The organism is Xanthomonas sp. 3498 (assembly GCF_014199795.1).
GTDB classification, from domain to species: Bacteria; Pseudomonadota; Gammaproteobacteria; order Xanthomonadales; family Xanthomonadaceae; genus Xanthomonas_A; species Xanthomonas_A rydalmerensis.
Window position 1 is genome coordinate 55,836 of record NZ_JACHOH010000009.1, and the last position, 57,671, is coordinate 113,506.

Below are 57,671 nucleotides of genomic sequence, written 5' to 3' on the forward strand. Positions count from 1 at the left end.
TTGCGGCACGTCGGCGCGGCGCTCGCGCAACGGCGGCAACTGCAACCGCACCACGTCCAGGCGATGCAGCAGGTCGGCGCGGAAGCGGCCCTGTTCGACCAGCGCCTCCAGGTCCTGGTGGGTGGCGGCGATGACCCGCACGTCGACCCGGATCAGTTCGCGGCCGCCGACGCGGAAGAATTCGTTCTCGGCCAGCACGCGCAGCAGCCGGGTCTGCAGCGGCAACGGCATGTCGCCGATCTCGTCGAGGAACAGGGTGCCGCCGTCGGCCTGCTCGAAACGGCCGATGTGGCGGCGCTGGGCGCCGGTGAAGGCGCCGGCCTCGTGGCCGAACAGTTCGCTCTCCAGCAGTTCGGCCGGAATCGCGGCGGTGTTGAGCGCGACGAACGGCTTGCGCGCGCGCGGCGACTCGGTGTGCAGGGCATGCGCGACCAGTTCCTTGCCGGTACCGGTCTCGCCGTTGATCAGCACCGACAGCGGCGCCTGCGCCAGCCGGCCGATCGCGCGGAACAGCGCGCGCATCGCCGGGGTGTCGCCGATCAGTTCGGCGCTGCCCTGCCCGGCCGGCACCACCGCCGGCGTCGCGGCGATGGCACTGCCGGCATCGGGCAGCGCACGCGCGGCCAGCGCCACCGCATCGTCCAGGTCGAACGGCTTGGACAGGAACTCGTGGGCGCCGCCGCGGAACGCGCCGGCGGTGCTGGCCACGTCGGTGTAGGCGGACATCACGATCACCGGCAGTTGCGGATGCGCGGCCTTGAGCTTGTCCAGCAGCACCAGGCCATCGTCGCCGGGCATGCGCACGTCGGTGAACAGCAGGTCGGGCATGGGCCGCTGCGCCAGCGCCTGCAGCGCGGCGGCGGCGCTGTCGAAGCCGTCGACGCTGTAGCCGGCGTCGCGCAGCGCGGTGGACAGCACGAAGCGCACCGAACGGTCGTCGTCGACCACCCAGATACGTTGCGTTCCTTGCAGGGAATCGGTCATCGCAGTGCTCCTAATCGGTATCCGCTGCGCGCTGCGGCAGCAGCAGGGTGAACACGGTGTGGCCGGGGCGGGAGCGGTAGGTCAGCGAGCCGGCATGCTCGCGTGCCACCTGCTGGGCCAGCGCCAGGCCCAGGCCGCTGCCTTCGGCGCGGCCGCTGACCAGCGGCAGGAACAGGTGTTCGGCCAGTTCCTCGGGCACGCCGCGGCCGTCGTCGACGATCTCCAGGCGCAGACCGCGCGCATGCACGCGGTCGCGGATGCGCTGGCCGTGCTCGACGCGGGTGCGCAGCGTGACCTGCGCGGCGCCGGCCTGGATCGCGTTGCGCACCAAATTCCACACCGCCTGGGTGAGACGGTCCGCATCGCCGAGGAATTCGGGGATGCTGGGGTCGTAGTCGCGCTGCAGGCGTACCGACCAGCCGCCTTCGTTCTCGGCCAGGCGCAGCACCCGCTCCAGCACCGCATGGATGTTGAGCATGGCGTGCGGCCGCGCCGGCGCCGGCGACAACAACTGGTCGAGCAGGCTGTTGAGGCGCTCGATCTCGGCGCCGATCAGCTCGATCAGTTCGCGCTCGTCCTCGTCGCGGTGCTGGGCGCGGCGTGCCAGCAATTGCGCCGCCCCCTTGAGCCCGGCCAGCGGATTGCGCAGTTCGTGGGCCAGGCCCTTGAGCGCCGCACTGAGCGCGTTCGGCAGGGCCTGCGCCGGGTCCAGCGTGGGAAATTCGTCGACCGGGTGCGCTTCCAATAGCCAGCCGCCATCGTCCAGCCGCGACAGCCAGCCCTCGGCGAAGCGTGGGGGCTCGCCGGGCACGGCCAGGGCCATGCGATGCAGGCGCAGCACGTCGCGTTCGTCGTTGCGCAGAAACCGCGCCAGCGCATCGCCCTGCACTTCCAGCGAGGCCAGCGGCTGGTCGAGCAGGCGCCGCACGCTGACCCCGAGCCAGCGTGCGAAGGCGGGATTGGCGCCGCGCAGGCGGCCGTCGGTATCGGCCCAGACCACCGGAGTGCCGAGCGCGGAAAGAGGGGGCGGCGTGATGTTCATGGCCATTGCACCAATGTAGTGCAAAGCCTGGCAGGCGGCACGGGCGAGCGGCGCATGGCGCGCACCCTGTCCATGCGGACGGCGCGGCGTATGGACGCTCCCGCGCCGGCTGGCGGTGCTGCTCGGCCTTGGACCGCGCCGGAGAGAGCGGTGTTGCGACAACAGGGGGCTGTGGCGAGGCAAATGGCCACGCGGAATACCTCGATCGCTGGAGAATGGCCGGCGCTTCCCCCCAGGAAGCGCCGGCGAAGGCCGCGGTTGCGTGGGCCGGCCGCCAGGGCCGGCCGCACGCACTGCGACAAGGCCCGCGACCGCCGTCGCGGGCCGGCGAACCTCAGGACTCGTAGGCCGATTCGCCATGCGAGGTGATGTCCAGACCCTCGCGCTCGGCGTCTTCCGGCACGCGCAGACCGATCACCAGCTTGGCGATCAGGAAGCCGACCACCGAGACCACGCCGATCCAGCCGACGGTGATCAGCACGCCTTCGGCCTGCACCAGCACCTGGTGGCCCATGGTCACGCCCTCGGCGTAGCCCATGCCGCCCAGCGCCTTGTCGGTGAACACGCCGGTGAGGATCGCGCCGACGATGCCGCCGACGCCGTGCACGCCGAACACGTCCAGGGTGTCGTCGGCATTGAGCAGCTTCTTCAGCCCGGTCACGCCCCACACGCAGATCACGCCGGCGGCCACGCCGATCGCGATGGCGCCGAACGGCCCCACGGTACCGGCGGCCGGGGTGATGCCGACCAGGCCGGCGACCATGCCCGAGGCCACGCCCAGCGCCGAGGACTTGCCCTTGACCACCTTCTCCGTCAGCGACCACGCCAGCACCGCCGCGGCGGTGGCCAGCAGGGTGTTGAGGAAGGCCAGCGCCGCGGTGGCGTTGGCTTCCAGCGCCGAGCCGGCGTTGAAGCCGAACCAGCCCACCCACAGCAGCGAGGCGCCGACGAAGGTCAGGGTCACGTTGTGCGGCTTCAGCGCGGTGTGGCCGAAGCCCAGGCGCTTGCCGACGAAGTAGGAACCGACCAGGCCGGCCACGCCGGCGTTGATGTGGACCACGGTGCCGCCAGCGAAATCCAGTGCGCCCTTGCCGAACAGGAAGCCCGGGGCCGACCACACCATGTGCGCCAGCGGCAGATAGCCGAAGGTGAACCAGATGACCACGAACAGCAGCACCGCGGCGAACTTCACCCGCTCGGCGAAGGCGCCGACGATCAGCGCGCCGGTGATGCCGGCGAAGGTCAGCTGGAAGGCGACGAACACGTACTCCGGCAGCTTGAAGCCCTTGGAGAAGGTATCGGCCAGCGTGGTGGTGTCGACGCCGGCGAGCAGCGCCTTGTGCAGCGTGCCGATGAACGGACCGCCGTCGGCGAACGCCAGGCTATAGCCGTACACCACCCACAGCACCGCGATCAGCGAGAACACCACGCCGACCTGGATCAGCACCGACAGCACGTTCTTGGCGCGGACCATGCCGCCGTAGAACAACGCCAGGCCGGGCACCACCATCAGCAGCACCAGCAGCGTGGACGTGAGCATCCAGGCGACGTCGCCCTTGTCCACCACCGGCGCGGCCGCAGCCGGTGCCGGCGCGGCGGCCGGCGCGGGCGGCGGCGTCAGTTGTTCGGTGACCACATCCGGCGTCGGCGCCGGGCTGACTTCGGCCTGGGCGAAGGCGTTGCCGGGCACGCCGACCGCCATCGCGCTGACCAGCATCAGCATGCATACCGCGTAGAACCGGGCCTTCCACCCGGCGAACAGACCTGTCTTCATGAAGGGCTCCAAGGTGGGGTTAGAGCGCATCGGCGCCGATTTCGCCGGTACGGATGCGGATGACCTGTTCGATCGCGGTGACGAAGATCTTGCCGTCGCCGATCTTGCCGGTGCCGGCCGCGCCCTGGATCGCCTCGACCACGGCGTCCAGACGCTCGTCGGTCACCACGGTCTCGATCTTGATCTTGGGCAGGAAGTCGACGACGTATTCGGCACCGCGATACAACTCGGTGTGGCCCTTCTGCCGACCGAAGCCCTTGACCTCGGTGACGGTGATGCCGGACACCCCAGCCTGCGACAAGGCCTCGCGGACCTCGTCGAGCTTGAATGGCCGGATGATGGCGGTGATCAGTTTCATGCGCATACCCCGTTGGTGGAAGGAACCGGCCGCCGAAGGCCGACCGGCACTGGGCCCATCGACCGCGCCGCGAACGGCGCGGGTGCTGCTGCGCGATGCGTTCCGTGGATCACGCCGTGGCCCACCGCACCCGAGGTGCGGCGGCGACGGCGACGTGGGAGGGAACGTGGCCCACGGCACGCAAGCGCTCTGTTGCGCGGTACATCCCCTGGAAAATCGATGACGCGATGGCGGGCGCGGACCACCGGCGCGGCTCCCCAGCCGGGCAGGTGGCGGCGATGGCGAAGGAGGGAGGGGAAGCCTTCGCCATCGCCGCGCGTGGAACTCAGTTGGCGTAGTACAGCTGGTATTCCAGCGGGTGCGTGGCCGCGCGGAACTTGGTCACTTCCTGCATCTTCAGCGCGATGTAGCCGTCGATGAAGTCGTCGCTGAACACGCCGCCGGCCTTGAGGAACTCACGGTCGGCATCCAGCGCTTCCAGCGCCTGGTCGAGGCTGGAGCACACCTGCGGGATCTGCTTCTCCTCTTCCGGCGGCAGGTCGTACAGATCCTTGTCGCTGGGCGCGCCCGGGTCGATCTGGTTCTTGATGCCGTCCAGGCCGGCCATCATCAGCGCGGCGAAGGTCAGGTAGCCGGACTGCAGCGGATCCGGGAAGCGGATCTCGATGCGGCGCGCCTTCGGGTTGGACACCCACGGAATGCGGCACGAGGCCGAACGGTTGCGCGCCGAGTAGGCCAGCATCACCGGCGCCTCGAAGCCCGGCACCAGGCGCTTGTAGCTGTTGGTACCGGAGTTGGTGAAGGCGTTGATCGCCTTGGCGTGCTTGAAGATGCCGCCGATGTACCACAGCGCCATCTGCGACAGGCCGCCGTAGCCGTCGCCGGAGAACAGGTTGGTGCCGCCCTTGGCCAGCGACTGGTGCACGTGCATGCCCGAGCCGTTGTCGCCGACGATCGGCTTGGGCATGAAGGTCGCGGTCTTGCCGTTGCGGTAGGCGACGTTCTTGATGATGTACTTCATCATCATCAGCTCGTCGGCCTTCTTCACCAGCGAGTTGAACTTGGTGCCGATCTCGCACTGGCCGGCGGTGGCCACTTCGTGGTGGTGCACTTCGACTTCGATGCCGACCTGCTCCAGGGTCTTGCACATCTCGGCGCGCAGGTCCTGCAGCGAGTCGGTCGGCGGCACCGGGAAGTAGCCGCCCTTGACCGCCGGGCGGTAGCCGCTGTTGCCGCCTTCGATCTTGCTGCCGCTGCTCCAGGCCGCCTCTTCCGAGTCGATCTTGAAGAAGGTGTGGCCCATTTCGTTGCCGAAGCGCACGCCGTCGAAGATGAAGAATTCCGGCTCCGGGCCGAAGAACGCCTGGTCGGCGATGCCGCTGGACTTCAGGTAGGCCTCGGCGCGCTTGGCCACGCCGCGCGGGTCGCGGCCGTAGCTCTGCATGGTGGCCGGGTCGAGGATGTCGCAGGTCAGCACCAGGGTCGGATCGGCCATGAACGGATCGACGAAGGCGGTGTCGGCGTCCGGCAGCAGGACCATGTCCGATTCGTTGATGCCCTTCCAGCCGGCGATCGAGCTGCCGTCGAACATCTTGCCTTCCTCGAACAGCGCCGGCTCGATGATGCTGACCGGGAAGGTGACGTGCTGCTGCACGCCGCGCATGTCGACGAAACGCAGATCGACGAACTCGATCTTGTTGTCCTTGACCAGCTTCTCAATAGTTTCCGCAGACATTCGATGCAACCTCGGGTTGTGAAGGGCGTGGGCAAGTATCAGCAATCGCCATGCCAAGCGTGTGGCACTCACAAGCCTTTGATTCTGCTGAAGCATGCACGCGAACGATGCAAATGCACTGCACTGCAGTGGTGCATTCACAGCTGAACGCACCAAAATTGTGCGCAAGGCGGATGCTCTATCCTTGCGCAGCTTCCCCTCCCCCAAAACGCGACCCTCCCCTCCATGAGCGATCTGTTGTCGGCCCTGCTGCTGGGCATCATCGAAGGCCTGACCGAATTCCTGCCCATCTCCAGCACCGGGCACCTGTTGATCGCCGAGCGCTGGCTCGGCCACCGTTCGGACTTCTTCAACATCGTGATCCAGGCCGGCGCGATCCTGGCCACCACCCTGGTGTTCCGGCAGCGCCTGTGGGACCTGGCCACCGGCCTGGGCGACCGCGCCAACCGCGACTATGCGTTCAAGCTGGGCGCCGCCTTCCTGGTGACCGCGGTGGTCGGCCTGGTGGTGCGCAAGGCCGGCTGGCAGCTACCGGACAGCGTGGAGCCGGTGGCCTGGGCGCTGGTGATCGGCGGCGTGTGGATGCTGGTGGCCGAGTACTTCGCCGCGCGTCTGCCCGAGCGCGAGACGGTGACCTGGACGGTGGCCATCGCGGTCGGCCTGGCGCAGGTGGTGGCCGGCGTGTTCCCCGGCACCTCGCGGTCGGCGGCGACGATCTTCCTGGCGATGCTGCTGGGCCTGAGCAAGCGCTCGGCCGCGGCCGAGTTCGCTTTCCTGGTCGGCATCCCGACCATGTTCGCGGCCAGCGCCTACTCGTTCCTGGAGCTGTACAAGGACGGCGGGCTGGGCAGCGAGAACTGGGGCGACGTGGCGCTGGCCTTCGTCGCCTCGATGGTCACCGGCTTCGTGGTGGTGAAGTGGCTGCTGGGCTATATCAAGTCGCACCGCTTCACCGCGTTCGCGGTGTACCGCATCGTGCTGGGCACGGCTCTGCTGCTGTGGTTGCCGGCGGCGTAGAGGCTGGGTCGGCGAGGCGCTACGCGCCCCGTACCCTCACCCCAACCCCTCTCCCGGCGGGAGAGGGGCTTTGCGTCTCCCTTCTCCCACCGGGACCATGGCCCCCTTTTCGGGGGAAGGTGCCCCGCAGGGGCGGATGAGGGCACGGGCGTAGCCTCGCAGTGACAGATCAATGCAGGCGCTTCGCGCGCCGGACCCTCACCCCAACCCCTCTCCCGAGGGGAGAGGGGCTTTGGCGTCTCCCTTCTCCCACCGGGACCATGGCCCCCTTTTCGGGGGAAGGTGCCCCGCAGGGGCGGATGAGGGTACGGGCGTAGCCTCGCAGTGACAGATCCATGCAGGCGCTTAGCGCGCCGGACCCTCACCCCAACCCCTCTCCCGGCGAGAGAGGGGCTTTGCGGCTTACTTCGCCGCTGGATTGAGGCTGTAGGTGCCGTGCAGGCTGGCTTCGGCCAGCACATGGCCCTGCATGGCGCGCAGGGCGTCGGCGGCGGTGAAGCGCGCCGGGACGTCCAGCCGCGCCACGTCCAGGGCGAACAGGCGGAAGAAGTAGCGGTGCACGCGCCGGTCGTTGGCCGGCGGGTACGGGCCATCGTAGCCGTAGTAGTCCCCACCCATCGCCGCGTCGCCGGCGAACCAGTCGGTGTAGCTGTTCAGTCCCTGGCGCGCGCCCGCCAGGCCGGGCGGTTGCTGCTTGCCCTTGGCCACCACGCCGTCGCTGGCGCTGCCCTCGGCAATTTCACGCAGGTCGGCCGGCAGGTCCACCGCCACCCAATGCACGAATTCGGTGCGCGGCTGCTCGACCGGGATCTGCACGTCGTCGCGGCCGACCATCTCGGCCACGGTCGGCACGTCCGGATCGACGCACAGCAGCACGAAGGACTGGGTGCCGGCCGGCACCGCGTCCCAGGCCAGGTGGGGATTGCGGTTGCCGCCGAAGCCGTCGGCCTGGCCCATCGCGTAGGTCGCGGCGATGGGCTGACCCGGCTGCAGGCTGTCACTGCGAAGACGCATGCGAAGAACTCCTTGGGGGATCAGGTTTCAGGGTAGCCAAGGCGGACCGCGACCGGCGTCAGCAGCGCGAACGCGGCGGCCAGCGGTGCGGCGTAGGCACGCCAGTGGCCGGCGTCCAGGCGCGGCGGGCCGACCGAGGCAATGGCCGGGAACGGTACGCCGAACGCATCCTGCAGCGCCGCCGCCACCCCGGCCGGATCGTGCTCGGTCCCGTCCAGACGCACCAGATGGTGCGGATACAGATCCTGTTCGTGCAGGTCGGCGACCTGCGCCAGCACCGCCGCCAGCCACTGCGCACCGGTCTCCGGCGAGGCCAGGCCCAGCGGGGCCGGGGCGCCGTTGGCCAGCCAGTCCAGCAGCATGTCGCGCGGATCGCGCAGCACGATCAGCAGGCGCCCTTCCGGCAGGTGCGGGCGCAGCGCGCGCAGCAGCGCGTTGTCCCACCACAGCAGCCAGTCGACGATGTTGCCGTCGCCGACGCCGCGCGCCGGCAGCTGCGCGCGCCACTCGGCGACCAGCGCCGCACCGTCGAGGGCGCCGCTGTCCAGTTCCTCGACGCTGCGGAAGCGCTGCAGGCCGTCGGTCGGCGGCTGCGGGCCGAAGCGGTCGCCGCGCAGCACCGGGCTGGCCGCGTCGATCACCGCGATCACCCGCTCCACGCCGCTGCCCGGCGCACCCCAGACGAACAGCGGGCGCGCCTGGTTCTGCGGGTCGACCGCGCCCAGCGGCGGCCACTGCGCCGGGGCCTGGCCCAACGGCGGCAGCGGCAGCCGGTGCGGCAGTTGTTCCTGCTGGAAGGCCAGCCAGGTCGCCAGCGCCTCCTCCGGGCGCCCGGCCGCATCCTGCACCGCCGCGAGCCACGGCCGCACCACGGTGCGGTCGCGTTCGGGCAGGCGCTGCATCAGGCCGCGCACGTGGTCGATGGCGGCATCGTGCTCGCCGCGCTCCAGCAGCGCCTCGACCAGGCGTTCCTCGCCGCTGAGCCGGCCCGGTTCCAGCGCCACGATGCGCTGCGCCACGGCCTCGCCCTGGTCGCGCTCGCCGGCCATGTCGTGCACGCGCAGCTGCGCTTCCAGCGCCGGCACGTGCGCCGGCATCGCCGCCTGCCAGCGCGCGATCAGCGCGCGCGCCTCGGGGCCGCCCACCGGCTCCAGGGCCAGCCGCGCCAGCCACAGGTCGTGGGCGTCGGTGGTGGTGGCCAGCGCCGCTTCCAGGGTGGCGCGGGCATCGTCGAGCGTGCCCAGCCGCTGCCAGGCGATCAGCGCGGCGTGCAGGGTACGGCGGTCGGCCGGTGCCACTGCCAGGGTCCGGCGCAGATGCTCCAGCGCCTCGGCCGGGCGGTCGGCCTGCAAGGCGTACTCGCCGGCCAGACGGCGCATGTTGGCGGTGTCGCCGGCCGGAGCGGCCAGCACCGCTTCCAGCGCGGTGATCGCATCGTCCAGGCGGCCCTGGCGGTAGGCCAGCTGCGCGACCAGCGCCATCATCGCCGCACTGGTGCCCGGGGTGAGCGCGGCGACGCGGCGGAACGCGGTCTCGGCGAACGCGAAATGCTGCTTGTCCAGGTAGGCGAAGCCCAGCGCGTAGAGCAGGCGCGGATCGTCCGGCAGCGCATTGCTGGCGCGCGAGAGCAGCGCCAGCGCGCGGTCGGCGTCGCCGCGACGCAGCGCCAGCATGCCGTCCACGCCGAGCAACTGCGGATGCTCCGGCTGCAGGCGCGCGGCGGTGCGGCTCAGCCGCTCCACTTCGTCCAGGTCGCCGCGGCCCAGCGCCAGGTGCGCGCGCATCACGTAGGCGAGGAATTCGTTGGGATCCAGCGCCGCGGTCTGCGCCAGCGCGTGCTCGGCCTGGGCCAGGTCGTTGGCGCTGACCAGCATGCCGGCATGCAGCAGGTGCAGGCTGGCGTCTTCCGGCGCCAGCGCGATCGCGCGGCCGATGCTGTCCAGGGCGGCGGCGGTGTCGCCATGCTGCTGTTGCGCCAGCGCCAGCCAGCGGAGAGCCTGCGGGTCGTCGCCGGCCTCGGCGGCCCAGGTCTGGGCGAGACGCAGCGCGTCGGCGGTGTCCTGGCGGCGCAGGGCGTCGAGAATGGGCTGGTGCATGTGGGTCCGGCTTTCGGGGCAAACCCGCATTGTAGCGGGAGCGCCCGGCGGCCCTGCGGTGACGCCTACGGGTGCGCCGGACCGGTTGCGGGTCGATCGCGTAGCGAGGTGCTGCGCGCAGGAAGGCACCACGATCGGCGACGCGCACGGCGCATGGCCTGCGCGCTGCCAAGCATGCGGCACCAGACCCTCGCGCCGCCGTGCATCCGCACTCTGGCGCACGCCTGCCCGCCCGAAACGCCGCTCCAAGACCACCGCGGAGGAGCGAATAAGCTCACCCGCCAGGCGATCCCGTGACGCTGGCTAGGCTTCCACCAGCCCCTCGGTCAGCCGCTCGGCCACCCAGCGTTCGGCGAAGCCGTCGCCGCGCGCGTTCTCGATGAAGCCGCAATGCCCGCCCCAGTGCGCGATCTCCAGCCGGGCGACCTCAGGCAGGCGCCAGTTGCGGAAGTCGTCCAGCGGGATCACCGGATCGTCCTCGGCCATCAGGATGTCGGCCGGCACGCTCAGCCCGAGCAGGCGCTCGCCGGCGATGCAGTAACTGTCGAAGTAGGCATCCAGGCTGGCGAAGCCGGCATGACGCTCGGCCAGCCAGGCCATCAGGCCGCGCATGTCCAGCGCCAGGGTGGCGTCGTCGTAGCCGTGGCGGTCGGGGAACAGTTCGCGCTTGCGCAGCAGCGATTCCCGCCACTTGCGGCGGAAATACCAGTCGTAGAACTGCGGGCCGTTCTCGATGCGCTGCATGGTGGTGGCCGGGTCCAGCAACGGACACACCGCGGCCACGTGCTGCAGTGGCAGCCCCGCCGCCGGCGCGCGTAGCGCCAGGCGCAGGGCGAAGTTGCCGCCCAGCGAGTAGCCGGCCGCGAGCAGGGTCGGCGCGGGGAAGCGCTGCCACAGGTCGCAGGCGGCGTTGACCACTTCGTCCAGGCGCTCGGAGTGGAACAGGTCCACGTTGAGGTGGTGGGTGCCGCCGTGGTCGCGGAAGTTGAGCCGGAACACCTGGTAGCCGAGCGCCAGCATCTTCGCCGCGGTCAGGCGCATGTAGCTGGAATCGGCGCTGCCTTCCCAGCCGTGCAGCAGCAGCACGGTGCCACGCGGCGCGGCGCCGGCCGGCACGCTCAGCCAGCCCTGCAGGCGCACGCCGTCGCCGCCGTCGAGGATGTGCGAGGTGGTGGTGGCGCCGCTAGCGGCGAGCAGCTGCTCGCCACGGCGCACGCGCAGCAGGCTGGAACCCAGTACCGATTGGACGTGCGGGTTGCGCAGCCAGCGTGGGGGGGAGTAATCGGTCGCGTTCATGGGGAGCGAGCTTGCACCCGCCGACTGGAGTAATCGGTCAGGCGGTGTGCGACCGGTATCCCGGTGTTCAGGGTTGTGCCATCGCCGTGACGATACGCGCGCGCGAGATCTCGGCGATGCGCCGGCGCCCTTCCACGTCCTGCAGCCGGATCGGCTCCAGGAAATGCACCTCGGCCACCCGCGCCGGCTCGCCGAGCAGGCGCAGGAAGTTGGCGAAGAAGCTCTCGTGCGGTCCGAACGCGACGATCTGCTGCGCCTCACCGCCGGCGCCGTAGCGCAGGGCCACCGGCTGCACCGCGACCTCGGCCTCGACCGCGGCCTGGAAGATGCGCGCATGGAACGGCCCGACGTCCTGGCCGCCGCGGGTGCGCCCTTCCGGGAACACGCCGACCGAGCATCCGGAGCGCAGCCGCTCCAGCATCGCCTGCAACACCCCGCCCAGCGACTCGGTGCTGCCCCGCTGGTGGAAGATGGTCTGCCCGCGCGCGGCCAGCCAGCCGACCAACGGCCAGCCGGCGATCTCGCGCTTGGCGACGAAGCCCATCATGCGCTGGCTGTGCAGCATCACGATGTCGATCCAGCTGACGTGGTTGGCGACGAACAGCACCGGATTGGGCAGCGGCGCGCCGATGCGGCGCACGCGCAGGCCGAAGATGCGCAGCAGCCAGGTCGACCACCAGCAGACCATGCGGTCGCCGAAAGACTCGGTGCCGGCGCGGCCGGGCGACAGCGCCATGCACACCAGCAGGAACGGCAGCGACAACAGCACGTGCAACGCCAGCAGCGGCACGCGGTAGCCGTAACGGACCCAGCGCAGCGCCCCACCGTATTGGCGCGTGGCGGGTGGGGAGAACTCGCTCATTCGGACAAGGGTACCGGAAGCAGGGGCCTAGCGGACAATTGTGTCAGCCCGAAGACGCCGCCGCAGACACGTCGTCCGCGCCCGCCGAGGCACGGTTCAGCCCGGGACCGGGCTCAGCCGCGGTCGACCACCGCCAGGGTCAATCGCGACACGCACACCGGCTTGCCAGCCGCGTCCTCGATGTGGATTTCCCACACCTGGGTGGTCCGGCCCACGTGCAGCGGCCGGGCGGTGCCGGTGACCACGCCGCTGCGCGCGCTGCGCAGGTGGTTGGCGTTGATCTCCAGGCCCACGCAGATGCGTCCCGGCTCCACGCACAGGTTGCCGGCGGTGCTGCCCAGGCTCTCGGCCAGCACCACCGACGCGCCGCCGTGCAGCAGCCCGTACGGCTGCCGCGTACGCGCATCCACCGGCATCGTCGCCCGCAGCCAGTCCGGCCCGGCCTCGGTGAAGACGATGCCCAGGTGCGCGATCAGGGTGTCGCGGCAATCGGCGTTGAGGACGGCGAGATCGGCAGGTTCGCGAAAGGACATTGGGAGGCCGGGATTGGGGATTGGGGATTGGGGATGAGCAGCCATTCGGCTGCTGAGAAGCCAGGAGCCGCAAGAGCGCATCCCCGGCGCTGACATTATCGCGCCAGGACGAGACATCCGGTCGCAGGGATGCGCTTTTACGAATCCCCAATCCCGACTCCCCAATCCCGGCAACTCAAAGAATCGGCACCAGCCCCGAGCCGAACGCGGTCAACATGCGCACCAGCAGCCACTTGGGGCCGACGTTGACCTCGGGGAAGTCGCCGACCGCGCTATAGCAGCGGTGGAAGCCGGGGTCGCGCCGGGTCAGCGGCGCCGGGCAGTCGGGGCCGGGCTGGAATTCGTAGTCGGTGGCGTAGCGCCATGGCCAGAAGTCCAGCACCGGCAGCGCCTCGGAGACCTTGCCCATGCTGTAGTTCAGGCCCGACAGCACTGGCGGCTTGACCCGCGGCGCCACCACCCAGGAGTTCTCCGGCTCGATGTCGCGGCCGATGCTGGCCGCCAGCGCCTGCGCGAACGCCGGATCGTCGACGATCACCGCGCCCTCGGTGTTGTAGGTCTCGCTGCGCGGGTCGAAGTTGTGGGTGCCGATCACGCCGACGCGGCGGTCCACCACCAGCGACTTGGCATGCAGGCCCATGCGCGCGCCCTCGCGGGTCACCGGCAGCGGCCGGTTGGCGATGCGCCGGCTCAGGTAGGACGGGCGAGTCTCGGTGCGCAGCACGCGGCGCTCGACCTGGCTGCCATCGGCGCGATCGCCGGATGGCCCGCCACTGCCGCTGCCGAGCAGCGAACTGCGCCCAGCGGCGCTGCCGCCCAGCAGGCTGTTGCGCCCGCCGCCGGCATCGCCGCCGCTCTCGCCGCTGGCCGGCGCGGGCGGCAGCTCTCCCTGCAGCGGCGCCGGCAGCAGGTTGGCGTAGTCCACCGGCGCGTCCAGCGGGAACGGCTTGTACTCGTAGATGTCGAAGCCCAGCTCGCGCAGGTTGCGGCGCTTGTACTTGTAGGACAACGCGTACACCACCGGGTTGTCGGTGGCCGCCAGGCTGTTGGTGGCCACCACCACGCGCGGCGGCGGGGTGCGCTTGCGCAGGTCGCGGAAGATCTCCTGCGCCGGGTCCGACAGCACCAGGTACGGCGTCTGCAGGATGATCTCCTCGCGCGCCTCGGCGATCAGCCGGTCGAGCTTGGGCGCGGTGGAGATGGCCTTGGGGCCGTGTTCGCGGCGGTGCTTCTGCGGCAGGTCGGCGACATAGTCCACATGCCTGACCGGCAACGCCGGCAGCACGAAGGCGTTCTCCACGAAAGCCGGATCGGACGCCTCCTCGCTGACCCGCTGCACCCGCTCCGGGCGCAGGAACCGCGCCGGCGGCATCGCCGGCACGCCCTCGCGCAGCAGCAGCTTGCCGACGTCGTTGAGCCGCGCCACCGGCACGCTGCGCCGGGCCGCCCAATAGGCGTCGAAGTTGGCGGCCATCGACCGCGCCACCGGGCCGGCGACCAGCACGTCGCGGTCGCGGAAGTTGTACTCGGCGTCCCAGTCGAAATAGTCGTCCTGGTAGTTGCGCCCGCCGACCACGCCGATCGCATCGTCGATCACCAGCAGCTTGTTGTGCATGCGCTGGTTGAAGCGGCGGAAGCAGCACAGCACGCTGGCGGCGTAGTGGAAATAGTTGGGCTTGGCCAGGCCGAAGGTGGGGTTGTAGATGCGCAGCGAGAAGTTCTCGTGCGCGCCGGCCAGCGCGCCGAGGATCTGCAGGTCGGAGATCGCCGAGAGCTGGTCGATCAGCACCCGCACCTGCACGCCGCGCCGCGCCGCGGCCAGCAATTCGTCCATCACCAGCCGCGCGCTGTCGTCCTTGTCGAAGATGTAGGTCTGCAGGTCGATGCTGCGGCTGGCGCTGCGGATCAGGTTGACCCGCGCCACCAAGGCCTCTTCGCCGTGGTCGAGGATGGTGGCGTAGTGGCGCGGGGCGGCGTCGCCGGATTGGGCGAAGGCCTTGCCGGCCAGCCCGCGCAGCGGCGAGGCCAACGCGCAATGGTCGCTGCGCGTGCAATCGACCTGGCGGTCGCGCGCGGCCTCGGCGATCGCCACGGCACGGCCGTGCTGCGCCTGCGACAGGCTCGCGCAGCCACTGCCGAGCAGCAGCGCCACCACCACCAGCACCCGCATCAGCCGCGATGTCACCGAGTTGCCGCCTCGGTCAGGCGTGCGCGCAGCACGAACGTGACCCGGTCGCTCAAGGCCAGGTCCCACTTGTCCATTCCGTAACGTCCACGCAATACCGTACCGCGGCTGATGACATCGCAATCATAGCCTGGACGGGTGCATGCGGCCGGCATGACGGTCAGCGTCTCGGCGTGGCTGACCCCGCGGATGCTCAGCGTGCCGGGGATCGGTCCGCCCTTGCCCAGCACCTGCGGCGAGAACGGCTGCGAGTCGAAGGACACGGTCGGGTAGCGCGGCGCGTCGAAGAAATCCTCGCCGCGCATCCAGCCGGTGTAGCGCGGCTTGCCGGGGATTTCCACGTAGGCGGTGAACAGGCGCAGGTGCACCTGGTGGCGGCCATCGGCCAGCACGTGCACGGTGCCCTCGTAGCGCGGGAAGAAGCCTTCGATGCGCTGCCCGAAGCGGGTACGGATCTCGAACCCGAAGCGCGATTGCGCCGGGTCCAGGGCGTACTCGCCGGGCGCCAGCGGCGCAATCGCAGGCACAGACGCCACCTGCGCATGGCCGATGGCGCACAACAGACACAACGGCAGCAGCGCGGCGCACAGCGCCGGCCGCAAGGACCTGCGCAGCGGCCTCAGGGCCACCAGAACGCGGTCAACCGCGCCACGCCCGGCTCGATCGCCGCGTCGTGCGGCACCCCGAGCACGGCGACGCTGGCGGTAGGCATGCCACGGTAGTCGCCGGACTGGCCGCTGTGCATCAGCGCCGCCAGCCGCTCCAGGCCCGGATTGTGACCGACCAGCAACAGCCGCTCGACGTCGCGGTGGCCGTCCAGCAGGTCGGCCAGGGTGCCAGAGGTGGCCTCGTAGATGCGCGGCTCCAAACGCTGCTCGACGTAACCGGTCAACTCCAGCACCGCCTCCAGGGTCTCGCGCGCGCGCCGCGCCGGCGAACACAGCACCCGGTCCGGCACCAGCCGCTGTTCCAGCAGCCAGCGCCCGGCCGCCTCGGCCTCGGCCAGGCCGTGCGGCGACAGCGGCCGGTCGAAATCGGCCTGGCCGGTGTCGGCCGGTTCGGCGTGGGCATGGCGCAGCAGGATCACTTCTCGCAAAACGATGGTCATCGGTCAGGCCTTCTTGAGCCACTTGAGCAACGGTTCCCAGTCCTGCTGATGGTCGCGGACCTGGACGGAGTGGTAATCGAACAGGCTGCGGCCCAGCCCCACCAGCACCACGTAGGCCTGGCTGTCGCGCAGTTGCGCCACCACCGGATAGGGCCATTCGGCGAGCATCTGCAGCGCCTGCTGGGTGGCATTGGTCCAGGGCTTGCTGCGGTTGAGCACCAGCCCGACCGGCAGCTTGCGTTGATGCACCCGCGGCACCTTGGCCAGGGTGTTGAGGAAACCGACGGTGGCCTCGATGTCCAGCGCCGAGGGCATCACCGGCACCACCACCGCGTCGGCCTCGTCGAGGAAATGGGTCAGATCCTCGGCCATGGCGCCGGCGGCGGCGTCGACGATCACCCGCTGCGCGTCGTCCGGCAGCGCCGCGCGCCAGCTACGCTTGCGGCTGGCGTCGATCGGCAGCACCGCGCTGTCCAGGCCGGCGCGGCGTTCGGCCCAGCGGGTCGAGGAGCCTTGCGGATCGGCATCGGCCAGCACCGTGCGCTTGCCCGCCAGCGCATAGGACGCCGCCAGGTGCGTGGCGACGGTGGTCTTGCCCACGCCGCCCTTGGAGCCGGCCACCAGGATCGTCTTCATGCACGCCTCGCTTCCGGGGGAAGAGGCCGCAGCGTACACCGGCCCTCCGTCAGCCGGTAGTCAACGTGCAGCACGCCGGCCGGCGCCGGGCTTGCTATCGTGGCGGCCCCTCTCCCCCACCGACGCCATGAGCGAGCTGCAGGACCTGGTCGCGCTGATCCGCGCCAACACGCCCCTGATCGTGATCGAGACGCAGGAGGAGGCGCGCATCGTCGATCTGTTCCGGCAGGCGCTGATCCAGGTCTGGCGCGCCCTGCACCGCTGGTCGATCACCGAGGGCCTGCGCCGCATCGACCTGGACCGCGAGGACCCGCCGAGCGGGCCGCCGGACGCCAGCGCGGTGCTGCAGGCGATCAAGCAGGCCGATCAGCGCGGCATCTACCTGCTGCTCGACGTCACCCCGTACCTGGGCTACGCCAGCCACCAGCGCCTGCTGCGCGACATCGTCGAGCGCCGCCACTGCCAGCCGCATGTGCTGGTGCTGATCGGCACGCGGATCGAACTGCCGCCCGAACTCGAGGCGCTGGCGACCCGCTTCAATCCGCGCCTGCCCGACGCCAACGCGCTGCTGAAGATGGTGCAGGAGGAGGCGCAGGGCTATGCGCGCGAGTTCGGCGGACGCCGGGTCGAGGTCGACGGCGACGCGGTCAAGCAGATCCTGCGTAACCTGCGCGGGCTCAGCCTGATCGATGCGCGGCGCATCGCCCGGCAACTGATCTACGCCGACGGCGCGCTCACCGCATCCGACCTGCCGCAACTGGCCAAGCTCAAGTTCGAACTGCTCAACCGCAGCGGCCACCTGCAGTACGACAACGACGCCACGCGCTTCGAGGACGTGGCCGGCGCGCGCCGGCTCAAGCAGTGGATCGCGCAGCGCCGCGCGGTATTCGCCGGCACCGCGCCGCCGGGGCTGGACCCGCCCAAGGGCGTGCTGCTGCTCGGCGTGCAGGGCTGCGGCAAGTCGATGCTGGCCAAGGCCACCGCGGCCGGGTTCGGCGTGCCGCTGCTGCGCCTGGACATGGGCGCGCTGTACGCCAAGTACCACGGCGAGACCGAGAAGAACCTGCGCGACGCGCTGGCCGCGGTCGAGCAACTGGCGCCGTGCGTGCTGTGGATGGACGAAATCGAAAAAGGCCTGGCCAGCGGCGGCGAGGACGGCGGCGTGTCGCGACGCGTGCTCGGCACGCTGCTGACCTGGATGGCCGAACGCGGCAATGCCGACGGCAGCGCCGGGGTGTTCATCGTCGCCACCGCCAACCAGGTGCACGAGTTGCCGGCGGAACTGCTGCGCAAGGGCCGCTTCGACGAGATCTTCTTCGTCGACCTGCCCGATGCGCAGGCCCGGGTGGAGCTGTTGCGCCTGCACCTGACCCGGCGGCAGTTGCATGCGGACGCGTTTGCGCTGCCGGCGCTGGCTGCTACCGCGGACGGGTTCTCCGGTGCGGAAATCGAGCAGGCGATCGTCTCCGGGCTGTATGCCGCGCACGCCGAACAGCGACCGCTGGACACCGAGCTGCTGATGCAGGAGATCCGCAATACCCGGCCGCTGTCGGTCCTGATGGCCGAACAGGTGCAGGCGCTGCGCAGCTGGGCCAGTGGACGCACGGTGCCGGCGGATTAGCTGCGGGCGGCGGGCGAGACCAGGCGATGCCGCTGTACGAGGCTGCGCCCGACCCTCACCCCAACCCCTCTCCCGGGGGGAGAGGCTTATGCTTCTCCTTCTCCCCCCGGGAGAAGGTGCCCCGAAGGGGCGGATGAGGGTACGGACGCGCGCGCAATGCAGACCGAGGCGCCGCCTTCAGCCCCGACACCTTGCAGCGAGACACGACATCGCCGCTACCGCAACGCCCCCAGCAACCACGCCCACGTCGGCAAGGTGACCAGCGACAGCAGGATGCCGTAGCCGACCAGGGCGGCGGCCAGGCGCGGCGCCAGGCGATGCGAGATCGCCAGCAGCGCGGCGGTGATCATGGTCGGCATCGCCGATTCCAGCACGTTGGCCTGAAGCGCCTGCCCGCGCAGGCCCAGCGCCCACGACAGCGGCCAGGCCAGGGCCGGCAGCACCAGCAGCTTCAACAGTAGGCCGGCGGCCAGCGGCGCCAGTTCCTCGCGCGGCAGCCGCAACTGGATCGAGAACCCCACCGCCAGCATCACCAGCGGCAACATCGCGTCGGCCAGGTGCTGCAGACCGGAGGCGATCCACGCCGGCGGCTGCGCCGGCATCAGGGTCAGCGCGAACAGCAGCGCCCACAGCGGCGGGAACCGCGCCATGCGCAACATCGTCTGCCGCGGTGACGGCGGTGCCTCGCCGCTGTAGCGCGCCAGCACGTACAGGCCGAAGCTGGACAGCAGCACGAAGGTGCCGAACTGATCGTAGACCACCGCATACGGCAAGGCCGCCTCGCCGAGCAGCGCGCGCACCATCGGGTAGCCGATGAAGCTGGAATTGCCCAGCGCCACGCACAGCAGCAGCACCGCCTGCTGGTCGCGGCGCAGCCGCAACGGCCGGCGCAAGGCCAGCATCGCCAGCGCGCTCACGCCGGTCAGCAGCCAGGGGGTCAGCATCAGCCCGAGCAGTTCCAGGTTGAACTGCAGGCGCGGCACGTAGATCAGCACCGAGGCGGGCAGGCACAGGTACAGCACCACCCCGTTGAGCACCTCGGTGGTGTTGGCCGGCAGGACGCGCTGGCGCGCGAACAGCTTGCCGAGCGCGAGCATGACCAACATCAGGGCGAACGCATCGAAAGCCATCGGCACAGCACGACATCAGCGGGTACGCGGCATCATCGCATGGCATGCGCGCGTGGGCCGTCGAGGCGTCGCGCACAGTGGGCGATCCAGGCCTCGGTGGCGGCCTGGCCACACGCTGGCCGGCAACGACAGGCAGGGATCCGGCGCGAGTAGCCGGAGCAGCGACTCGGGCGGCGACCGACACGTCCCGCACGCGGCATCTTTATGCGGCCGCTGCCGATGCCACGCCGACCTCGCGTCCAACGGCCGGCCGCATGTCCCTGCAGGAGCGATGACGCCGTCTCCAGCGCCATCAACCACGAGACGCGCCATGGAGCGCTGGGCGTGGACATCCATAGATGCAAGCAGCGGCTTCAGCCGCGACCGGCGCCTAACGCGATCTGCATCCTGCGAGCGCCGATGCAGCCACCGAAGCCGCGCCTACCTTGCGCTTCGCGGCAGGCGGGCTCTCCATGCGGGAGTCAACTTTCATGCAGCGGCGACCCGCGAAGCGGCGCGCTTTTCGATGGCGCCATGCGTCGGGACTGAAGTCCCTCCCACACTGCACCCGGCGAACTCGCCGCAAGCCCCTGTGGGAGCGACAACACGTTGCCCTGTACGATCGGCCACGACCAGCGCCAAGGATTGCGCCGGTCGCGCCGCGCTCCTTGCACGCGCGTGTCTCAGGGCCAGGCCGGCGGCGCTGCCTTCCAGGCGGCCTGCACCTCGGCCAGGGTGGCGCGCTCGTCGTCGCGCCAGGTCGGCAGCAACGCGGCGAAATCGGCGCCGGCGCCCCATTTGTCCGGCCAGGTGCGCGCCGCCGCGGCGTACCACTTCACCGCCTCGTCCTTGCGCTGCAACCGCCACAAGGCCAGCGCCAGGGTCGGCGGGAGCCAATCCGGCGCCGCCGGGCGGCCGTTGACCAAGGCGCTCCACTCGCTCAACGCGCGCCCCGGGTCGCCGGCGCGCAGCAGGTCCCACCCGTAGTTCCATTGCACCTGGCGCCGCTGCATGCCGGCGGGCAGTCCATGCAGCGCCGCCTGGTACAGCTGTTCGCCCAATTCGCGGCGGCCGCCGGCCATGGCGATGCCGGCCAGCTGCGCACGCGCCTCGTGGGCGTCGGGATTGCGCTGCACGGTGCTGGCCAGGCGATCGACCAGGGCATCGCCGCTGCCGGCGATGGCGGTCACCGGACGCGTGGTGCTGCGGTCTTCGTCGAAATAGAACTCTTTGGGTGCCGGCAATGCCTGCGCCCGCACGGTGGCCGCGGTGGCCAGACCGATGCAGGCCAGCATCGCGGCCACTGCGTATGTGTATGCCTTCACTGCTGCAATCCCCTGGAGTGATCCCCTCACCCGGGTCCCATCCTACCCCGCCCGCGCCGGCACGGACGAGAACGAGCGCAAAAATCGCCACTGATACAATCGGGGCGATCGCGCGCGGCAGGCGCTGCGCGCCCGCCAGCCTTCCATCTCCGGGCAAGCCATGAACCGCATCGCCGATCCGCGTCCGTCGTCCTCCCTTGCCGCCGCGACCACCGACGGTGTGGATACCGGCTATACGCTGGAAGACAAGTACACCCGCACCGACGGCCGCATCTACCTGTCCGGCGTGCAGGCGCTGGTACGGCTGCCGCTGATGCAGCAACTGCGCGACCGCGCCGCCGGACTGAACACCGGCGGCTTCGTCAGCGGCTACCGTGGCAGCCCGCTGGGCGGTTTCGACCTGGAACTGTGGCGCGCGCGCAAGCATCTGGACGCAGCCAAGGTGGTGTTCAAGCCCGGGCTCAACGAGGATCTGGGCGCGACCATGGTCTGGGGCACGCAGCAGACCAACCTGTTCCCCGGCGCACGCGTAGATGGCGTGTACGCCATGTGGTACGGCAAGGGCCCCGGCGTGGACCGCTGCGGGGACGTGTTCAAGCACGGCAACGCCGCCGGCACCTCGCGCCACGGCGGCGTGCTGGCGCTGGCCGCCGACGACCACGCCTGCCGCAGTTCGACCCTGCCGCACGGCTCGGAGGACGAGTTCGTCAGCGCGATGATGCCGGTGCTCAATCCGGCCGGGGTGCAGGACATCCTCGACATGGGCCTGCTCGGCTGGGCGATGAGCCGCTACACCGGGCGCTGGATCGGCTTCAAGACCATCGCCGAGACGGTGGAATCCTCGGCCTCGGTGGAGGTGGACCCGTTCGCGCGGCAGATCGTGCTGCCGGAGGATTTCGACCTGCCGCCCGGTGGCCTCAACATCCGCTGGCCGGATCCGCCGCTGGACCAGGAAATGCGCCTGCATCGTTATGCCGTGCGTGCGGCGCAGGCCTTCGCCCGCGCCAACGGCATCGACCGCACGGTGATGGACGCGCCGCAGGCGCGGCTGGGCATCGTCACCACCGGCAAGAGCTACCTGGACGTGCTGCAGGCGCTGGAATACCTGGGCCTGGACGCGGACGCCTGCGCGCGCATCGGCATCCGCGTGTACAAGGTCGGCATGACCTGGCCGCTGGAGCCGCTGGGCATCGCCGCGTTCGCGCGCGGGCTGCAGGACATCGTCGTGGTGGAGGAGAAGAAGGCCTTCATCGAGCGGCAGATGAAGGAGCAGTTCTACAACTGGCCGGCCAGCGCCGGCCCGCGCCCGAGCATCGTCGGCAAGTACGACGAGGCCGGCGAATGGATTCTGCCGTCCACCGGCGAGCTGACTCCGGCCACCATCGCCGGGGTGATCGGCAAGCGCATCCTGCGCCTGACCCAGGCCACTGCGCTCGACACCGACTCGATCGAACAGCGGCTGCGCTGGATGGAGGCCAAGGAAGCGGAGATGGCGTTGCCGCGTGCCAACTTCCCGCGCGTGCCGCACTACTGCTCCGGCTGCCCGCACAACACCTCCACGGTGGTGCCGGAGGGCTCGCGCGCGCTCGGCGGCATCGGCTGCCACTACATGGTGACGTGGATGGACCGCGCCACCGACACCTTCACCCACATGGGCGGCGAAGGCGTCACCTGGGCCGGGCAGGCGCCGTTCACCGACACCCCGCACGTATTCCAGAATCTGGGCGACGGCACCTATTTCCACAGCGGCTCGCTGGCGATCCGCCAGTCGATCGCCGCCGGCGTCAACATCACCTACAAGATCCTCTACAACGACGCGGTGGCGATGACCGGCGGGCAGCCGGTGGACGGCACCCTCAGCGTGCCCGACATCGCCCGGCAGATGCGCGCCGAGGGCGTGCACACCATCGCCCTGGTCAGCGACGACATCGGCAAGTGGACGCGCCGCCGCGAGCAGTTCCCCAGCGACGTGGAGTTCCACGACCGCAGCGAACTGGACGCGGTGCAGAGGCGCCTGCGCGAGGTCAAGGGCACCAGCGTGCTGATCTACGACCAGACCTGCGCCACCGAGAAGCGGCGCCGGCGCAAGCGCGGCAAGCTGGCCGATCCGCCCAAGCGCGTGCTGGTCAATTCGCTGGTCTGCGAAGGCTGCGGCGATTGCGGCGAGAAGAGCTTCTGCGTGTCGGTGTTGCCCAAGGAGACCGAATACGGACGCAAGCGCCAGATCGACCAGTCCAGCTGCAACAAGGACTACTCCTGCGTGTCCGGGTTCTGCCCCAGCTTCGTCACCGTGCACGGCGGGCAGCCGCGCAAGGGCCGCAAGGCCGACGCCGCGGCACTGCTCGAACAGCTGCCGGCGCCGACCTTCCGCAGCGACCTGAGCCAGCCCTGGAACATCCTCATCACCGGCGTCGGCGGCACCGGCGTGGTCACCATCGGCGCGTTGCTGGGCATGGCCGGGCACCTGGAGGGCAAGGGCGCCAGCGTGCTCGACCAGACCGGCCTGGCGCAGAAGGGCGGCGCGGTCACCACGCACATCCGCCTGGCGCGGCAGCCGGAGGACCTGCACGCGGTACGCATCGCCGCCGGCGAGGCGGACCTGGTGCTGGGTTGCGACATGGTGGTGGTCAACGACTACTGGGCGCTGTCCAAGGTGCGCGGCGACCGCTCGCAGGTAGTGCTGAACACCTACGAGGCGATGCCCGGCACTTTCACCACGCATGCCGACATGCAGTTCCCCGCTGCCGAGATCATTGCCGGCGTGCGCCTGGCACTGGGCGGGCGCGACCCGCTGCTGCTCGACGCCACGCAGCTGGCCACCGCGCTGCTCGGCGATGCCATCGCCAGCAACCTGTTCATGCTCGGCTACGCCTGGCAGCAAGGCCTGGTGCCGCTGTCGCACGCGGCACTGATGCGCGCGATCGAACTCAACGGCGCAGCCGTGGCGATGAACCAGCAGGCCTTTGCCTGGGGCCGCCTGGCGGCGCTTGATCTGCCGGCGGTACGGCGCGCCGCCGGCCTCACCGATCCTGCCGCGGACGAGCGCGAACGCCACGCCTTGGGCCTGCAGCAGCTGCCGCCGGGCGAGTGGGAAGGCCACGAAGCCGGCGCCAGCGCCGCGCCGCGCAATCCATCCAATCCACGTCCGGCGCGCGAACTGCCGGCTGGCGCCGACAGCAGCGAGGCCGGGTACGCGTCGCTGGACGACAGCCGCCTGTCGCGCTCGCTGCACGAGCTGATCGCACGTCGCCATGCCTTCCTGGTCGACTACCAGGACGCCGCCTACGCCGCGCGCTACACCGCGCTGGTGGAGCGCGTGCGCGCCGCCGAGCAGCGCGTGGCCCCGGCCTCGACCGCGCTCACCGAAGCGGTGGCGCGCTACGCGTTCAAGCTGATGGCCTACAAGGACGAATACGAAGTGGCGCGGCTGTACACCAGCGGCGCGTTCGCGCAGCAGTTGCAGACGCAGTTCGAAGGCGACTACCGCGTGCGCTTCCACCTGGCGCCGCCGCTGCTGGCGAGCAAGGACGAGCAAGGTCGGCTGCGCAAGCGCGAGTACGGTCCGTGGATGTTCACCGCGTTCAAGTGGCTAGCCAAGCTGCGCCGCCTACGTGGCGGCACCTTCGACGTGTTCGGCTACAGCGCCGAGCGGCGCGGCGAACGGCAGTTGATCGTGGACTACGTCGCCACCGTGGACGAACTGCTGCAGCGGCTGCAGGCGGACAACCTGGCGTTGGCGGTGCAGATCGCCAGCATCCCGGAGCACATCCGCGGCTACGGCCACGTCAAGGAAGCGCACCTGCACGAAGCCAAGCAGCGCGAAGCGCGGCTGCTGGCGACCTGGCGCAATCCGAAAGCGCTGCATATCGTGCAGGCGGCCTGAGCGGGAGGCGCAGCGCCGCCACCGTGAGGCGGCGTCGCAGCAGCGGCACCAAAGGCGATTGACGGAACGCGGCGTAGCCCAAGCCGCGCCTGCAACGCTGCCGCGATCCCTGGTGCATCTGCGTCTGCCGTAGGAGCGGCATCGGCCGCGACCTGAATTCCATCAGGACGCAGGCCTGCCGCCTCGCCCATGGTGGCTCGCTGCGGACCGCCACCACCCGAACCTTGCGCGGATCGCCATCGGTCCACGCTCGCACCATCATCGAAGGAGCATCGCGTGAAGCTGGGCAGACTCGCATGTGTGGCGCTGGTGGGCGCCCTTCTGCTTTTCTACCTGCTGGCAGAGCACGCCGGCCCCTGGATCATGCCGCGGTTCATCACGATCCGTGTCGTGGCGGGACCCGATCGGCCACTCTCGGGTGCGAGGATTCGCGTCCTGCAGGACGTGTGGTCGATCCCGTGCCTGAGCTACATGGGGATCTCCGGCGCGAGTTGCGCATCGGGCAAATGGACGGTCTTCCATGGCCGCCTGGATCGCAACGGCGAAGCGCGGGTGTTGGTCTTCCAGGCAGCCGGGCTGCGGGCCGACTCGTATATCGCCTGCATCGATGGGAACCAGTACGAGGGCTACTTCGCGTGCACCGATTGGCCAGAGCAGCAGGACGTGCAGCGTCTCACCCTGGACTACAAGCGCCTGGAGCAGCAACGAACAGGTTGCATGAACGGCTATGGAGAAGAACGGCTGGCGGCTCCGGCCTGGTGGGACGCCGCCTTGAAGGAAGACGCGGAGGCGGAGGCGCAAGCCAAGGCTGAGGCGCAGGCGGATGCGCAGGAGGACGATCCGTTGCAACCGAGGGTTCAAGAACTTCCAGATCGTTCGCCGACGTCGGACAGTCTGTAGGGGTAAGGCCGTAGGAGCGGCTTCAGCCGCGGCCTGCCAGGTCACCAGGCCACGATGCGGCCGATGCAAGCGAATTCCACACGCCAGCAACATGCAATCGGATCCCGGCCGCTCGCGATGGTGTCGATGACGGAAGGGACTGCGCGTCGGGACTCAAGTCCCTCCCACATGGTTGCTTCCGTACACTCCGCATACGACACAGCGGCCCCAGGCAAGCGGCCGCTGTGTCGTATCAAGACGCGATTGGGTCGAGTGCCACTGCCACGTGGCAACTCGACCGAGTGGCATTCAACTCAACGAACGTTGAAATCAGACCCGCGGATCGGGCGGGTTGCCGTGGCCGGGACGATCGTAGCGATCGGAATCGAAGGCTTCGCGCACGGCAGCCTTGGCCTGCGCCCAGCTCAGTCGCGAGCGGTCCTTGACGCGTTCCCAGCCGCTTTCCAGATCCGACTCCAGGCGATCGTCCCAGACGCGATCGCGGTAACGGCTGCGCGCCTGCACGCCGTAGCGGTAGGCCGGGCGGTAGTCGTCGTAGCTGCTGTCGGTCCCACGGTAGTCCACGGTGTCGAAGCGATCGGCGTAGTAGCGGTCGCTGTCCTCGTAGGTGCGGTAGGTGGCATCGGCGCGCTGCCAGGAATCGCGCGCGGCCAGCCGCGCCTCGTCCCACTCCAGGCGCGAGTCGCCACGGCGCGTGCCCCAGTCGTGCGACAGCTCGCGCTCGTGGTCCTCCCAGCTGCGCGACGGATCCTGCTCGCGTGCCTGCAGCCCCAGACCGTAGGCGGCGGCGTAGTCGCGGTCGTAGTCGTAATCGGCCTTGACGTAGTCGCGGTTGCGGTATTCCTCGCGCCAGTAGGCATCCTCGCCGGTGGGGTCGATGCGCTCGGCTACGCCCTTGCCCGCCGCCGCGCCGGCGACTACGCCAACCGCCGCGCCGATCAGGGTGCCGAGCGGGCCGAACACGGTGCCGGCCAGCGCGCCCGCGGCCACACCGCCGGCGGTGCCGCCGATACCGACGCCGACCGGATGCGAGCCCGGGGTACCAGAGATCGGGTCGCGATTGAGATCGCGGGATTCGTCGTTGCTATGCATGGGAACGCTCCGTCGCAGAAGAAAGGTGCCGGCCGTTGCTGGTTTGCAGCGGCTGGTGTCGGCGCACAGTCGCAAGCCGGCGGTGAATCGGCCGTGGCATTGCAGTGAACCCGCCATGAGGGAGACAGTGCGTCTTCGTCACCCGGACGCAACGCATGGGCGTCAGGTCGATGGCCTCAGCGTTGCGGAGCTTGGCAGGCAACGCCCTGCGGCAAGGTGGCAGCGGTCAGTGAAGTGCCACCGTGCAGACACGTGGCGATAACATTGCTGACGCACTCAGATTGGCAGCGTCACTACACTGCATAGCGCCGCGGCGACGTTCGTACTGCCGTACTGTCGCAGCCGTCTTGCACGCATGCCGCGAGGCGTTGCGACAGAGGAAACGAGCGGCGTGCGCACGCCACCATGGATGCGTGACGACACGCGTGTACGACGCACGCTAGCGTTCGCACACCCGCCAGCCGCGCCGTCGCGCTCAGCCGCGCTTAGACGCGCCGCCAGACCAGGCAGCGGTTGTTGGCCGGCATCGCCACGTCCTCCTGCAACGCCAGGCCCTGCGCCTGCGCCAGCGCGTCCACCGCCTCGGCATCGCGAATGCCGCTGGCCGGGTCGCGCGCCTTCAGCCACGCATCGAAGTCGCGATTGCTGTCGCTGGTGAAGGCGCCGCCGTAATTGAACGGACCGTACACCACCAGCATGCCGCCGGCGCTGGTTGCCAGCAGGTGGCCGACGCCAGCGAAGAAGGCCTGCACCGCCTCCCAGCCCATGATGTGCAAGGTGTTGGAAGTGAACACCGCATCGTAGCCGGTGTGGGGCCACGGCCCTTCGCGCACGTCCAGCGCCAGGGGCGGTGGCGTGTTCGGCAGCTCCGCCGACTCCAGCCACTGCGCGATGCCGGGCAGGTGCTCGGCGCGCTCGCTGCATTGCCAGGTCAGCTGCGGCAGCGCCGCGGCGAAGTGCACCGCGTGCTGGCCAGTGCCGCTGCCGATCTCCAGCACGCGGCGGCAGTCGGCGAACTGCCGCTGCAGCACTTGCAGGATCGGATCGCGGTTGCGGTCGCAAGAGGGGGCGTAGGGTCGATCGCTCATCGTGTCGTGTACCTGTCTGCGCTGGGCCATGCCGCGGCGCCACGCAACGGCGCAAGCGGCGGCGACAGCCGGCTTATCCGCGCGAGCGCACGAAGATGCGCTTGCCGCCGCCTTCGTTGCCGCGCTCCTCCAGTTCGAAGTGCGCCGACAGCCGGCGCAGCAGGTCGCTGAGCTTCTTGTGCCCGTACAGGCGCGGATCGAAATCCGGGCGCACCTTGTTCAGATAGCTGCCGACGCTGCCGAGTCCAGCCCAGCCCTGGTCGTCGGAAGCTTCCTCGATGGCCTGGCGCAGCAGCGTCAGCGGCGCCGGCTTGGTCTCGGCCACGGCCGGCGCCGGCTCCGGTTTGGCCGGCGTCGCGGCAGGCTTCTTGCGGCCCTTGGCCGCCGGCTTGGCTGCAGCAGCGGGCTTGGTTGGCTCGGCGGCGCTGGCCTCGCTGCGCAGCACTTCGGTGTAGATGAACTTGTCGCAGGCCTGCACGAACGCGTCCGGGGTCTTGCGCTCGCCGAAGCCGTACACGGTCGGCCCTTCCTCGCGCAGGCGCTGCGCCAGGCGGGTGAAGTCGCTGTCGCTGGAGACCAGGCAGAAGCCGTCGAAGCGGCCGGTGTAGAGCAGGTCCATCGCATCGATGATCAGCGAGCTGTCGGTGGCGTTCTTGCCGCTCGTGTAGGCGAACTGCTGCACCGGGCTGATCGAGTGCTTCAGCAGCGCCTGCTTCCACTGGGTCATGCGCGTGCTGGTGAAATCGCCGTAGATGCGCTTGACGCTGGCCAGGCCATACTTGGCGACCTCGGCGAGCAGGCCTTCGATCACCGACGGCTGCGCGTTGTCGGCGTCGATCAGCACCGCCAGCCGCGGCTGGTCGTCGTCGCTGTCGGAACGATGGCGGGTTTTCATGGCGAAGCACCTGGCAGAGAACGGAGACGAAGGCGGCCGCAAGGCAGCGGCCGCCACTGTGCCACCGCCGCGCGACAACGGCCAGTCGCGGCGCGCAGTACGCCGGTCAGTCCTGCGCCGTTGCCGGCACCGCTGCCGGCAACGGCGGCAGGTCCAGGTGCCGGCGGAAGAAGCGCGCGATCACCCGCAGCGCCTGCTGGCTCTCCGGCAATGCGGTGTTCAGGTGGAAAGCGTGGCCCATGCCATCCCACACGTGCAGGTCGGCCTCACGACCCAGATCGACCAACCGTGTATGGGTGTAGGCGACATTGCTCAACTCCGCCGCGCGCGTGCCGGTGATGAACAGCAGCGGCGGGAACTGCGCCAGCACCGCATCGGAGAACACCGGCGACACCAGCGCATCGTGGAAGTCCACGCCTTCGCCGTAGTACAGGTCCTCCATGATCGGCAGCGCCCCCTGCGCGTCGGGCAACGGCGCGTCGTTCACCGCCGCCACCACGTAGCGCGAATCGCCGCGGTAGCGCGCGTCGCCGCCGGCGCAGAACATGCCCGCCGCCGCCGGCATCGGCAATTTCTCCTTGGCGAACCAGGCCAGCGACTCGCCGGTCAGCACGCCGCCGGCCGAGCAGCCGAACAGGCCGATGTGTTGCGACGCGTAGCGCTTGAGCGCGGCGCGGTAGACCGTGGCCACGTCTTCGCTGGCGGCAGGAAAGTGGTGTTCCGGGCCTTGCCGGTAGTCGACGCTGACCACGGTGACGCCGGTCATCGCCGCCACGGGAATCGCCTCCATCATCCCGAACGAGGCCGCGCTGCCCATCACGAAGCTGCCGCCGTGCAGTTCGATCAGCAGCCGCTGGCGCTGCGCCGGCGATGCATCGCGCGGCTGCACCAAGGTCACCGGCACGCCGTCCCAGGTAGTGCGCTGCAGCGTCACCCCATAGCGTTCGCGCAGCGGTTCCACCACGGTCTTCGCCCAGGCTTCCGTCTCGGCGCGGATGCGCGGCAGTTCGCGGCGCAGCGTGGCGTGGTCCATCTTCCCCAGCGGATCGCCGTGCGCCATGTCCTTGCGCGCAGCCGCCTGCGCCTGCGGGCTGAGGAAGGGCGACAATGGCAGATCGAACGCCGGCATGTGCCGCACCCCATCCTGCGGCGTGTCGGCCGCGGCCTGCAGCGCCGGCGGCAGCAGCCCCGCGATCAGCGCCAGCAGGCGCACTCCTTGCTTGTACTTCGCTCCGCTCACGTCCACCTGCCCTCCACGGCATCGATCGATCGCCGAGGATAGCGGGGCGGCGCGGGCGCGACTTTGCACGATCCCGCCGTTTCGCCGATGTGGCGCTATCTGCGTGCCGGCAAGGCCTCGTAGGCCTGGCGTACTGCCGCCTCGCCGTAGCGGCGCTCCAGCCGGCGCACGATGAAGTGGCCGCGCGCCATCGCCTGGAAGTGCGAGATGAACACCGTGTTGAGCAGCGCGCCGCTGGCCGCGCCGACCAGCGGCACTGCCTGTGCCGCCAGCTTCTCGCTGACCGTGACCGAGAACTTGGCGGCGATGCGCGACAGCAGCGACACCAGCACCGGCGCGCCCTTGCTGCCCAGGCCATGCGCGGCAATGTACTGCGCCGCGGCGCTGAGTTGTTGCGCCATCGCCGCGCGCACCGCGAAATAGCCCGATTCGCTGCCGTCGTCGCGTTGGCTGCGGCCGCCGTGCGCCAGCACCTCCAGGCAGGCCAGGGCGGTGGCCGGATCGTCCAGGCGCTCGCCTTCGGCGCGGGCGATGTCGGCGATCGAACGCAGCATCAAGGTGGTGGTCAGCGGCAGTTCCACCACCAGCCCGGGCAAGCCGAAGAAGCCGCCGGCGGCGCCGGTCGCCGCCACCGCGGCCCCGTGCAGGCGCGGCCGCGCCCGTTCCGGTGCCTGCGTCCGCAGGGTCAGCAGCGCCGAACGCAACGCCATTCGCAGCGCGCGCTGGCTGACCGCATCGATGCGCGAGGACAGCATCTTCGGCATGCGCTTGCTGATCAACGCCTCGATCGGCGCGCCCACCGCATTGGCGATCTTGGCCGCCAGGCCGGGGTGTTCCAGCAGCGCACGCGCCTGGGCCAGGTCGCGGTGGTCGGCAGCATCCATCACGGGGACGGGCAATAGCGAGGTCATGGCCGAAGCTCGTGGCGAAGGAGGCGACAGCATGCACCGGGCGGCGGCGGCATGGTGTCGAGGGCCGATGACCGCGGCAGGACATTCAGGAATCGGCGGAACATCCCCGCTAGATCCGCTCCAGCACGCGCTGGTGGGTGCGCGGCCCGAACCGGCCCACCACCGCGGCGGCCAGCAGCAGGCTGGCGGCAATGAAGCCCAGCACACCGCGGTGGCCGGTGCGGTCCAGCAGCATGCCGATCAGCAGACTGCTGGCGGCGGTGGACAAGCGGCTGAAGGAATAGCAGAAACCCACCGCGCGGGCGCGCAGCGCAGTGGGGAACAGCTCGGCCTGGTAGCCGTGGTAGGCGAAGCTCATCCAGGCATTGCAAAAGGTGACCGCCGCGCCGCAGGCGACCAGCAGCAGCGGCTGCTGCTGCCAGGCGAACAGCAGGCCGAACAGCACCGCACCCAGCGCCGATACCACCACCTGCCACTTGTTCTCCCAACGCTGCGTCACGCCCATCAGCAGCAGCGGCGCAAGCGGATACGCCAGCGAGATGGCGAAGGCGTAGCCGAGGCCGTGCACGCTGTCGGCGCCCTGCCGCGCCAGCAGCGCCGGCAGCCAGTTGCCGAAGCCGAAGAAACCGATCGCCTGGAAGATGTGGAAGCTCACCAGCATCGCCATGCGGGTCCGGTACGGGGCCTGCCACAGCGCGGACAGCTGCGGCGTCGGCACGGCCGGCACCGACGTCGACTCCGGCGCCGGCAACGGCTGCCCCAGGTCGGCGGCGCAGCGCGCCTCCAGTCGCTGCAGCACCGCGTCGGCCTCGGCATGCCGGCCCTGCGTGGCCAGCCAGCGCGGCGATTCCGGCAGGCGGCTGCGCAGCCACCACACCGCCAGCGCGAAGCCGCCGCTGAGCAGCGCCACCCAGCGCCAGCCGCTCAGCCCCAGCGGCGCATGCGGCACCAGCGCCCAGGCGCTCAACGCCACCGCCGGCACCGCCAGGAACTGCACGCAGAACGCCAGCGCGAACGCCGCCCCACGCATCTGCCGCGGCACCATTTCCGACAGGTAGGTGTCGATGGTGACCAATTCGATGCCCAGGCCGATGCCGACCACGCCGCGCCACAGGATCACCCCCAGCCCGCTGTGCTGCAGGCCCATCGCCACGGTGGCCGCGCTGTACCAGAGCAGGGCGAAGGAAAACACCGCGCGGCGCCCGAAACGATCGACCAGCGGGCTGAGCAGGCTCGCGCCGAGGAACAGGCCCAGGAACGTCGCCGAGGCGAACGCGGCCTGGTCGGCGATGCCGAACACACCGGCCGCGCCCTCGGCGAACAGGCCGTCGCGCAGCAGGCCGGGGCTGAGGTAGGCGGTCTGGAACAGGTCGTACAGTTCGAAGAAGCCGCCCAGCGCCAGCAGCGCGACCAGCCGCCACAGGGTTCGGGTGGGCGGCAGGCGTTCCAGGCGCGCCGCCACCAGGGCGACGGGATCGGAAGCGGCAACGGCGGCATCGCGCATGCGGGCAGGTCCTGGGGGAGGAAACGCGCCGGCGCATGCTGCCCGATCCGCGTGCACGCGCGCCACCGCGTCAGGCGAAAACTGCCGACCGCGCCGGATCCGCGTTCAGCCGGGTGTCGGCTTCGGCGCGGCCGGTCGCTGCGGGTGCCGGCAGCGCGTCAGCGCAGGAACAGGATGTCCAGGTCGCGCTCGGGCACGAAGTCGCGCTGGCGGAACTCGAAGGTCAGCGCATCGGTGCGCTGCAGTTCGCCGTCGAAGCACAGGCTGAGCAGGTCGCCGGGCGCGCGCTTCTTCAGGGTCAGGTGGAAGTCCTGGATCGGCCCCTTCCAGTTGGCGCCGGTGCGCAGCACGTAGCGCAGGTTGCCCCATGCCAGGCCGTCGGCGCCGGCGCGGCGGCGCATGCGCTGCTGCATGGCGGCGTCCAGGCAGGTGCTTTTGGCGTATTCGCCGATCAGGTCGCTGACCGGCATCGGCACGCCGGTGGCGACGCTGGGCACATAGCTGTGGCGGATCGCCACCGCGGCGCCTGCCGGGAAGCGCTGCTGCCAGACGAAGTACTCGCTGAGGGTGAAACGCGGCTGTCCGTCCGCATCGAGCCAGCGTGCCGGCAGCGGCTTGCGACCGGCCGGGAGGGTGCCGCTCTCGACGTACGCGGCCAGGTCGTCGGGCGTCCAGCCGCTGGCCGCCCACGCGCGCGAGATGTCGCTGGCGTCCAGCTTCGCCACCAGCTTGCGCTCGGTACGCACCGGCTTGCCGTCCACCCACAGCTTGAAGTCGGTGAGCGTGCTGTGGTCGGCCATGCCGAAGTACATCGGCGGCATCGGGAAGGCGATCGGCACCAGCAGGTCACGCGTGCTGGTGTTGGTGAACACGTAGTCCACCTGCACCCGATCCTCGCTGATGAACAGATCTTCCTTGCTCATGCGGATGTCCGGCTGGCGGATCAGCTCGATCGAACCATTGGCGTCGCCGATGCTGCTGTCGTTGGCGAAGGCGGCGGCGGCGGCGAACAGCAAGGGCGACAACAACAGGGGCAGCAGGCGGCGCGGCGAGAGGATGGCGGTCATGGGCATCGGGGGAATCGGCGAGAGACGGCGCCGCGGCCGCAGCGCGGCACCGGCGAGCGGGCAGGCGCCATGGTAACCGCGGCGGCATGGCCTGCTGCATCGCACCCCGCCACCGCCTTTGCTACGGTAGCCGGCGCCGCCACGGGGGGAAGGCCATCGCCATGTTCAGAGCATTCGCAGTGCTGGCGCTGCTGGCATCCGCCGGGCTGGCCGCGGCGCAGGCGCCGGGCACGCGCAGCTACGCCAACCCGATCGACCTGGACTACCGCTACAACTTCGAACAACTCAACGACGGCATCTCCTACCGCACCGGCGCCGACCCGGTGTTCGTGCGCTTCGGCGATGCTTACTACCTGTTCCAGACCCTGGCCGACGGCTACTGGCGCTCCAGCAACCTGCTTGACTGGCAGTTCGTCACGCCCAGCCGCTGGCCGTTCGAGAGCGTCGTCGCGCCGGCGGTGGTCGTCGACGGCGACCGCCTGGTGATCATGCAGTCGGCCTTCGAACCGCGCCCGCTGCTGCAGACCCGCGACCCGGCCAGCGGCACGCTCGACTTCCTGACCCGGCTGCTGCCCAAGCTGCCGCGCGCCCAGCCGATCGGCACCGAGATGAAGGGCCGCCCGCTCAGCGACGTGCCGCCCGGTCCCTGGGACCCGGACCTGTTCATCGACGACGACGGCCAGTGGTATCTGTACTGGGGTTCGTCGGACCGCTACCCGCTGTACGGCATCGCCATGGATCCCAGCGCGCAGGGATTCGCCTTCCGCGGCACGCCGACGCCGCTGCTTGCGCTGGATCCGGCGCAGCACGGCTGGGAGCGCTTCGGCCCCGACCACCGCGGCGCCCGTTTCCCCGACGGCAGCCCGATCGGCAGCTTCCTGGAAGGCGCGTGGATGACCAAGACCGGCGGCCGCTACTACCTGCAGTACGGCGCGCCGGGCAGCGAGTACAACGCCTACGCCAACGGCGTGTTCGTCGGCGAGCACCCGCTCGGCCCGTTCGTCTATGCGGCGTACAACCCGGTGGCGTACAAGCCCGGCGGTTTCATGCAGGGCGCCGGCCACGGTTCCACCTTCCAGGACGCGCACGCCAACTGGTGGAACAGCGGCACCGCCTGGATCGGCGCCAACTGGACCTTCGAACGGCGCATCGTGCTGTTCCCCGCCGCGTTCGCCGCCGATGGGCAGATGCGGGTGTCCACCCGCTTCGGCGATTTCCCGCATTGGATGCCGGAGGGGACGGTGGCCGACCCGGAGGCGCTGTTCACCGGCTGGATGCTGCTGTCCTACCGCAAACCGGCCACCGCCTCGTCCACCCTGGACGGCTTCGACGCCGACCGCGCTACCGACGAGGACCCGCGCAGCTACTGGGTGGCCGCGCGCAACGCGCCAGGCGAAACTCTCACCGTCGACCTGGGCGGGGAACGCAGCGTGCGCGCGGTACAGGTCAACTTCGCCGACTACCGCGCCGGCCGCTACGGCGATGCGCCGGACATCTACACCGCGTTCCGGCTGCAGCACTCGCGCGACGGCCGCCATTGGCTGCCGCTGGCCGAGGTCGGGGACGGCGCCGATCGCCGCGACCGGCCCAACGCCTACCTGCAGTTGCCCGCGCCGGTGCGCACCCGCTACATCCGCTACGTGCACGGCCACGTCGGCGCCGCGCACCTGGCGATCAGCGACCTGCGCGTGTTCGGCAACGCCGACGGCGCCCCGCCACCGGCGCCGACCGGCTTCGCCGTGCAGCGCGACGCCGACCGCCGCAACGCCCACGTGCGCTGGCAGGCGGTGCCCGGCGCCGTCGGCTACAACGTGCGCTGGGGCCTGCGCGCCGACCGCCTCACCCTCACCTACCAGGTGTTCGCCGACCGCGGTACCGACCTGGAGATCCGCGCGCTGAACCTGGACCAGGACTACGTGTTCGCGGTCGAAGCCTTCGACGAGCGCGGTGTCTCCCCGCTGAGCGCGCCCATCGCCGTGCCATGAAGCCATCACCGCCCTTCCCGTATGCTTGGCGCCACCTCGACCGCGCACCGGCGATGCGGCGCGCGGCAGGATCGGCTGCCGATCGAAGGAGAAGGACGATGCACCAGCACCAGGGAACCCAGGGCCCGCGCCGGCTGCGCGCGTGGCTGATCGCCGCGATGGTCGCCGGCGTGTGCGGCAACGCCGCTGCGCAGCAGACCGACCCGCGCGATGCGCAACTGCAGCAACAGCAGCGCCTGCTGCAGCAGCAGGCCGAGCAGATCCAGCAGATGCAACAGCAACTGCAGCAGATGCCGCCGCCCGGCACGGGCGCCGAGGGCGGCACCCCGGGCGATGGCCTGTCCGCCACCTACCACGACTGCCGCAAGCAGGCGCAGGGCCTGGACGAAAGCCGCCGCTGCATCCAGCGCGAACAGCGCGTGCAGCAGGAGCGCCTGGACCGCGCCTACGACAAGCTGCGCTACCGCCTCAGCGGCATGGACCGTTCCCGGTTGATGGATGCGCAATACACCTGGCAGCAGTCCAACGAACAGGCCGCAAACCTGGACCGGGCGCTCGGCGCACGCGGCCAGGAAGCGGCCCTGCAAAGCGCCGAAGCCACCCTGCGCCGGATCAGCTCCCGCGCCGACGAACTGGAAGGCTATACGCGCGGCGGGCGTTGAGGGCGCTACAGGGCGGGAAGCTATCGGACGATACGCGACAAGAGCGATGCTCTGGCGATTGTCCGAGGGGCCAGGACACTGCTAAGTTTTTTCCAAAGCGTTGCACGGAGGCCGGCATGGGACAACGGGACCAGATTCGCAAGCGGAGCGCGCTGGCACAACTGCCGCACCCTGGCCTCTCCTCAGCGCTCCGATGGGCAGGTGCACGCCGGTTGGCCGCACTTTGCCTTGGCGCCCTGTCCGCTGTGGGGTTGAGTACCTCGGTCGCGGCGGCGCCTCCCCTGCCATCGGGTGCGGACTTGCTGGCAATGCGAAGCGACGCGCTGCGTCCGACATATTCGCAGTGCCTCTCCAAAGCGACACAGCAAAGCGCAGAGGAACGCTGTGTCGACGAGGAATTTGCCTATCAGGACAGTGAGTTGAATCGGGTTTATCGCGCTCGAATTGCAGGCCTGCCTTCCGCAAAAGAGCGGGCAGCGTTGCAAGGCGCGCAGCGCCAGTGGATCGCGCAGATCTACCAGGACCGTTGCAAGCTGACGGATCAGGCGAGCCCGGCGATGCGCCTGGATGCGAAGCAGTGCAGATTGGCCACGACGATCAGTCGCCTGCGCCAACTGAACGATCCGCGGTTCGTCGCGTCGATCAGTGCCGCCAAACCGATGACGCCTTCGCTCGATGCAAACTCAGCGGCGAAGGTATTCACTGCCGCTGGACTGCCGGATGCGGCAGGACAGGTTACTTTTCCACTGGGAGATCTAAGCCTGCAGGTCGCAGACGCGCATTGCCGCGACACAGGCGGGCTGCTACTGCGCTGCGCGCCGGCGACGGTCGTAGTGCAACACCCGGCGGGCAGGCAGTCCATCCCCGTCCCGTCGCTGGTCTTTCTGAACAAGACAACGGATCAGCAGGAGTATGTCGCCGCCTATCGCGGCGCCCTCGCCCAACAGGGCGAAGAAAGTGAGGGCCTGCGCTATACCGCGATCGTCTCGGACATCAATGGCGATGGCAACGACGATCTGCTGTTGTGGACCGACTTTTCCGGCCGCCTCGGCGCGCCTGCCTATACCTATTATCTATTCGATCCAAAGACCAGGCGCTTTGTGAAGAGCGAGAAGCTCGCGCAGGCGACACGCGACCTCACACTCTCCGGCATCAACGGCACGACCCTGCAGCTATGGTCGGAAGAAGGACAATGCAAGCGCACCATGGTGACGCTTGCACTGCGTGGAACGACACCGACGCGGCATTCGAGCAAGACCATCGATTTCTGCAAATAGCTAAGTCACCACGGCGGGTGCCTCCCGCCTGCGCTGCACAGAGAGAAAGGACCTCCCATGAGCGACGGATACGGCAAGCAAAACGCGGGATTCGGGCTGACACGCGACCAGTCGGTCGATCTGATCGTCCGTAGCTGCCTGGATCACGGTGTCACCGACACACGGCAGATCGCGTATGTATTGGCGACAGCACAGCACGAATCCAAAGACTTCCAGGCACCTGAAGAGGATTGGGGACGAAAGCAGGCCGTGACGCTGTCCTATCACGGTGGCGAAGCCTATTACGGCCGCGGCTATGCGCATCTCACCCATGTCGAGTTGTACGAAAAGCTCGGTGAGAAGGCCGGGCTGGGTCGCGAACTCGTGCAATCGCCAGGCCGGGCGGCAGAACCCGCCATTGCGACGAAGATTCTGGTTGCCGGCATGCGCGATGGCGACTTCGTCCAGGGACAAACGCTAGCCGCCCATATCAACGCAGACAAGCAGGACTATGCCGGGGCGCGCGCGATCATCAATCCCAGGGACGCTGCAAGCGTGCAAACCATCGCCGGCTACGCGCGTACCTGGGAAACATCGGTACCTGCATTGGTAGAGCGCATCCAACGCGAAGGTGTGACGCCCGTACAACCACCGGCTGCATCCAATGCGCCGGCGTCTGTCGGCAAGGGCGATGCGAATCAAACCGTATTCGAAGCACAGCAGTATCTGGCCGCGTTGGGAATGACCGATGGCAAAGGCAAGGCCATCTCACCTGATGGCGATTTTGGTGCCGGTACCGAACAGGCGGTCAAGCAGTATGAGCGCAGCAAAGGCGTCGCAGAGCCGACCGGCCGCGTCGATGCCGCCATGCTGGCCGAGCTGCGCGCCGATACATTGCAGGCGCAGCCACAATTCAAGCGCCAGTCGATGACGGACCTGTATGGCCCATTGAAGGACGGAGAGCTCCGCCGAGGCGAGAAGGGCGAACCCGTCTATGAGCTGCGCCGGCAGTTGCAAGGCTTGGGCTACATCCACAATGCGCCTCCGAACTGGAACGGCGACCGCCTCTACGACGAGCACATGGAAGCCGGCGTCCGTGCGTTCCAGAAGGCCAACGGCCTGCAGGAGACCGGCCGCGCCGATACGGAGACGCGGCAACAATTGAATGCGTTCGCGGTGAGCCAGCATCTAGCGCCGACAACGGAATTCGACCGTCGGGAAAACTGGCCTCCGCAACCGCCGCCGTATACCAGGGACGAGTACCAGACCCGCCAGCAGGCACCAGCGCAGCCCGCTCCACCAGCGCCCGCGGCGCCGGAGCCATCACCCGATCGTCGGCAAGGCCAGGCACCGGCGCCAGCAGCACCCGGGGCCATGCACAGCTCGCTGTATCAGGACTGCTCCAAGGGCGTCGACGCGCTGGACCGGCAACTGGGCCGCGCATCCGACATGGCGAGCGCGTGCATGAAGGCCAGCCTGACCGAGCTGGCCACACGCAACGGCCTTTCACGAGTCGACCATGTGCTGCTCAGCGAACGCGGCCGCCAGGCCGAACCGGGCCAGTACGTCTTCGTCGTCGAAGGCGATCCACGCAATCCCGCCAGCTTGCGCGCACACATGCCGACCGATCAGGCGATCAATACGCCAGTGGAAGTGTCCTTCGGCGCCTTGGCGCAGTCGGAGCAGCAACGCCAAGCCAGCCTGCAAGCACAGGTCGCCATGGAGCAACAGCGCGACGCACAGACACGCGAGGCCAATAGCAGAAGCATGGGATGACGCAGTCCTTGCCGATGGCGTCCGAACCCTGGGCTAGCTAGCGACGCGCTCACTCCCCCGCCGCGCAGCCCCCGCCCTGCTCCGCGCACACCTTCATGGCGCGTTGCAGCTCGGCCTCGCTCAGCTGCGGTGGCGGCCGCGCGACGGCGGCCTGGACCTGGTCGGGGCCGCCGGTCAGCGCGTGCAAGCCCTTGGCCGCCTTGCCGGCCAGGTAGTAGACGCCGAGCGCGATGTAGCCGCCGCTCTGGCTGACCTGTTCCACCGAGGGCGGCGGCCGCCAGTCCTTGTCGAAGCGGTTGGGCGGAGGCGACACCGGATTCTTGAAGCGGTACAGATCCAGCGGCTCGCCCTCGTCCGGTGGCAGCGCGCGCACTTCGCCCAGGGTCTGGATGTCGGGCTGTGCGACGGCATCGGACGCGGGCGGTGCGGCGACCGAGGGCGGCGGCGCTGCGGACGCCTGCTCGGCAGGCGGCGTCTGTTGCGCCTGCGCCTGCATGCACGCCGCCAGTAGCGCGACGGCCAGCACCGTGCGCAGGCGCCGGCCGATCGGATCCGCTGTGTCGATGCTGTCCATGGCGCCCGAGCTTACGGACGCGGCGCGTTCATCTCTAGCGCATCGGCGTCGTCGTTCACGTCGGCGACAGCGGCCGCAGGCGTACGGCGAGCCTTCCCGCTGATGCTGGCGCGAGCCTCCTGTATCGCCCCGCACTTCTACCCATCGTCTCTTCGGCCGGCCGCTGTGATTCCCCCGATGAAGATGTGGTCACGCATACGCGCCACGATGACCCGAGTTTCGTATGCCCCGAATTTTCGCAACTGGTGAGAAAGCGCAATGCAATGCTTTAGTTGCGCCTCACTTATGAAACCAAACAAACGGAGATCCCTATGTCTGACGACACGCTTCGAGCCGATCTTGCGAATCCCGACCAAGGCGCGGGCTTGGTGGCCTTCAAACAGCCGGCATCTGGAGCGGTGCCCAGAACTGTGGCAACGAAGTTACATGAACAAGTGACGGTTAAGGACTTTGGAGCTGTTGGAGACGGCGTGGCCGACGACACCGCAGCAGTACAGTCCGCGGTGAACTACATCGCGACAAATGGCGGCAATCTGTTGTTCCCGCGCGGCACTTACCTCATGACTAGCGGAATAAACATCAATGCCGCCACCAAAGCATTCAATCTGTGTGGCGAGACCATCTGCGCGCAGACCGATGACGGAGCCGGCATCACGACACAGCTACTGTTCGCTGTAGCAGATGGCGTGCACGCGATCAACATCCACAATACGACTCCCGCACTCACTCGCTGCGTATCCATCTCCAATCTTCACATCTTGCGATCAACTCAGGAATCCAAGGGCGGCGGCGGCGTCGGTTTATATCTGCAGGGCGTCTTCGAGAGCTACTTCCAGAACATCACAGTAAGCAAATTCGATCGTTGCCTGCGCACTGCCGAGTTGAATTTTGGATCGGGCAACTATCAACCCACTATTCATGCGCTATTTCATCACTGCAATTTTCGTGATGGCTCCACCGAGAACATTCTTCTCGATGGATTCAGCACCATCAAGTTTGACATGTGCAACATCATCGGCGCCATCAATGGGCAAGACAGTCTCATCACGATCACACGCTCCGGCACTTTCTCGGATAGCGCATGGTTTAACAACTGCGTTATCATCAGCATCGCATCCACGCCGCCACCGCGGCTGGTTTTCGTGGCTGGCGGCTTCTTTCATCAATTTGATGGCTGTGCTCTGGAGCAAGGCACAAACTGCTTCGACCTGGCGATCGTTGCCGTTAGCTATTCGCCCACTCTGATCAACATCATGGTGAACAACTGCCATTTCAACGGACATCGCACATCTGTGTTGAACTGCATTCTCCCGGCGCGGGTGATGTTTAGCCACAACCGAGTGGATGGGTCAAGCCAGACCAATGGAAATCTGCTGCAGATGGTAGCCACGTCCGTCGTTGACATGGAGTGCATCATTGACGGAAATGACATCTCTTTTGCCACTGGCTTCGGCGTTTATGCAAACAATATTCGCGGCATGCAAGTAGCGAACAACCGCTTCAGATCGACGGCTGGAAACGGCACCGCCGTCTATCTGGAATCGTCTACAGCCGGATGCGTGGTGACGGGGAATTCGATCAAGACTGCAGGCACTGCCACGCAAAACTTTGCGGGTTCCGCCAATGTCAGCTTGAACAACATTTCCTATTGAAGAACAGCCAAGCAAGATAGCGATCCAGCGGCAACCCGTACGCTTGATCGCGGAGTTGGGTGCTTTGATGCGGCAGCGTGGTGGTAGCCGGAAACTTACTTTGGATGCGCCTGCACGATGGCACCCAGCAGCACCACAGCGATCACCAAACGCAGGACGAGATCGGTCCTTTCCTGTGCGTGGCCATGGGAGAGGCCGAGATTGCGATCAGCATTTGAATGTCACCCTTGCTGCGGCAGCCATCCGGATGCAGATATCGAAAGGTCCACAGGCGCACGAAGCCATGCCACTTACAGCGGGCGCAGGCACAACCAGATCGCACACCAGTGTGCGAGCGCGCCGCCGAGCACGTGCGCATGCCAGATTGCGCGGTTGTAGAGCATCGACTTGCGCACGTAGAACGCCACGCCCACCGTGTAGATCGCGCCGCCGGCGGCGATCAGCCACAGCACTGGCGTGTCCAGCCCGGCCACGATCGGCTTGACCGCGACCATCCCCGCCCACCCCAGCAGCAGGTAGATCGCCACCCAGAAGCCCTTGGCGATGCCTGGCAGGAACAGCTTGGCGAACACGCCGAACAAGGCCACGCCCCACACCGCCAGGGTCATCGACCAGACCCAGGCGCCGGACAGCGCCAGCACGAAGAACGGCGTGTAGGAGCCGGCGATCATCACGAAGATGCCGGCATGGTCGAGCTTGCGCAGCACCGGCTGGCGCTGCGGTGGGGCGAAGTTATACGCCGCCGAGCACGCGAACATGGTCAGCAGCCCCAGCGCGTAGACGCAGGTGGCGGCGATCAGCGCGTCGTTGGCATGCGCGCGCCAGACCAGCAGCGCGCCGCCGACCACGGCCAGCAGCAGGCCGGCGGCATGCACGAGCAGGTCGGCGCGGCGGGCGGCAGCGGTGCGGTAGTGCGGGGGAATCGGGGAAACGGACACGGGCAAGGGAAGTAGACGGCAGGAGCCGCCGTTGCCGGGGGGACGACAGGATACCTGTCGATGGCGACAACGCGCGTCACACGACGGCAGCGTCGTTGCCGTATGGCGCGTCAGCGATCGGGTAAACGGCACACACGCAAGCCTGCCGCCTGAATCCGCTCAGCCTGCCTTCCTCGCCTCGGCGCGCCCCGTCTCATACCCTGAGACGCGATTCCGCTTCCCTGTTCCGCTTTGAGAGCCGTGCCGATGCCCGCCCACGCCCTAGCCCCGCGCACCGAGGACGCCGAGCGCGCCCTGTCCACCACCGACGGGATGCCCTCGCGCGATGGCGCCCTGCTCAGCGCGCGGCTGGAGCGCCGCTACCACGACCGCATCACCGGCAGCTTCACCATCCCCGGCCAGGCCGGCCGCTACGCGCCGATCCCGGACGACGTGCCGCCAGCGCTGGCCGCCGCGCTGCGCGAACGCGGCATCGCGCAGCTGTACAGCCACCAGGCGCAGGCCTGGGACGCGGCGCAGCGCGGCGAGCACGTAGCCATCGTCACCCCCACCGCGTCTGGCAAGTCGCTGTGCTACACGCTGCCGGTGGTGGCCGCGGCGATGACCGCGCAGGCCAAGGCGCTGTACCTGTTCCCGACCAAGGCGCTGGCGCAGGACCAGGTGGCCGAGCTGCTGGACCTCAACCGCGCCGGCGACCTGGGGGTGAAGGCCTTCACCTTCGACGGCGATACCCCCGGCGATGCGCGCCAGGCGATCCGCCTGCACGGCGACATCGTGGTCAGCAACCCGGACATGCTGCACCAGGCGATCCTGCCGCATCACACCAAGTGGGCGCAGTTCTTCGAGAACCTGCGCTATGTGGTGATCGACGAGATCCACACCTACCGCGGCGTGTTCGGCAGCCACGTCGCCAACGTGCTGCGCCGGCTCAAGCGCATCTGCGCGTTCTATGGCGTCACGCCGCAGTTCATCCTGTGCTCGGCCACCATCGGCAACCCGCGCGCGCATGCCGAGGCGCTGATCGAGCAGCGCGTACACGCCATCACCGACTCCGGCGCGCCCAGCGGCGACAAGCACGTGCTGCTGTGGAACCCGCCGGTGGTCAACGCCGACCTGGGCCTGCGCGCCTCGGCGCGCTCGCAGAGCAATCGCATCGCGCGCATCGCGATCAAGTCCGGGCTCAAGACCCTGGTGTTCGCGCAGACCCGGCTGATGGTGGAGGTGCTGACCAAGTATCTGAAGGACATCTTCGACCACGACCCGCGCAAGCCGCCACGCATCCGCGCCTATCGCGGCGGCTACCTGCCCAGCGAGCGCCGCGAGGCCGAGCGGGCGATGCGCGCCGGCAGCATCGACGGCATCGTCTCCACTTCGGCGCTGGAGCTGGGCGTGGACATCGGCGCGCTGGACGTGGTGGTGCTCAACGGCTACCCCGGCAGCGTCGCCGCCACCTGGCAGCGCTTCGGCCGCGCCGGGCGCCGCCAGCAGCCGGCGCTGGGCGTGCTGGTGGCCAGTTCGCAGCCGCTGGACCAGTACGTGGTGCGGCACCCGGACTTCTTCGCCGACGCCTCGCCCGAACACGCCCGCATCGCCCCGGACCAGCCGCTGATCCTGTTCGACCACATCCGCTGCGCCGCGTTCGAACTGACCTTCGTCGCCGGCGAGGCGTTCGGGCCGGTGGACCCGGCGGTGTTCCTGGAGGCGCTGGCCGAGAGCGAGGTGGTGCACCAGGAAGGCGACCGCTGGGAATGGATCGCCGACAGCTATCCGGCCAACGCGGTGAGCCTGCGCTCGGTCGCCGACGGCAACTTCGTGGTGGTGGACAAGACCGACGGCAAGCAGCAGATCATCGCCGAGGTGGACTATTCCGCTGCCGCGCTGACCCTGTACGAAGGCGCCATCCACATGGTGCAGAGCACGCCGTACCAGGTGGAGAAGCTGGACTGGGAAGGACGCAAGGCCTACGTCACCCGCACCCACGTCGACTACTACACCGACAGCATCGACTTCACCAAGCTCAAGGTGCTGGACCGCTTCGACGGCGGCGCGGCCGGCCGCGGCGACGCGCACCACGGCGAGGTGCACGTGGTGCGGCGCGTGGCCGGCTACAAGAAGATCCGCTACTACACCCACGAGAACATCGGCTACGGCCCGGTCAACCTGCCCGACCAGGAACTGCACACCACCGCGGTGTGGTGGCAGCTGCCGCAGGCCACGCTGCTCAAGGCGTTCGGCAGCAAGCAGGACGCGCTGGACGGCTTCCTCGGCGCCGCCTACGCCCTGCACGTGGTGGCCACGGTGGCGGTGATGGCCGATGCGCGCGACCTGCAGCAGGCGGTGGGCGACGGCGACGGCGCCTGGTTCGCGGTAGCCGACGCCAAGGGCCGCGGCCAGCTGCGCGGCGGCGACACCGGCGAGCCGGCCAGCATCGAACTGCAGCAGTTCGTACCCACCGTGTACCTGTACGACAACTTCCCCGGCGGCGTCGGCCTGAGCGAGCCGTTGTGGCGGCGCCAGGCCGAGCTGGTGCAGCGCGCGCGCGAACTGGTGCAGGGCTGCGACTGCGTCGCAGGCTGCCCGGCCTGCGTCGGCCCGGTGCTGGCGGCGCAGGAAGCCAGCGCGACCACGCCCCGGGCGCTGGCGCTGCGCGTGCTGCGCTTGCTGCTCGACGGGCAGGACGACGCGGCGCTGGACGCGCACGGCGCGACCACGATCGCCGCCGATGCCGATGCCGACGCGCTGCCGGAGTGGAGCGCATGAGTATCAGCCTGGAGCGCCTGCGCGCACTGCGTCGGCAGGCCGGCGACGCCAGCGCGGAGCGGACGCCGGCGTCCGCTGGCAACCGCACCGTGGCGGACGCGGCTCCTGCGTCGCGCGCGGGCGCTGCCGCGGCGACGCCCATGCACGTGTCGCGGCAATCATCGGCGGCGACGCGCGACGACGTATCGCGTCCGACTGCACCGCCAACCGCACGCACGCAACCGGCTTCCCCGCGCAGCGGCGGCACCGATACTGCAGTGGCGCCGCCCATCGCCATCGCCCCGTTCGATCGCGGTGGCACCGATGTGTCCGCACTGCGGCGTCTGCTCGGCCTGCGCGAGCGTGCCGTCGCGCCCGCCGCGGCTGCGGGCGGACGCAGGCCGGCGACGGCGCCGGACCGGCATCTGCCCGGGGTGGAGATCGCGCCCGGCCTGCACCTGATCGAGGCGTTCCTGCCGCAGCCGATTCCCGCGACGTCGCTATCGCTCGCCTTCGCCCGGCGCGAGGATGCGGTGGCGCCGACCGACCTGCTGTTCTTCGATACCGAGACCACCGGCCTGGCTGGCGGCACCGGCACCCGCGCCTTCATGATCGGTGCGGCCGACTGGACCGTGCACCCGGCCGATGGCCCGGGCCTGCGCATCCGCCAGTTGCTGATGGCCACGATGGGCGCGGAGAAGGCGATGCTGGAAGCGTTCCGCGCCTGGCTGCGGCCGGGCACGGTGCTGTCCAGCTACAACGGCCGCTGCTACGACGCGCCGCTGCTGAAGACGCGTTACCGGCTGGCGCGCTGCGCCGATCCGCTGTCGGCGCTGGACCACGTGGACCTGCTGCATCCCACCCGCCGCCGCTACCGCGGCACCTGGGAGAACTGCAAGCTCGCCACCATCGAGCGGCAGTTGCTGCGGGTGGTGCGCGAGGACGACCTGCCGGGATCCGAGGCCCCGGCGGCGTGGCTGGGCTACCTGCGCGGCGGCAATGCACGCAACCTGCGCCGCGTCGCCGCGCACAACCATCAGGACGTGGTCACGCTGGCGCTGCTGCTGCAGCGCCTGGTCGCCGCCGAGGCCGAAGAACGCGCGCTGGCGGCGGCTGCGTCGGTGTAGTCGCTGGGCACTCGGGTGGTGCCTTGCCGACCTAATGATGCTGCATCGCGCGAGCATAGCGCGCTGATGCAGACGACATGCTGCGAACGCGGCATGGAGATTTGCAAGGGCGATGCATCCAGGGGCGCGACCGGTGCGAAATGACGTCAGAAGCGTCAAGTCATGTTGGCAAGCACGCGTGTAAGAGCGGCTTCAGCCGCGACAGCTTTACCGGTAACGCCCGTCGCGGCTGAAGCCGCTCCTACGACAGCGGATCGCGCATGGCGCGTTCCGAAAATCCGCGACCTCATCAACGCGCGACGCGCAGTCTGTGGCCTGTCGATGGCGTGCTGCAGCGTTTGCCGCCCTGAAATGCCCCAAGTCGCGACGACCGGTAAAGTCCGTCGCAGCTGAAGTTGCTCCCACACTGCCTGCCTAGTGTCACGGCGGACTGCGCGTGGTTAGAGACGGCGCAACGTCAACGCAAGAGCACGCCGCGTGCGCCAGGCGCGCGGCGTGCGCCGGATCACTCCAGCCGCTGCGCGCTGCCCGCGGCGATGGCGGCGTCGAGCAGGCGGTCGACTTCGCGATCGGCCTGGGCGCTCAATTCGCCCTGGCGCGCGCCCAGTTCTCCCTGCTGCCGGCCCAGCACGGCCTGCTGTTCGCCGAGCGCGCGCATCTTCGCCGACAGCGCGTCCTGGCGCTTGGCAAGTTCCGCCTGGGCATGCCCCTGCGCCTTGGCAGCGATGGCGTCCATGTCGATGCGCTCCAGCGCCCGCGCCGCGGCTTCCTGCGCCAGCTTGCCTTGTTCCCGACCCAACTCGCCCTGCTCGCGGCCCAATGCGCCCTGGCGCTTGCCGAGTTCGCCCTGCTGCGCGCCTAGCTTGCCCATCGGCTCGAACAGCGCATCGAAGCGGGCCAACAATGCAGGATCGTGCACTACATAGCGCTTGTCGCCGCGCCGGAACCACAGGCCATCGCCTTGGGTCTCGCGCTTCATGGCGGCGAGATCGTCGCTGCTGCCGCTCATCGTCGAATGGCTGCCCTTGACCCGGACATACGACTGTTCGAGCCGGCCGTTGCGGCTCTTCTGTACCGACCGCGTGCTGATCCGCGAACCGATGGCTGGCGGGGCGGCTGGGACGGCCGGTGCCGGCGGCGCAAGCGGCGCGACCGGCGCCGACGCACGGCGCGACGGCGTCGCAGAGGTGGCGGGGGCGGCGGGGGTTGTCGTACGCGGCGGCAGCGGCGCACCGGGCACGTTGGCGGCACGGGCGGCGGCGCCGTCATCCATGGCCGTGTCGTTGTCCGTGCCGGCCGCATCGGTGGCGTCGGCCGCCTTCTCCGCTGCCTCGGCGGCCGCATCTGCAGCGGCCTCGGCTGCGTCGGCGGCCGCCTCGGCTGCGGCGTCGGCCTCGGCGGCGGTCGGCGCCGCTGCACGGGCGACACCCGACTTGCTGGCAGGCGCGACGGCATGGCCGGGCTGGGCCACCAGGCGCAGCGGCGTCACGCCGAGCACGGTCACCGCGGTCAGGATCAGGGCCGCGCCCAGGCGCGGAAAAGCGGACGTGGTCTGCAGCATCAGCAATCTCCGTTTCAGGCTCAGGAAGGTCGGCGACGCGCTGGCCAGGCCGGCGCTGGGTCGCGGCGCCACGCCCAGCTGCACCAGCAGCCGCGCGTAGTCGTGACGGCAATGGCGGTGGCCGGCGACCACGGCCGCATCGCAGGCCGCTTCGCGGGCCAGGGCGTACTCGCGGTTGGCCAGGTGCACCAGCGGATGGAAGAAGAACAGGTGTTGCGCCAGCGCCGGCAGCAGCCCCCACCACAGATCGCGACGCTGCAGGTGCACCAGCTCATGGGTCAGCGCCATGTCCAGATCGTCGGCGCGTAGGCTGGCCATGCGCCGCGCCGGCAGCAACAGCACCGGCCGCCACGGCCCGATCAGCTGCGGCGAATCGGTGTGCGCACACAGCCGCAGCTGCGGTGGCTGGCGCAGGCCGTGCGCCTCGGCCGCCAGGCGCAGCGCGCCGAGCAGGGCGGTGTCGGTGCACGGTGCCGCCTCGCGTGCACGCTGGCGGCTGCGTCGGTAGGCCAGGACGCTGTGCGCGGCGCAGACCAGCACGCCGGCCAGCCATAGCGCCACCAGCGCCTGCGGCCACGGCAAGGCGGCCACTGATGCCGTTGACGGCGGGGCGGTGATCGCCGCCGCGGTCACGGCAGTCGCGTTGACATTGACCTGCATCGGCGCCTGCGCCGATGCAGGCACAGGCGGGGTCGCAGGACGTGCCGGCGTCACGGGCACTGTGGCGGCCACCGGTGCTGCCGCCACCGGCGCAGGCGCGGCCGGCAACACCGGCAGCTGCACCGCACCGGCCCACAACAGGCCCAGCACGCTCTGCGCGGCGACCAGCCACCACAGCCGGCAGCGCGTGGCCGCCGGCAGGGTCGGCAGCCAGCGGCACAGCGCCCAGATCAGCGCGACCAGCACCACCGTCTGCACGCTCGTCGCCAACAAGCGCGACAACAGGCTCTCGAACACGTCCGTCCCCAACAGGCTGTGCATGGCTCAGTCCTCCCGCCGTTGCGATTGCAGTTTGGCCACCAGGGCCTCCAGTTCGGCCAGTTCCGTATCGCTGACCTCGGCGCGCTGCGACATCCACGCCACGAACGGCGACACCGAGCCCTGCAGCGTCTTCTCGACGAAGCTGCCGACCGCGCTGCGCACCACGTCGTCCTGGCCGCTGGTGGCGGCATAGCGGTACACGCCCTGCACCTGGCGCCGTCGCAGATAGGCCTTGGCACGCAGGCGCTCCATCATGGTCAGCACCGTCGAACGCGCCAGCCCGCGCGCCTCGCCGAACCCGGCGGCAACCTCGCCGACACTGGCATCGCCCTGTTCGGCGATGTACTGCAGCAGGGCCAGCTCCTGGTCCCCGATCGATTTGCGGCGCATCCGCCCACTCCGATGACTACACGTGTCGGCAAAGCTACCCGTGACGACAACTGTCGTCAATAGGTCGCAGGTCATGGGCCGGCGGTTGGCTGCAGGCTGGCGCTGACGTCCGTCCGGGACGCGGTGGTAGCGGCTCATCGCATCCCGGCAGATGCCGCATCGGCCCTGGGCGTTCGATCGTCCATGCCCCGCGCACGCGTGCGGCGCGAGGTCCGCATCCACCGCCCACATGCTCGCATTCGCCGTAGAAGTTCACGGCGAGCCGGTCTTGTTTGCGTAGCGACACCGCCGGCCTATACCCAGGTATCGCACCGCATACGCGCGGCAGGCAGCGCTGTACCAACGCGCAATGGTGCAAGCGCACATGCGATGCAAGAATTCCCTGCATCGCTTCACGCCGCTGTACCCACCTCGGGAAGCGCGCTGTCGCAGCTGCGCCGTTCGCCTCCATCGCTCCGGAGCGAACGGCCGCAACTGCCGCGCGCCACCTCTCCTGATCCGCGCCGCACCGCCGGCGCCCTGCCATCGCAAACGCACAGTCAGCCGGGCGCCGCCACCATGCCGCAGCCCTGCGCTGGGTGCGCGCGTGCGCCCCCGCTCCCCACTCCACGCCGGATCCGACCATGCACGCGACCTCCTCCCGTCTCCGCGCCGCCGCCCTGCCGCCGTCCGCATCGCATCGCCGCATGCAGGCATGCATGCCGTCGTTGTTGTCTGCGGCGCTGGCCACTTGCCTCGCCGCGTCCTCGGCGCATGCCGCGGAGGCGGCCGCCAGCGCCGATGCCGACACCACACCGACCACGCTGTCCGCGCTGGACGTTGTGGCCTCACCGCATGCGGCGGCGGTGGCGCCCACCCAGGTGGTGGGCCCGAACCGCTACGTGATCAACGCCGGCGACATGGACGCCGACATCGCCGGCAGCAACGGCCTGGCGAGGCTGAAGACCGTGCCCGGCGCCAGCTACACCGCCACCGATGGCCTGGGCCTGGACGTCTCCGCCACCAGCCTGTTCGTCCGCGGGTTCCGCATGAACGAAATGGGCATCACCTTTGAAGGCGTGCCGCTGAACGACAGCGGTTTCCTGTCGTTGACCGGCACCAGCGTGGTCAACGTCGGCGTGCCGGATGCCATCGGCACCATCACCGTCAGCCCCGGCGCGGCACCGGTGAGCGTGTTCTCCAGCAGCGCCAACGGCGGCGCGCTGGAGTACCGCCTGGGCGAACCGAAGGACACGCCCGGCATGCGCCTCAAGCAGGGCGTGGGCAGCGATGCGACCCGGGTCACCACGGTCTCCGCGCAAAGCGGGCAGCTCGGCGACAACGGCCCGAAGCTGCAGGTCGACCTGCAACGGCTGGGCGCGGACAAGTACCAGGGCGGGGGTACCCAGCGCTTCCTGCGCGGCGACCTGAAGGCGACGCAGGACGTGGCCTGGGGCACGTTCACCGTGTTCCTGTCCGCCAGCCATGCCGCGATGTGGGGCTACAACAATCTGTCCTTCGACATGCTCGGCAAGCTCGGCTGGCACGCCGACAGCGTCTATCCCGACTACGCCAGGGCCTATGCCATCGCCCTGCCGCAGAACGCTAGCGCCTCCTGCGGTGCCTACAGCTGCGGCGCGCTGGCCGGGCTGCTGCCGTACGACACCGGCCAGGTCACCGACGACCGCATCGCCTCGCTCGCGCACGATTTCCGCATCTCCGACGCGCTCAGCGGACGGGTGCAGGTCTATAGCGCGCGCAGCCGCACCCACGCCACGCTGAGCGATCCGACCACGCCCTCGCCCGACGGTGCGCCGTTCTCCGAGCAGGTACAGGCGCCGCACCTGCAGCGCACCGGCGGCCTGCTCAGCCTGACCTATGTGGACGGCCGCCACACGCTCAGCGCCGGCGTGTGGCAGGAGCACGGCCGCGCCGACGCGGCGACGTCCTGGTACTCCGAGCCGCTGCTGGGGCAGGGCCGGCCGCTGCGCACCACCGGGCCGTGGGACGTGTACGGTGCCGCGTTCAAGACCGACAACGTCTCGCAGTGGACCACCCGCGCGCGCCAGGCCTACCTACACGACGACATCGCGCTGAGCGACACGCTGGTGTTGGGCGTGGGCGCCAAGGCGGTGGATTTTCGCACCAGCGGCGGCGGTGTCGGCGATGCGCCGGACCGGCCCGCATCCGGCACGCTCCGGGCCAAGAGCGCATTCCTGCCGCACCTGTCGCTGTTCTGGAGCCCGACCGCGCAGACCGATGGCTTCATCGACCTGGGCAGTGCCATGAACGGCTTCCGCGTCGCCCAGCGCGGCAACATCGGCTATACCGCCTCGGCCTGGACCGTGCCCGACCAGGGCGCCTTCGACCGCCTCACCCGCAGCCTGCGCCCGGAACAGGACTGGAACCTCACCGTCGGCGGCACCCATCGCTTCGACCGCGCCACCGTCACCGCGGACGTGTTCTACGGCGACATCCGCCATCGCCTGCTGTCGGCCGCGGTCGGCACCCAGTTCGCGCAGGTCAACACCGTGCAGGTGATGCCGAAGATGCACACGTTCGGCGCCGACCTGGGCGTGACCGTCGACCTCACTCCGCACCTGCAGTTCTACCAGGGCGTGGCGCTGGCGCGTTCGGTCTACGACCGCGATGTCGTCGTCGACGGCGACGTCTACCCGATCCGGGGCAAGGCGCAACCAGGCTATCCGCAGGTGTCGCTGGTCAGCGACCTGTCGGCGCACGTGCGTCACTGGCGTCTTGGCGCCACCAGCACCGAATACCTGCATCAGCCCTTCACCTACGAGAACGATCTGCGCGTGCCGGCGTTCTGGCAGGTCAACGCGTACACCGCGTACACGCTGGGCGCGGACAGCCGGCTGCCGGGCCTGGAACTGCGCCTGGACGTGAGCAACCTGCTCGACCGCCACAACATCGGCACCGCCAACATCGCCGGCTCGTCGTTCGCCGGCGACTACCAGACGCTGCAGCGCAGCGCACCACGGCAGCTGTTGTTCAGTACCTCGCTGGCGTTCTGAGCGGGCGGCATGCGCGCCCCACCCCGGCGGGTGCGCATGCATGGGGCAGACACGGCGTTCACGGCGGTGCCACGCCGACGCGACTAGAAGTTTCCGCATCGGTCCGCCGACGCATGCCGCGTCCGTCGGCCCTCGCCGCCGCGCTGCGGCGTGCGCCCCACGACCGCAGCGGCTTCTGCACAGGACATCGGCATGAGCGACGACACCCGCAACACCGGTTCGCCCGATCGCGACCGCATCAACCTCCACGAAGACTACGAAGTGCGCTACTGGACGCAGGCCCTGGGCGTCTCCGCCGACGAACTGCGCGCCGCGGTGCAGGCGGTGGGCAGCAGCGCCGCGGCGGTCCGCGCGCACCTGCGCAAGTGACGCGGGCCGGACCCGCGCCATGAGCCTTGCCGACTACCGCCGCAAGCGCCGCTTCGACAAGACCCGCGAGCCGGAGCCGGGCAAGCCGGTGCCGGCCGGGCAGCGGCCGATCTTCGTCGTGCAGCTGCACCACGCCAGCCGCCGCCATTACGATTTCCGCCTGCAGGTCGGCGATGCGCTGAAGAGCTGGGCCGTGCCGAAAGGGCCGAGCTACGACCCCAAGGTCAAGCGCATGGCGGTGGAAGTGGAAGACCATCCGCTGGACTACGCCACGTTCGAGGGCGAGATCCCGCAGGGCGAGTATGGCGGCGGCCACGTCGCCCAGTTCGATCACGGCGTGTGGAGCAGCGAGGACGATCCGGAGGCGCAGTTGGCCAAGGGCCATCTGCGCTTCGAACTGTTCGGCGACAAGCTCAAGGGCGGCTGGCACCTGGTACGCTCGAGCAAGCCAGCGCGGCAACCGCAGTGGCTGCTGTTCAAGGAGAACGACGCCTTCGCCAGCGACCTGGAAGCCGACGATCTGCTGGCCGATGTCGCCACGGCGCCTGCGCAGGACGTGAAGCGCGCCGGCGCCGGCAAACCCGACAAACGCAAGGCCACGGTCGTCGCGGTCCCGGCGCACAAGGGCCGCCGGACGAACTGGGCCAAGCTCGCCCAGGCGCTGCCTGGCGCGGTGCCGGCCGCGGCACCGGATGGGCCGTTCGCGGCGCAACTGGCCCGGCTTGGCGACGCGCCGCCGCAGGGCGCGCACTGGATCCACGAGATCAAGTGGGACGGCTACCGGATCCTGGCCACCGTCGCCGATGGCGTGGTGCGGCTGTGGTCGCGCAACGCGATCGAATGGACCGACAAGATCCCCGAGATCCGCGATGCCATCGCCGCGCTGGGCCTGCGTTCGGCGGCGCTGGACGGCGAACTGATCGCCGGCAAGGGGACCAAGGAAGACTTCAACCTGCTGCAGGCGGTGCTGTCCGGCGAGCGCCAGGGCAAGCTCGCACTGGCCCTGTTCGACCTGCTGCACCTGGACGGCATCGACATCGCCGCCGCGCCGCTGTCCGAGCGCAAGGCGTTGCTGCAGCGGCTGCTGCAGGGCGCCGAAGCGCACCTGGCCTTCAGCTCGCACATCGACGGCGATGGCGACGCCGCGTTCCAGCTCGCCGGCGCGCAGCATTTCGAAGGCATCGTCTCCAAGCGTGCCGACCGCGGCTACCACGGCGGCCGCAGCGACGACTGGCGCAAGACCAAACAGTTGCGCTCGGACGAGTTCGCGGTGGTCGGCTACACCGCGCCCAAGGGCAGCCGCAGCGGCTTCGGCTCGCTGCTGCTGGCACGGCCGGATCCCGAGCACGGCTGGCTGTACGTCGGGCGGGTCGGCTCCGGCTTCTCCGACGCCCTGCTGCGCGAGCTGACCGCGCTGATCGGCAAGGCCGGCAGCGCCACGCCCAGCGTGCACGTGCCGACCACCGAGACCGACCTGCGCAGCGCGCGCTGGTTCGCACCGCGCTTCGTGGTGGAGGTGTTCTACCGCGGCATCGGTGGCCAGCAGTTGCTGCGCCAGGCCTCGCTGAAGGCGGTGCGCCCCGACAAGGACATTACCGACCTAGGCGGCGATAGCGCCGCCCCGGCGCCGCGCGCGGCGGCAGCGCGCGCCACGCCGGCCGCCAGAAAGACCAAAACAGAGAAGCCAGACAAGACGGCCAAAGCGACTAAAGCGACCAAAACGGCGGCGAAAGTGGCCAAGGCCGGAAGCGGCAAGCGCGACGTCGCAAGCGCCGACAGCGCACGCACGCCGCCGACGCTGTCCAGCCCGGGCCGCGTGGTCTTCCCCGACATCGGCGCGACCAAGCGCGAGGTCTGGGACTACTACAGCGCGGTGATGGACCACCTGTTGCCGGAGATCGCCGGCCGCCCGTTGTCGATCATCCGCTGCCCGGCCGGCGCCGAGCGCGCGTGCTTCTTCCAGAAACACCACACCGCCGGGCTCGAGCTGGTGTCGTCGGTGAAGCTGAAGGAGGAGAGCGGCACCCAGGCCGAGTATCTGGTGGTCGACGACGCGGCCGGGCTGCTGGAACTGGTGCAGTTCAACGCCCTGGAATTCCATCCTTGGGGTGCCAAGGCACAGCGCCCGGACGTAGCAGATCGCGTAGTGTTCGACCTGGACCCAGGCCCGGACGTACCCTTCGCCGAGGTCAAGCGCGCGGCCACCGACATCCGCAAGCTGCTGGCGCAACTGGAGCTGGAGTCGTTCCTGCGCGTGTCCGGCGGCAAGGGCCTGCACGTGGTGGTGCCGCTGGCGCCGGGCTGCGACTGGGACCTGACCAAGCGCTTCGCCCACGGCTTCGCCGACGCGCTGGCGCAGTCGCAACCGGACCGTTTCCTCGCCACGGCCAGCAAGCGCCTGCGCAACCAGCGCATCTTCGTCGACTACCTGCGCAACGGCCGCGGCGCCACCGCGGTGGCCTCGTACTCGCTACGCGCCCGCGCCGGCGCGCCGGTGGCGATGCCACTGGCCTGGAGCGACCTGCCCAAGCTGCACCGCGCCGACGCCTTCAAGCTGCGCGACGTCCCGGCCAAGCTGAAGCGGCGACGCAAGGATCCGTGGGCCGGCATCGACGCGCTGAAGCAAAACCTGGCGCGCTGGGCTGAAGCAGAGTGAGCAAAGCCCCTCTCCCTCCGGGAGAGGGGTTGGGGTGAGGGTACGGCGCGAAGCGACTCGCTGGGAATGAACACGAGCGACCCGTACCCTCATCCGCCCCTGCGGGGCACCTTCTCCCGGCGGGAGAAGGGAATCAAAGCCCCTCTCCCGCCGGGAGAGGGGTTGGGGTGAGGGTACGGACGCCAGAACACCCACCGACAGCACCTCACCCCGTCGGCCCACCCATCACCGGCAGGATCGCGCCATTGATGTAGCTGGCGGTGATCGGCGAGGCGAGGAACACATACGCCGGCGACAACTCCTCCGGCTGTGCCGGGCGTCCCATCGGGTTCTGCTTGCCGAACTCGGCCACGTCGTCCGCAGACTTGTCGGCAGGGTTGAGCGGCGTCCACACCGGCCCCGGCGCGACCGCGTTGACGCGGATGCCGCGCGGCTGTAACTGGCTGGCCAGGGCCATGGTGAAGGCATGGATCGCGCCCTTGGTCGCCGAATAGTCCAGCAGCGACTTGCTGCCGAACAGCCCGGTCTCCGAGCCGCTGTTGACGATCGCCGCGCCGCGCTTGAGATGCGGCAACGCCGCGCGCGCCATGTGGAAATAGCCGGCGATGTTGGTCTGCAAGGTCTCCTGCAGGTGTTCTTCGCTCAGGTCCTCCAGCGCATCGCAATGCAACTGGAAGGCGGCGTTGTTGACCAGGACGTCGAGCCCGCCGAAGGCGCGCACGGTCTGCGCCACCGCGTCCTCGCAGAACGCCGGATCCTTCACGTCGCCGGCGATGGTGATGCAGCGGCGGCCCTCGTTCTCGACGTGCTGGCGGGTGACCTGCGCATCCTCGTGTTCGTCCAGGTACAGCACCGCCACATCCGCGCCCTCGCGCGCGAACAGCACCGCCACCGCGCGGCCGATGCCCGAGTCGGCGCCAGTCACGATCGCGCTCATGCCGCGCAACTTGCCGCTGCCCACGTACTCCGGCGCCTCGAAACGCGGCTGCAGCGCCAGTTCGTGCTCGTTGCCGGGCTTGGCCAGGTGCTGCTTGGGCATGCGCTGCGGCTGCTTGCGCGGCCCGGCCTGGCCGGCGTCGCCCGGCTTGGCGCGCTTGGGCTTGGGCTTGGCGTCGCCGGCATCGACCGCGCGCTGCAGCGCACGTTGCTGCTGCGCGGTCTTGGCGCTGGACGAGGAGGCGCTGCTGCGCTTGGACGGGGCGGACGGGGTGGCGGCAGGACGCTTGCGGGAGGCCATCGGCAATACTCCGGATGCGGGAGGAGGACACAGACGCGCTGACCTCCTCGAGAGGAAGGAAGGGGTCCGGTCAGGCGCGGTCGGCGAGACCGCTCACGCCGGCGTGCTGGGCACAATGCGCGCAGCAGAACATGCGCTCGCCGGCCTGCACGCCGTGGCCGACGATGCGGCAATCGCAGTGGCTGCAGTGCGGGGCGAAGGCGTGGATCGCGCACTCGAACGAATCGAAGGTGCCGCTGCGCGTGCCCTGGGTCAGGGTGAAGGCCTGGTCGTCGTCGTTTCCGCAGACATCGCAGGTGGCCATGATCGGCTCCGGTTGCTGGGGGAATCCCGAGTCTGGCCCCGCCGGCGGCCACGACCGGTGAAACCCCGGCGCGATCTCTTCATGCGGCGCAAACATGCGCCGCGACAGGCTCGCGCCATCGATCGAAGGAGACGCCCCATGATCCGCCACCCACTCGCCCGCCTCGCCCCGTTCGCCGCCGTGCTGTTGCTCGGCGCCTGCAGTACCACCCAGGTGGCGCAGGTGCAGCCGATCGACGGCGTCATCTCCGGCCAATGCCATATCGACAAGGTCCGCGGCGCGGTCGGCCTGGCCGCCTCGCGCATGACCGTCGAACGCGCCCGCGTCGACAGCGACAGCCTCAAGGTGCAGGTGGTCAGGAGCAGCGTCAGCGACAACGGCGCCACCTCCAGCGGGGTGGACAGCGCCAACCGTGGCGCCCGCGAAACCGGCGGCGACCGCCTCACCATCGAGATCGGCCCGACCAACAACATCACCACCGTGTATTGCGGCTGATCTGCGCCGCCGGGCCCGCCCGCCGCGCGCGGCGGCGCGGTGCTCAGGCGCGCTTGCGTGCCGCGGGCGCGGTCTTGCGCTTGGCGCGGGTGCCGCCGCCCTGCGGGATCGCCGCCGCGCCCTTGCGCGTGGCACGCGTGGCCTTGGGCAGCGACGGCGCCTTGGCCGAGGTGCGCCCGGCGGCCTTGGCCGCCTTGCGCGCCGCGGTGCGCGCCCGCCCCAGGTACTTCAGCGTGATCAGATCCCACTGGCGCTCACCGCGCACGCCCTCGCACAGGCCGTGCAGGCGCCCGCAGCGCCAGCCGTCGAACACGCACGGGTCGATGTAGGCCTTGCGGCACACCGCCGGGGTGTTGCCCAGCGCCTCGGACACCTCGCGGATCACCGCGTTCTGCGCCTGCGCCAACGCGCGCTCGCCGCCGCTGTCGGGCAACGGCAAGGCGGCCAGCCGCTGCAGCGCGGCACGGGTGCCGCCCCAGGTGCGGAAGTCCTTGGCGGTGAAGCTCTCGCCCATCGCCTCGCGCAGGTAGTCGTTGACCTCGCCCGAATCCACCGGCTGCAGCTGGCCGCCGTCGTCGCGGTACTGGAACAGCGCCTGCCCGGGCAGCTGCTGGCAGCCGCGGATCAGCTTGACCAGATGCGCGTCGTCGACCTCGATGTCGTGCTCCTGGCCGCCCTTG

44 protein-coding genes and 1 pseudogene (2 of these 45 cut by a window edge) are annotated in these 57,671 nt (G+C 69.6%); 15 read left to right on the forward strand and 30 right to left on the reverse strand.

The window, feature by feature from the left end:
• From ntrC to glnA, 5 genes are all read right to left on the reverse strand, one after another.
• On the reverse strand, positions 1 to 984 hold the 5' portion of the coding sequence (gene ntrC, locus GGR66_RS20045; RefSeq protein WP_160964684.1) for a nitrogen regulation protein NR(I). The gene continues 447 nt to the left of window position 1, outside the view; 984 of the gene's 1,431 nt are visible here — the first part of the coding sequence; it begins with the start codon at positions 982 to 984; the stop codon falls past the left edge of the window.
• Positions 985 to 994: 10 nt separating this feature from the next.
• Entirely contained in the window at positions 995 to 2,026 is a 1,032-nt protein-coding gene (locus GGR66_RS20050; RefSeq protein WP_160964686.1) for an ATP-binding protein, read from the reverse strand.
• A 334-nt stretch (positions 2,027 to 2,360) separates the two neighbouring features.
• Entirely contained in the window at positions 2,361 to 3,800 is a 1,440-nt protein-coding gene (amt, locus tag GGR66_RS20055; RefSeq protein ID WP_184450213.1) for an ammonium transporter, read from the reverse strand.
• A 19-nt stretch (positions 3,801 to 3,819) separates the two neighbouring features.
• Positions 3,820 to 4,158, reverse strand: coding sequence for a P-II family nitrogen regulator (locus GGR66_RS20060; protein ID WP_160962503.1), 339 nt, complete (start codon positions 4,156 to 4,158; stop codon positions 3,820 to 3,822).
• 325 nt (positions 4,159 to 4,483) lie between these two features.
• Positions 4,484 to 5,893, reverse strand: a complete 1,410-nt coding sequence (glnA, locus tag GGR66_RS20065) for a type I glutamate--ammonia ligase (protein WP_160964690.1) — start codon at positions 5,891 to 5,893, stop codon at positions 4,484 to 4,486.
• Between the two features lie 225 nt (positions 5,894 to 6,118).
• On the opposite strand from glnA, the gene GGR66_RS20070 reads away from it, so the two are divergent.
• The gene (locus GGR66_RS20070) at positions 6,119 to 6,910 is read left to right on the forward strand and encodes an undecaprenyl-diphosphate phosphatase (protein WP_048491647.1); all 792 of its coding nucleotides are present in this window, start codon (positions 6,119 to 6,121) and stop codon (positions 6,908 to 6,910) included.
• Between the two features lie 402 nt (positions 6,911 to 7,312).
• Here GGR66_RS20070 and GGR66_RS20075 read toward each other — a convergent pair whose 3' ends face one another.
• The 9 genes from GGR66_RS20075 to GGR66_RS20115 form a co-directional block, all read right to left on the reverse strand.
• Positions 7,313 to 7,924, reverse strand: a complete 612-nt coding sequence (locus GGR66_RS20075) for a YbhB/YbcL family Raf kinase inhibitor-like protein (RefSeq protein ID WP_184450215.1) — start codon at positions 7,922 to 7,924, stop codon at positions 7,313 to 7,315.
• 20 nt (positions 7,925 to 7,944) lie between these two features.
• The gene (locus GGR66_RS20080) at positions 7,945 to 10,020 is read right to left on the reverse strand and encodes a tetratricopeptide repeat protein (protein ID WP_184450217.1); all 2,076 of its coding nucleotides are present in this window, start codon (positions 10,018 to 10,020) and stop codon (positions 7,945 to 7,947) included.
• Between the two features lie 303 nt (positions 10,021 to 10,323).
• Positions 10,324 to 11,316, reverse strand: coding sequence for an alpha/beta fold hydrolase (locus GGR66_RS20085; RefSeq protein ID WP_160964696.1), 993 nt, complete (start codon positions 11,314 to 11,316; stop codon positions 10,324 to 10,326).
• Between the two features lie 67 nt (positions 11,317 to 11,383).
• Positions 11,384 to 12,178, reverse strand: coding sequence for a lysophospholipid acyltransferase family protein (locus GGR66_RS20090; RefSeq protein ID WP_160964698.1), 795 nt, complete (start codon positions 12,176 to 12,178; stop codon positions 11,384 to 11,386).
• 113 nt (positions 12,179 to 12,291) lie between these two features.
• Entirely contained in the window at positions 12,292 to 12,711 is a 420-nt protein-coding gene (locus GGR66_RS20095) for a hotdog fold thioesterase (RefSeq protein WP_160964700.1), read from the reverse strand.
• A gap of 175 nt (positions 12,712 to 12,886) precedes the next feature.
• Positions 12,887 to 14,881, reverse strand: coding sequence for a phospholipase D family protein (locus GGR66_RS20100; protein WP_184450276.1), 1,995 nt, complete (start codon positions 14,879 to 14,881; stop codon positions 12,887 to 12,889).
• Positions 14,882 to 14,892: 11 nt separating this feature from the next.
• On the reverse strand, positions 14,893 to 15,423 hold the full coding sequence (locus tag GGR66_RS20105) for a YceI family protein (protein WP_317844299.1): 531 nt from the start codon (positions 15,421 to 15,423) through the stop codon (positions 14,893 to 14,895).
• Between the two features lie 92 nt (positions 15,424 to 15,515).
• Positions 15,516 to 15,992, reverse strand: a complete 477-nt coding sequence (locus GGR66_RS20110) for a histidine phosphatase family protein (protein WP_010340932.1) — start codon at positions 15,990 to 15,992, stop codon at positions 15,516 to 15,518.
• Positions 15,993 to 16,007: 15 nt separating this feature from the next.
• Positions 16,008 to 16,640 carry a ParA family protein gene (locus tag GGR66_RS20115; RefSeq protein ID WP_017913046.1) on the reverse strand — a complete coding sequence of 211 codons (633 nt, stop codon included), beginning with the start codon at positions 16,638 to 16,640 and terminating at the stop codon, positions 16,008 to 16,010.
• 127 nt (positions 16,641 to 16,767) lie between these two features.
• Between GGR66_RS20115 and GGR66_RS20120 the strand changes: the two genes are divergently transcribed.
• Positions 16,768 to 18,261 carry an AAA family ATPase gene (locus tag GGR66_RS20120; RefSeq protein WP_184450219.1) on the forward strand — a complete coding sequence of 498 codons (1,494 nt, stop codon included), beginning with the start codon at positions 16,768 to 16,770 and terminating at the stop codon, positions 18,259 to 18,261.
• A 215-nt stretch (positions 18,262 to 18,476) separates the two neighbouring features.
• Here the strand turns inward: GGR66_RS20120 and GGR66_RS20125 are convergent, their stop codons facing one another.
• Both GGR66_RS20125 and GGR66_RS20130 read right to left on the reverse strand, forming a co-directional pair.
• Positions 18,477 to 19,391 carry an AEC family transporter gene (locus tag GGR66_RS20125; protein ID WP_184450221.1) on the reverse strand — a complete coding sequence of 305 codons (915 nt, stop codon included), beginning with the start codon at positions 19,389 to 19,391 and terminating at the stop codon, positions 18,477 to 18,479.
• A 662-nt stretch (positions 19,392 to 20,053) separates the two neighbouring features.
• Positions 20,054 to 20,665, reverse strand: coding sequence for a tetratricopeptide repeat protein (locus tag GGR66_RS20130; protein ID WP_184450278.1), 612 nt, complete (start codon positions 20,663 to 20,665; stop codon positions 20,054 to 20,056).
• Between the two features lie 190 nt (positions 20,666 to 20,855).
• Between GGR66_RS20130 and GGR66_RS20135 the strand changes: the two genes are divergently transcribed.
• Both GGR66_RS20135 and GGR66_RS20140 read left to right on the forward strand, forming a co-directional pair.
• Positions 20,856 to 24,578, forward strand: a complete 3,723-nt coding sequence (locus GGR66_RS20135; protein WP_184450223.1) for an indolepyruvate ferredoxin oxidoreductase family protein — start codon at positions 20,856 to 20,858, stop codon at positions 24,576 to 24,578.
• 276 nt (positions 24,579 to 24,854) lie between these two features.
• Positions 24,855 to 25,478, forward strand: coding sequence for a hypothetical protein (locus tag GGR66_RS20140; RefSeq protein WP_326521089.1), 624 nt, complete (start codon positions 24,855 to 24,857; stop codon positions 25,476 to 25,478).
• A gap of 309 nt (positions 25,479 to 25,787) precedes the next feature.
• On the opposite strand, the gene GGR66_RS20145 is transcribed toward GGR66_RS20140, so the two are convergent.
• The 7 genes from GGR66_RS20145 to GGR66_RS20175 form a co-directional block, all read right to left on the reverse strand.
• Positions 25,788 to 26,570: a hypothetical protein gene (locus GGR66_RS20145; protein WP_160964708.1), complete on the reverse strand. Its 783-nt coding sequence runs from the start codon at positions 26,568 to 26,570 to the stop codon at positions 25,788 to 25,790.
• A gap of 485 nt (positions 26,571 to 27,055) precedes the next feature.
• Positions 27,056 to 27,658 carry a DUF938 domain-containing protein gene (locus GGR66_RS20150; protein ID WP_184450225.1) on the reverse strand — a complete coding sequence of 201 codons (603 nt, stop codon included), beginning with the start codon at positions 27,656 to 27,658 and terminating at the stop codon, positions 27,056 to 27,058.
• A gap of 73 nt (positions 27,659 to 27,731) precedes the next feature.
• Complete coding sequence (locus GGR66_RS20155) at positions 27,732 to 28,553, reverse strand: NYN domain-containing protein (RefSeq protein ID WP_184450227.1); 822 nt, start codon at positions 28,551 to 28,553, stop codon at positions 27,732 to 27,734.
• Between the two features lie 106 nt (positions 28,554 to 28,659).
• Positions 28,660 to 29,751, reverse strand: coding sequence for an alpha/beta hydrolase fold domain-containing protein (locus GGR66_RS20160; RefSeq protein WP_255421816.1), 1,092 nt, complete (start codon positions 29,749 to 29,751; stop codon positions 28,660 to 28,662).
• A gap of 137 nt (positions 29,752 to 29,888) precedes the next feature.
• Positions 29,889 to 30,704: an EcsC family protein gene (locus GGR66_RS20165; protein WP_184450229.1), complete on the reverse strand. Its 816-nt coding sequence runs from the start codon at positions 30,702 to 30,704 to the stop codon at positions 29,889 to 29,891.
• 109 nt (positions 30,705 to 30,813) lie between these two features.
• The gene (locus GGR66_RS20170) at positions 30,814 to 32,208 is read right to left on the reverse strand and encodes an MFS transporter (RefSeq protein WP_184450231.1); all 1,395 of its coding nucleotides are present in this window, start codon (positions 32,206 to 32,208) and stop codon (positions 30,814 to 30,816) included.
• Positions 32,209 to 32,366: 158 nt separating this feature from the next.
• Positions 32,367 to 33,275 (reverse strand): DUF4424 family protein, encoded by a 909-nt coding sequence (locus GGR66_RS20175; protein WP_184450284.1) that lies wholly within the window; start codon positions 33,273 to 33,275, stop codon positions 32,367 to 32,369.
• 161 nt (positions 33,276 to 33,436) lie between these two features.
• On the opposite strand from GGR66_RS20175, the gene GGR66_RS20180 reads away from it, so the two are divergent.
• From GGR66_RS20180 to GGR66_RS20195, 4 genes are all read left to right on the forward strand, one after another.
• On the forward strand, positions 33,437 to 35,260 hold the full coding sequence (locus GGR66_RS20180; RefSeq protein ID WP_184450233.1) for a family 43 glycosylhydrolase: 1,824 nt from the start codon (positions 33,437 to 33,439) through the stop codon (positions 35,258 to 35,260).
• 98 nt (positions 35,261 to 35,358) lie between these two features.
• Entirely contained in the window at positions 35,359 to 35,922 is a 564-nt protein-coding gene (locus tag GGR66_RS20185) for a DUF1311 domain-containing protein (RefSeq protein ID WP_184450235.1), read from the forward strand.
• A 116-nt stretch (positions 35,923 to 36,038) separates the two neighbouring features.
• Positions 36,039 to 37,199, forward strand: a complete 1,161-nt coding sequence (locus GGR66_RS20190) for a lysozyme inhibitor LprI family protein (RefSeq protein ID WP_184450237.1) — start codon at positions 36,039 to 36,041, stop codon at positions 37,197 to 37,199.
• A gap of 57 nt (positions 37,200 to 37,256) precedes the next feature.
• Positions 37,257 to 38,954 (forward strand): peptidoglycan-binding protein, encoded by a 1,698-nt coding sequence (locus GGR66_RS20195; RefSeq protein WP_184450239.1) that lies wholly within the window; start codon positions 37,257 to 37,259, stop codon positions 38,952 to 38,954.
• A gap of 49 nt (positions 38,955 to 39,003) precedes the next feature.
• Here the strand turns inward: GGR66_RS20195 and GGR66_RS20200 are convergent, their stop codons facing one another.
• Positions 39,004 to 39,528, reverse strand: coding sequence for a hypothetical protein (locus GGR66_RS20200; protein ID WP_184450240.1), 525 nt, complete (start codon positions 39,526 to 39,528; stop codon positions 39,004 to 39,006).
• A 311-nt stretch (positions 39,529 to 39,839) separates the two neighbouring features.
• Between GGR66_RS20200 and GGR66_RS20205 the strand changes: the two genes are divergently transcribed.
• Positions 39,840 to 41,180, forward strand: a complete 1,341-nt coding sequence (locus GGR66_RS20205; RefSeq protein ID WP_184450242.1) for a glycosyl hydrolase family 28-related protein — start codon at positions 39,840 to 39,842, stop codon at positions 41,178 to 41,180.
• Between the two features lie 290 nt (positions 41,181 to 41,470).
• On the opposite strand, the gene GGR66_RS20210 is transcribed toward GGR66_RS20205, so the two are convergent.
• Positions 41,471 to 42,124, reverse strand: coding sequence for a hemolysin III family protein (locus tag GGR66_RS20210; RefSeq protein WP_184450244.1), 654 nt, complete (start codon positions 42,122 to 42,124; stop codon positions 41,471 to 41,473).
• A 240-nt stretch (positions 42,125 to 42,364) separates the two neighbouring features.
• Here GGR66_RS20210 and GGR66_RS20215 point away from each other — a divergent pair, with 240 nt between their 5' ends.
• Positions 42,365 to 44,878 carry a DEAD/DEAH box helicase gene (locus tag GGR66_RS20215; RefSeq protein WP_184450246.1) on the forward strand — a complete coding sequence of 838 codons (2,514 nt, stop codon included), beginning with the start codon at positions 42,365 to 42,367 and terminating at the stop codon, positions 44,876 to 44,878.
• A complete protein-coding gene (locus GGR66_RS20220) occupies positions 44,875 to 45,984 on the forward strand; it encodes a ribonuclease H-like domain-containing protein (RefSeq protein WP_184450248.1) in 1,110 nt (369 codons plus the stop codon). Before GGR66_RS20215 ends, GGR66_RS20220 begins: the two co-directional genes overlap by 4 nt.
• A gap of 505 nt (positions 45,985 to 46,489) precedes the next feature.
• On the opposite strand, the gene GGR66_RS20225 is transcribed toward GGR66_RS20220, so the two are convergent.
• Complete coding sequence (locus GGR66_RS20225; RefSeq protein ID WP_184450250.1) at positions 46,490 to 48,526, reverse strand: M56 family metallopeptidase; 2,037 nt, start codon at positions 48,524 to 48,526, stop codon at positions 46,490 to 46,492.
• A 3-nt stretch (positions 48,527 to 48,529) separates the two neighbouring features.
• On the reverse strand, positions 48,530 to 48,916 hold the full coding sequence (locus GGR66_RS20230) for a BlaI/MecI/CopY family transcriptional regulator (protein WP_048491669.1): 387 nt from the start codon (positions 48,914 to 48,916) through the stop codon (positions 48,530 to 48,532).
• Positions 48,917 to 49,474: 558 nt separating this feature from the next.
• Between GGR66_RS20230 and GGR66_RS21390 the strand changes: the two are divergent.
• The 3 genes and pseudogenes from GGR66_RS21390 to ligD all read left to right on the forward strand — a co-directional run bounded on the left by GGR66_RS21390 (position 49,475) and on the right by ligD (position 54,955).
• Positions 49,475 to 51,930, forward strand: a pseudogene (locus tag GGR66_RS21390) (TonB-dependent receptor).
• 192 nt (positions 51,931 to 52,122) lie between these two features.
• Positions 52,123 to 52,299, forward strand: a complete 177-nt coding sequence (locus GGR66_RS20240; RefSeq protein ID WP_048491671.1) for a DUF3606 domain-containing protein — start codon at positions 52,123 to 52,125, stop codon at positions 52,297 to 52,299.
• Between the two features lie 19 nt (positions 52,300 to 52,318).
• Positions 52,319 to 54,955 carry a DNA ligase D gene (ligD, locus tag GGR66_RS20245; protein ID WP_184450252.1) on the forward strand — a complete coding sequence of 879 codons (2,637 nt, stop codon included), beginning with the start codon at positions 52,319 to 52,321 and terminating at the stop codon, positions 54,953 to 54,955.
• A gap of 205 nt (positions 54,956 to 55,160) precedes the next feature.
• On the opposite strand, the gene GGR66_RS20250 is transcribed toward ligD, so the two are convergent.
• Both GGR66_RS20250 and GGR66_RS20255 read right to left on the reverse strand, forming a co-directional pair.
• Complete coding sequence (locus tag GGR66_RS20250; RefSeq protein ID WP_184450254.1) at positions 55,161 to 56,192, reverse strand: SDR family oxidoreductase; 1,032 nt, start codon at positions 56,190 to 56,192, stop codon at positions 55,161 to 55,163.
• Positions 56,193 to 56,262: 70 nt separating this feature from the next.
• On the reverse strand, positions 56,263 to 56,496 hold the full coding sequence (locus GGR66_RS20255; protein ID WP_160964742.1) for a hypothetical protein: 234 nt from the start codon (positions 56,494 to 56,496) through the stop codon (positions 56,263 to 56,265).
• Positions 56,497 to 56,634: 138 nt separating this feature from the next.
• Here GGR66_RS20255 and GGR66_RS20260 point away from each other — a divergent pair, with 138 nt between their 5' ends.
• Positions 56,635 to 56,991, forward strand: a complete 357-nt coding sequence (locus GGR66_RS20260) for a hypothetical protein (protein WP_160964744.1) — start codon at positions 56,635 to 56,637, stop codon at positions 56,989 to 56,991.
• Between the two features lie 43 nt (positions 56,992 to 57,034).
• Here GGR66_RS20260 and GGR66_RS20265 read toward each other — a convergent pair whose 3' ends face one another.
• A protein-coding gene (locus tag GGR66_RS20265; protein WP_184450256.1) for a DNA topoisomerase IB crosses the window boundary here: on the reverse strand, positions 57,035 to 57,671 show its 3' portion. 593 nt of this gene lie beyond the right edge of the window; 637 of the gene's 1,230 nt are visible here — the last part of the coding sequence; its start codon lies beyond the right edge, outside the window — the gene reads right to left on this strand; it ends in the stop codon at positions 57,035 to 57,037.

What these genes read in the sequence shown, in the direction of transcription:
- GGR66_RS20050 (WP_160964686.1), bottom strand. Translation starts at nt 2,026, where the DNA reads ATGAACATCACGCCGCCCCCTCTTTCCGCGCTCGGCACTCCGGTGGTC.
- amt (WP_184450213.1), bottom strand. Translation starts at nt 3,800, where the DNA reads ATGAAGACAGGTCTGTTCGCCGGGTGGAAGGCCCGGTTCTACGCGGTA.
- GGR66_RS20060 (WP_160962503.1), bottom strand. Translation starts at nt 4,158, where the DNA reads ATGAAACTGATCACCGCCATCATCCGGCCATTCAAGCTCGACGAGGTC.
- glnA (WP_160964690.1), bottom strand. Translation starts at nt 5,893, where the DNA reads ATGTCTGCGGAAACTATTGAGAAGCTGGTCAAGGACAACAAGATCGAG.
- GGR66_RS20070 (WP_048491647.1), top strand. Translation starts at nt 6,119, where the DNA reads ATGAGCGATCTGTTGTCGGCCCTGCTGCTGGGCATCATCGAAGGCCTG.
- GGR66_RS20075 (WP_184450215.1), bottom strand. Translation starts at nt 7,924, where the DNA reads ATGCGTCTTCGCAGTGACAGCCTGCAGCCGGGTCAGCCCATCGCCGCG.
- GGR66_RS20080 (WP_184450217.1), bottom strand. Translation starts at nt 10,020, where the DNA reads ATGCACCAGCCCATTCTCGACGCCCTGCGCCGCCAGGACACCGCCGAC.
- GGR66_RS20085 (WP_160964696.1), bottom strand. Translation starts at nt 11,316, where the DNA reads ATGAACGCGACCGATTACTCCCCCCCACGCTGGCTGCGCAACCCGCAC.
- GGR66_RS20090 (WP_160964698.1), bottom strand. Translation starts at nt 12,178, where the DNA reads ATGAGCGAGTTCTCCCCACCCGCCACGCGCCAATACGGTGGGGCGCTG.
- GGR66_RS20095 (WP_160964700.1), bottom strand. Translation starts at nt 12,711, where the DNA reads ATGTCCTTTCGCGAACCTGCCGATCTCGCCGTCCTCAACGCCGATTGC.
- GGR66_RS20100 (WP_184450276.1), bottom strand. Translation starts at nt 14,881, where the DNA reads ATGCGGGTGCTGGTGGTGGTGGCGCTGCTGCTCGGCAGTGGCTGCGCG.
- GGR66_RS20115 (WP_017913046.1), bottom strand. Translation starts at nt 16,640, where the DNA reads ATGAAGACGATCCTGGTGGCCGGCTCCAAGGGCGGCGTGGGCAAGACC.
- GGR66_RS20120 (WP_184450219.1), top strand. Translation starts at nt 16,768, where the DNA reads ATGAGCGAGCTGCAGGACCTGGTCGCGCTGATCCGCGCCAACACGCCC.
- GGR66_RS20125 (WP_184450221.1), bottom strand. Translation starts at nt 19,391, where the DNA reads ATGGCTTTCGATGCGTTCGCCCTGATGTTGGTCATGCTCGCGCTCGGC.
- GGR66_RS20130 (WP_184450278.1), bottom strand. Translation starts at nt 20,665, where the DNA reads ATGCTGGCCTGCATCGGTCTGGCCACCGCGGCCACCGTGCGGGCGCAG.
- GGR66_RS20135 (WP_184450223.1), top strand. Translation starts at nt 20,856, where the DNA reads ATGAACCGCATCGCCGATCCGCGTCCGTCGTCCTCCCTTGCCGCCGCG.
- GGR66_RS20145 (WP_160964708.1), bottom strand. Translation starts at nt 26,570, where the DNA reads ATGCATAGCAACGACGAATCCCGCGATCTCAATCGCGACCCGATCTCT.
- GGR66_RS20150 (WP_184450225.1), bottom strand. Translation starts at nt 27,658, where the DNA reads ATGAGCGATCGACCCTACGCCCCCTCTTGCGACCGCAACCGCGATCCG.
- GGR66_RS20155 (WP_184450227.1), bottom strand. Translation starts at nt 28,553, where the DNA reads ATGAAAACCCGCCATCGTTCCGACAGCGACGACGACCAGCCGCGGCTG.
- GGR66_RS20165 (WP_184450229.1), bottom strand. Translation starts at nt 30,704, where the DNA reads ATGACCTCGCTATTGCCCGTCCCCGTGATGGATGCTGCCGACCACCGC.
- GGR66_RS20170 (WP_184450231.1), bottom strand. Translation starts at nt 32,208, where the DNA reads ATGCGCGATGCCGCCGTTGCCGCTTCCGATCCCGTCGCCCTGGTGGCG.
- GGR66_RS20175 (WP_184450284.1), bottom strand. Translation starts at nt 33,275, where the DNA reads ATGACCGCCATCCTCTCGCCGCGCCGCCTGCTGCCCCTGTTGTTGTCG.
- GGR66_RS20180 (WP_184450233.1), top strand. Translation starts at nt 33,437, where the DNA reads ATGTTCAGAGCATTCGCAGTGCTGGCGCTGCTGGCATCCGCCGGGCTG.
- GGR66_RS20185 (WP_184450235.1), top strand. Translation starts at nt 35,359, where the DNA reads ATGCACCAGCACCAGGGAACCCAGGGCCCGCGCCGGCTGCGCGCGTGG.
- GGR66_RS20190 (WP_184450237.1), top strand. Translation starts at nt 36,039, where the DNA reads ATGGGACAACGGGACCAGATTCGCAAGCGGAGCGCGCTGGCACAACTG.
- GGR66_RS20195 (WP_184450239.1), top strand. Translation starts at nt 37,257, where the DNA reads ATGAGCGACGGATACGGCAAGCAAAACGCGGGATTCGGGCTGACACGC.
- GGR66_RS20200 (WP_184450240.1), bottom strand. Translation starts at nt 39,528, where the DNA reads ATGGACAGCATCGACACAGCGGATCCGATCGGCCGGCGCCTGCGCACG.
- GGR66_RS20205 (WP_184450242.1), top strand. Translation starts at nt 39,840, where the DNA reads ATGTCTGACGACACGCTTCGAGCCGATCTTGCGAATCCCGACCAAGGC.
- GGR66_RS20215 (WP_184450246.1), top strand. Translation starts at nt 42,365, where the DNA reads ATGCCCGCCCACGCCCTAGCCCCGCGCACCGAGGACGCCGAGCGCGCC.
- GGR66_RS20220 (WP_184450248.1), top strand. Translation starts at nt 44,875, where the DNA reads ATGAGTATCAGCCTGGAGCGCCTGCGCGCACTGCGTCGGCAGGCCGGC.
- GGR66_RS20225 (WP_184450250.1), bottom strand. Translation starts at nt 48,526, where the DNA reads ATGCACAGCCTGTTGGGGACGGACGTGTTCGAGAGCCTGTTGTCGCGC.
- GGR66_RS20230 (WP_048491669.1), bottom strand. Translation starts at nt 48,916, where the DNA reads ATGCGCCGCAAATCGATCGGGGACCAGGAGCTGGCCCTGCTGCAGTAC.
- GGR66_RS20240 (WP_048491671.1), top strand. Translation starts at nt 52,123, where the DNA reads ATGAGCGACGACACCCGCAACACCGGTTCGCCCGATCGCGACCGCATC.
- ligD (WP_184450252.1), top strand. Translation starts at nt 52,319, where the DNA reads ATGAGCCTTGCCGACTACCGCCGCAAGCGCCGCTTCGACAAGACCCGC.
- GGR66_RS20250 (WP_184450254.1), bottom strand. Translation starts at nt 56,192, where the DNA reads ATGGCCTCCCGCAAGCGTCCTGCCGCCACCCCGTCCGCCCCGTCCAAG.
- GGR66_RS20255 (WP_160964742.1), bottom strand. Translation starts at nt 56,496, where the DNA reads ATGGCCACCTGCGATGTCTGCGGAAACGACGACGACCAGGCCTTCACC.
- GGR66_RS20260 (WP_160964744.1), top strand. Translation starts at nt 56,635, where the DNA reads ATGATCCGCCACCCACTCGCCCGCCTCGCCCCGTTCGCCGCCGTGCTG.